The organism is Blastococcus sp. SYSU DS1021 (assembly GCF_054050995.1).
Genome location: NZ_JBJHAL010000005.1, coordinates 173015 through 216982 on the forward strand (window position 1 = coordinate 173015; position 43968 = coordinate 216982).

A 43968-nucleotide genomic window follows, 5' to 3' on the forward strand; every position below is an offset into this window, starting at 1 on the left:
GCACGTTCCGCCGGGCGGTCGTCGGCACCGCGGTGGGTGACCTGCCTGCGGTCATCGATCACGACGAGACGGGTCTGCTCGTCCCGCCCGGTGACGTCGAGGGGCTGGCCGCCGGACTGCTGCGCCTGCTCGACGACTCCACGGCCGCCGAACGCATGGGCGACGCCGCGCAGGAGCGGTCGGCGAAGGGGGCGTCATGGTCGACGGTCGCCGAGCGCACCGAGCAGGTCTACCGACGGGCGCTGGACCGGACCGCCTCGGGGGCGGGCGAGGGGGCTCCCAGGCCGTGAAGGTGCTCGTCGTCATCGACTCGCTGAACTTCGGTGGCGCGGAGAACGTGCTGGTGACGCTCGCCGCGGAGGCGCCGCGCCTGGGCCTGGAGCTCCAGGTCCTGTCTCTCGCCCCGCCCACCCGTGGCCGGGCCGCCTGGCTACCCCGGCTGCGGGCCGCCGGCCTGGAGCCGCGCTTCCTCGGCGTCGACCGCCTCGCCGAACCGGGGGCGGTGCCCCGCTTGGCGCGGGCGATCCGCGACTCCGGCTGCGAGGTGGTGCACGCCCATCTGGAGGACGCCAGCACGCTGGCGCCGATCGCGGGCCTGCTGGCCCGCCGCCCAGTGCTCTGCACCCTCCACCACGTGCCCGTCCCGCTCAGTGGCCGGGAGGCGCTGCGCGAGCGGCTGGCGGTCTCGGTGAGCGGACGCTCGTCCGGCTTGCTTCTGGTCTCGCAGGCCTCGCATGACGGGTTCGCCGCCCGGTACCCCCGTAGCTTCCGCCCGGCCCGCTGGCGGGTCGTGCACAACGGCGTGGACATCGAACGGTTCCGCCCGTTGGGGACGGACGAGGCGCCGGAGCTGCCCACGGAGCTGGGCATCCCGGCCGGGGTTCCGGTCATCGCGCTCGTTGGCCACATGCGGATCGGGAAGGGGCAGGACGTCGCCGTGCGCGCCTGGCCCGAGGTGGTGGCAGCGGTCCCCGACGCCAGGCTGCTGCTGATCGGCAACGGGCCGCTGGAGGACGATCTTCGGCAGACCGCTGCCCGCCTGGGGGTGGCCGACCGCGTGGTCTTCGCCGGAGCGCGTGACGATGTGCACGAACTCCTGCCGCGGACGTCGCTGGTCGTGCTGCCCACGCGCATGGAGGCGCTCCCCACTGCGTTGCTCGAGGCGGCCGCCGCAGGTGTGCCGAGCGTGGCGACCGACGTGGGTGGGGTGCCGGAGGTGGTCGTCGACGGGGAGACCGGCTGGCTCGTCGACGCGCCGGAGCCCGTCCTGTTCGCAGCCGCGCTGCGCGCGGCGCTGACCGACTCCGCCGAGCGTCGGCGGCGCGCCGTCCTCGCGCGCGAGCGGGCGGAGCGGCACTTCGGCGCGGGCACGTGGGCGGAACGTCTGGTGGAGTGCTACGCGACGGTGGCGCAGGGGCGGCCCGTCGGGGAGGCGGACCTGGACTCCGGTCCCGCGACAGCCCCCTCCCGGCACGGACGGGAAGGTGCGGCGTGAGCCACCGGCTGCTGGTTCTCGGCTACCACAACATCGAACCCACCTGGGCGTTCTCGGGCACGTCGCCGGAAGCCGGTCGGCGCGGGTTCGAGCGCCAGGTGCGCTTCCTCCGCCGCTGGGCCAACGTCGTGCCCCTGCGGCCGGCGCTCGACGACCTCGCCGCCGGCCGCCCGCTCCCGCCCCGGGCCGTCGCGCTTACGTTCGACGACGGATACCTGGACAACGTCACGGTTGCCGCGCCGGTGCTGCGGTCCGCCGGGTTGCCGGCCAGCTTCTTCCTCGTGCCCGGCTTCCTGTCGGGGGTGCGGTCGGCGTGGTGGGAGCAGCTCGGCTGGGCGTTCGTCCACGCCACCGCCCGCAGTCTCAGCTGGGCCGGGCAGGAGTACGACACCTCACGGCCGGCGGCCCGGGAGTCGACTCTGGCCGCGGTCTCCGACGGCCTGAAACTGGTCGACAGCGACGCCCGGGAGGAGGCGGTGGCCGAGATTCGCGGCCGGCTGGCTCCGGACGGCCCAGAGCTCGGGCGCATGTTCATGGACTGGGACGAGGCCGGTGAGCTGCTGCGGCTCGGTCACGAGATCGAGTCGCACACCTGCGGGCACCCTATCCTCAGCCGAGAGGCGCCGGCCGCCCAGTCCCGGGAGCTCGGGGACTCCCGCCAGCAGCTCGCCTCGTACTTCGACAGGCCGGTCGACGTGTTGGCCTTTCCCAACGGTCGCGCCCAGGACTACACCGACGACACACTGCGGATCGCGCGCGAGGCCGGCTACGCCTACGCGCTGACGACGCAGACGGCGGTCGCCGGTTCCGGCACCTCGCCGTACGAGGTGCCCCGTGTCCTGGTCGACGCCGAGACCGACCTCCGTGAGGTGCTGCGCAAGGGTGCCCGGGTGGGTGCTCGGCTGGCGCGGCGCGTCCTCTCCCGGTCCTCGGGGGCCTGACCTCCGCACGTGCAGCAACTGGCCGCCGACCGATCCCGGTCGGCGGCCAGTTGCTGCGCGCCCCTCGGCAGACCGCGGCGGAACTCAAGGCGAGCGCTCGCGAAAATCACCCGAAAGCTTGACAGCCCGTGATCAGTCCGTAACCTTACGTCCGCCTGAATAGCTCAATGTGTTCGGGCAATGACAGTAAGTCAGTCAGTTGCCCGGGCAGCCGGTCCGGACGGTGGCTGCTGCGGCAGGAGGCCCGGCGCCTCCCCGTCTTCCCCTCCGGCGCGTGTCGGCGTGCCCGCCCCTGGCTGAGCCATGCCCGGGCGCGGCTCGTCGGCCGTTCGCCGGTACGCACCGAACCACCACGAGGAACCACACATGTCGCGTCACGCACGGCCTCTCCGGATGCCGCTCACCCGCCGGCTCATGAGGCGGGGGACCACCCCGATCCTCGGCCTCGCTGCGCTCACCCTCGCCACTGTCGTGGCCCCCGTCTCTAGCGAGTTGCTGACCGCGGGCTCGGCCCAGTGCCCGTCAGGGACCACGAACAGCAGCCCGGTGGCGCGGGTCAATCTCGGCGGCCCGGCGATCACGGCGGGAGGCCGGGCGTGGTCGGCCGACCCGGCGGTCGCGCCGGAGAGTGCGTCCCTCATCGCGGACACCGTGGACATCCGGGGCACCCGCGCCGACGTTCTCTACCGCAGCGCCTTCACCGGTGAATTCAACTACACCGTGGCGGTCCCGGAGTCGGGCACCTACGTGACCCGGTTGCACCTTGCAGAGCCCGCCTCGGGTGCCGACGGGCGCGTGGCCGCGCGTGGCAGTCGCGTCTTCTCGGTCAACCTCGAGGCCGGCCGTGCGGAGCTCCGCCGGGTCGACATCGTGGCCTCCGCCCGCGGGTCGCAGCGGGCCGTGGTCAAGACGGCGAAGGCCCGGGTCACCGACGGTCAGCTGACCATCGAGGGCCGGGGTATCGTGGGCACCCCGCTGATCAGCGGTATCGAGGTGCTCCGGCAGCACCCGCGCGGCACCTGCATGCCCGTCGCCGCGACGGCTCCGGCGCCCGAGCAGTCGCCCAGCGCCGAGCAGACCGCCGAGGCGCAGTCGGCCCCGGAAGCCACCACCGCTCCTGCGGCGACGACGGAGCCGGAGGCCGGTGAGCAGTTGCCGTCCGCCTCGGCCGAGGCGAAGATCCCGGCCCCGGCCGAGACGCCGGCACCGTCCGCCGGGGCGCAGTCGGCCGGGCCTGCAGCGGCGGCGCCTGCCAGCGCCGCCATCGGTGCGCTCACCGCCACCAGCGGGCGCCCGTTCTCGGCCAGCAGTGCCTACAACACCCCCATCCCCGCCAACCCCTCCCTGGACCCAGGGAGCGCCGCGATGATCCGCAGTGTCACGGCGAGCAACCGGGCCACCGCCAACCTGTACGCCTACGGCGACCCGGTGTTCACGGCGGACGCCGGCAGCCCGACGGCCACCGTGGATTGCACCGAGAACTGGGGGAGCTGCGACCTGGAGGGGCGGCCGATCCGCATCCCGGCCGACGCCCAGCCCACCAGCGGGTCGGACGGGCGCATGATCATCGTGGACATCGCCGCGGGCACCTCCTGCGACTTCTGGCAGGCTCGCAAGGCCGGTCCCGGCCAATGGACCGTTGGCTGGGGCACGTGCGCCCCGCTCACCGGCGACGGCCGCGGCCCCAACGGCGGTGCCACCGGGGGTGGCATCAACACGCTGGCCGGGGTGGTCCGCACCTTCGAGATGCGCAACCTGAACATCCCGCACGCGATCTCGATCGCCACGAACAACTCCTGCGCCGGCGTGTTCCGCGCCCCGGCGACGAAGACGGACGGGCAGTCGTCCCGGTCCGACTGCATCCCCGAGGGTGCCCGGCTCCAGCTCGACCCCTCGATCGACGTCGACGCCATCCCCGGCATCACGCCGGGGGAGCGCGCGGTGGCCAAGGCGTTGCAGACCTACGGGGCGATCAACCGGGACAACTGCGGGGCCAACATCTGCGTGGCCTTCGAGGCGCCCATCGGGGAGGCTGACCCCTACCCGGCGGTCGGGTTCACCGGCGACTACTACTCGATGCCGCACATTCCGTGGAACCGGATGCGTGTGGTCCGGTAGCACTCGCCCGTCGGCTCACGAGGCCGGACCGGTGCCGCACGGCGCCGGTCCGGCCTCGTCCGTGTGCCGGGACCGACACGACTAATGGGGCTTACCGAGCCCGCTGCTGTCTGGCAGGTTCGGCGCCGGTAGCGGCCGGTGGGGCAGCACTTGCAACGACTGGAACGGTTTGGATTTCTAGCGTCAGATCGTGCACGCACCGGTCGTGAGGGGGCCTGACCGCTGATGGGATGACGTGCCCCGGGTCGTCCGGTGAGCGCTGGACCATTAGTCCGCTGGCTGTCTCCCTCCACGCTGCCGACCGCAGGAACTCAGGCAAAGGAGGGCACGGATGCTGGTCGTGGGCGATGACTGGGCCGAGGGCCACCACGACATCGAGGTGCAAGACGAGCAGGGGCGCCGGCTGGCGCGGGCCCGGCTGCCCGAGGGCATCGCTGGGCCGACCCGGCTGCACGAGCTGCTCGCCGAGCACCTCGCCGAGGACGACGTCGACCCCGACACCGGGTTCGTCGTGCACAACGTCGTTGTCGGGATCGAGACCGACCGCGGGACCCGGGTCTCGGCGCTGGTCGCGGCCGGCTACGAGGTGTTCCCGCTCAATCCGGTGCAGGTGGCCCGCCATCGGGAGCGACACGGCAGCTCGGGCGCGAAGTCCCACCGCGGGATGCGCACATGCTGGCCGCGATCGTCCGCCTGGATCGGGCCCACCACCGGCCTATGGCCGGGCACAGCCCCGAAGTCGAGGGCTCAAGCTGGTCGCCCGCTCGCGTCAGGCGTTCATCTGGGACCGCACCCGCCACTTTCAGCGGCTGCGCAGCGCGCTGCGCGATCTCTTTCCCGCCGCGCTCGAGGCCTTTCCCGACCTGATGGCCTCTGAGGCGCTCGAGCTGCTCGAGCGAGCTCCGGACCCGGCGCGGGCGGCACGGCTGTCGAGGTCGAAGATCACCGCGGCACTGCCCCGCGCCCACCGGCGCGACCCGGAGACCCGGGCCGAGGTCATCCAGGCAGTGCTCCGCGTGCCCGCGCTTCGCCAGGCCCCGCCCATCGAGGCCGCCTACGCGGTCATCGTGGCCAGCGCGGTCTAGCTGAACACGCAGATCGCCGAGCTGCAGGCGGTGGTGGCCGAGGGTTTTGGCCGACACCCGGACACTGACATCGTGACCAGCCAGCCAGCCAGCCAGCCAGCCAGCCAGCCAGCCAGCCAGCCAGCCAGCCAGCCAGCCAGCCCGGGCTGGGACCGGTCCTCGGCGCCCGGGTGCTCGCCGACTTCGGCGACGACCACACCCCCTACGCCGACGCCAACGCCCGCAAGAACTACGCCGGCACCTCACCGAGCACCCGCGCCTCCGGCAGCCGCCACGTGGTGCTGGCCCGCAACGCCCGCAACAACCACCTCGCCGACGCCACCCACCGATGGGCCTTCTGCGCGCTCACCGCCTCACCCGGCGCCCGCGCCTACGACGACACCATCCGCGCCCGCGGAGTCGGACACCACGCCCCCCTCCGCCAGCTGGGCAACCGCCTCGTCGGCCTCCTGCACGGCTGCCTCAAGAGCCGAACCCTCTACCGCGAGGAAGCTGCCTGGCCTCAACTCACCGCTAACGCGGCTTGACGTCCCACACCATGGGATGTCGTAATCGGGCTTATCGAGCCCGCTGCTGTCTGGCAGGTGCGGCCCAGTGGTGGTGTTCCAGCGTGCGGAACTCCACACCCGGTCGACACGTTACCGTGGGTGACACAACCGGCTGGCGCCTCGGTCGCCGCTCGGCTCGCCTACCTGCGGGAAGTCCATGCCTACCCCCACCATCAGCGTCGTCGTCATCAGCTACAACTACGCCGAGTACCTGCCGGCGGCGATCGATAGCGCACTTGCGCAGACCTATCCCGTGGACGTGCTGGTGGTCGACGACGGCTCCACCGACGGGTCGCGGGAGATCATCGAGGGGTATGGTGACCGGCTGCGGTCGATCTTCAAGCCCAACGGCGGCAACTCCTCGGTCATGAACACCGCCGTGCCGGCGACCTCTGGCGAGGTGGTGATGTTCCTCGACGCCGACGACCTGCTCGATCCCGAGGCGGCCGCGGCCGTCGCCGAGGCCTGGACGGACGACTGCAGCAAGGTGCAGTTCCGGTTGTCGCTGATCGACGGTGACGGCCAGCGTCGGGGTGTCGACCCACCGGCCGACGTCCCCATGCCGACCGGCGACGTGGTGCCGGAACTGGTGGCCACGGGCCACTACGTGACGCCCGTGACGACCGGCAACGCCTTCCGGCGGGTGGTGCTGGAGAAGGTGCTGCCCATCCCGGAGGCCGACTTCAGGAACACGAACGACGGTTACCTCAACCTGGCCAGCGTCTTCGAGGGGCCGGTCGTGTCGGTCGACCGTGAGCTCGGCTCCTACCGGTTGCACGGCGGGAACCTGTGGGCCTACTCCGGCGAGGTCGATCTCGCCGGCATCCGGCAGCGGATCTCCTACGACCTCACCCGGCAGCGCTACCTCGAGCGCATCGCCGCCGAGCACGGCCGCGCGGCCGGTGTCGACCTCCCCCTCCGCAATCCCGAGCACGTGCTGCAGCGCCTGCTGTCGCTTCGTCTCGACCCGGCCGGCCACCCGGGGCCCGCCGGCGAGTGCGTGGGGCACCTGCTGCGCGCCGGCATCGGCGGCGTCCTGCGCCCCGGCCCGGACGTCGACACCGTCCAGCGCGCCACGCTGGCAGTGGGGCTGCCGCTGGCCGCCGTCCTGCCGGCCCGCCTCCTGCAGCGCCTCGCGGAGGCGCTGCTAGCCAGCCGTCCGCGGGGCCCGCTGCTGCGTGCCGCGGGGCGGGTCGTGCGGCAGCTGTCCCGGGCCCTGGCGCGGCTGAGGTCTCGGCCACCGGAGGGGCGGGTATGAACCGTCGTCGCCCCGCGCGCGCCCCCCGGTGCCGGATGACCCACCGAGTCGCCGGTGCGCTCGCCCTCGCGCTCCTCGTCCTCGCCGCGGCCTGCTCGTCGCCCAGCGAGCCGGACGACGCCGGCCCGGACGAGCTGACCGGGCAGCTGTTCGGCGAGGACAGCCCGTGGAACACCCCCGTCCCCGACGACCCGGCCCTCGACGAGGACAGCGAGGAGATGATCGCCGCGCTGGTGGAGGACGGCGGCGCGGTCGCACTCCTCGACGAGTACGCCGTCCCGGTCTACGAGGCCACCGAGGACACCCCGTTCGTGGAGGTCCGCTGCACGCAGGACTGGGGTGACTGCCCGCTGGAGGACCAGCCGGTGCCCATCCCGGCGGACGCGGAGGCGAGCTCGGGCAGCGACGGAGCCATGGTGGTGATCGACCACGAGGCGGGCCGGGTGTACGACTTCTGGCAGGCGGAGCGTGCCGATGACGGGGCGTGGACGGCATCCTGGGGCACCCACGCGTCGCTGGACGGCGACGGGATCGGGGGGGAGTCCGGCGGTGCGGCCGGCGGATCGACCGGTGCCGGGATCAATCTGCTCGCCGGGCTGGTCCGCCTCGAGGAGATCCGCGAGGGCGAGATCGCGCACGCCCTGGCTTTCGCCTCCGACCTGAGCTGCCCGGGCGAGTACCGCTACCCGGCGACCAAGACCGACGGGCACGCCGAGAGCGGCACCTGCCTTCCGCAGGGGGCGCGGCTGCAGCTGGACCCCTCCATCGACGTCGAGTCGATCCCCGGGATCACCGCCGGAGAGGTCGCGGTGGCCAAGGCGCTGCAGACCTACGGTGGCTACCTGCGCGACAGCTCCGAGGCGGCCCTGGCAGTGGCCTTCGAGCGGGCGCCCGAGGGCGAGGAGGCTTACGCGGAGATCGCCGAGTTCCCCTGGGACTTTTACCGCATGGCGCACATCCCCTGGGACCGCCTGCGGGTGCTGGAGACCTGGGACGGGACGCAGTGACCGATCGCGCATGCGAGGGACGCGCGGCTACCCGATCAGGTGACTGCAGGACATGAGAACTTCTCGCGTGGGCCGGCGCACCGAGTTGTGCGGACTCGGCGGTTAGCCTGAGCCCTGTGACGTCTACCCACCTGCCGTCGTCCGGAAGTCGCGCCCCCCGGCCCCGCCGCTGGGTCGCGATACTGACTGGGCTAGTCGTCGCCGCGCTCGTCGGACTCGCGGGAGCCGCCTTCTGGCAGGCCCGCCCGGTGGAGTATCGGGCGACCACCACCCTCGTCGTCCTCCCGGCGCCCGGCGCCGACGAGGCCGCCGCCTACTACGACACCCTCAGCCGTGGCCAGGTCGCCACCACGTTCGCCGAGATCCTGGCGCTGCGGGCCGACCCGGAGGCCGCGACCGAGGGCGCCGTGGAGGCCGGAGTGTCCGTCGAGGTCGTCCCCGACACGTCGCTGATCCAGGTGGCCGTCACCTCCGAGGACGCCGCAGCCGCCGAGACCGGCGCGGATGCGGTGCTCGGCCAAGTGGAGCCCTACTTCGGCCAGCTGGGGGCCCCGTACGAGGTTTCCGTGGTGGACGAGGCGGACGGCTCCGCCGAGCGCATCGGCTTCTCGCCCGGCGTGCTCGCCGCCGTGGTCGGCGCCGTCGCCGTCATCGCCGGGCTGGCCGCGTACCTGGCGATCCGCTCGCTGCAAAACGCCCGTCGGCGCACCGTGCCGATGGGCTCGCTGCCGCCCGTCCCGGCCACCGTCGACGGCCACGCGGACGGTACCCGGTCCCTGCGCACCGACGGACCGTCCACGGAGACCGCCGAGCCGGTGCAGGCCGACGGCGCAGGGGTCTCCGAGGCGCGGAAGATGGACGACCCGTTGACCGCTCCCTCGGTTCGGTGAGCTCGGCCACCCGCCTCCCGGAGACAGCTCCGCGGGTGCAGCCGGCCTCCTCGCCGGTCCGCACCGGCCTGCTGTCCACGGCCCTCGCCCTGGGCTGCGTCGTACTGGGCGTGGCCGTGCTCGTCGCGACGGCGCTGGTGGGGTTGCCGCTGACGGCCCCGGTGGTGGCGGCAGGCATGTTCGCCGTGCCGTTCCTGCTCGTCCGCCCGGTGCCGTTCCTCGTGTTCGTCACGGTGGCGGAGTTCGCCAACCTCTCCGGGGTCGCGGCGGCCAACGGGATCCCGCGGCTCGAGACGCTCCTCCTCGGCGCGGCTCTCGTCGCCGCCGGGCTGGCCTACACGCGCGGACAGCTCCGGCCGGGCTGGTCCGCCCTCGCCGCCGCAGCGGTGCTCTACCTGGTCGTCCAGACCCTCTCCGCGCTCACCGGCCAGGACGTGCCCGCGGATGCGTCCCCCATCGCCGACGCGGCAGTCGGGCTCTCCGCCGTCGCCGAGCAGGCCAAGGCGTTGCTGTGGCCACTGGCCGTCGGCGCCCTCCTGCTGGTCCCGGGCCACGCTCCCCGGCGGATGGCCCAGGCCATCGCGCTGACGCTGGCGGTCCTGTCCGGGCTCACCGCCATCCAGGAGTTCGTGATCGGCAACGACATGACCTTCGCCGGGCTCGCCAACGTGCCCTTGATGGCCGACCTAGGCGGTGCCACGGCCCGGCACGCGGGGCCGCAGGCGGACGCCAACTTTTGGGGCCGCGTGCTCGTGCTCGGGCTGCCCTTCGCGCTGTCGGTGGCGCAGCTGGCGACGACCTGGCCGCGCCGGGCCGGGTGGCTCCTCGCCGCGGGGTCGATCCTGCTGGGGATCGTGCTCACCGGCTCGCGGGGTGCTCTGCTCGCGGCTTTCCTGGTCACCTGCCTCTGGGCGGTGCTGGCCGGTGGCCGGATCGCGAAGACCGTGCTGCTGGCCCCCCTGGCCGCCGGCATGGCCCTCTTCGTGCCCGGCATCGGGAGCCGGCTGCTCACCCTGGGTGCGATCGGCGCCGGTTCGGGCCTGGAGGTCGCCGACCCCTCGCTCGAGGGGCGCGTGGCCGCGCAGCGCGTGGCACTGGAGATGATCGTCGACCACCCGGTGCTGGGGGTGGGGCCGGGGAACTTCCTGGCCGTGGAGCCGGAGTACCTGCGGCGGCTCGCCCTGGACAGCCCGCCGTTGGCCCCCCACAACCAGTACCTGGAGGCGGCGGCCGAAGGCGGGTTGCTGGGCCTGACGGCCTGGCTGTTGCTCATCGGGACCGCCGCGTTCGTGGCCGTGCGCGCGCGCTTGGTGGCCCGTCGGGGCGGCCCGACCGTGCAGGCCGCGGCGCCCGTCCCGCTGTCGAACTCGGTCCTAGCCGCGCTGGCCGGGTGGGCCGTCGCCAGCCTCTTCCTCCACCTGGCCACCTTCCGCACGTTCCTGTTCGTCGCGGCGCTCGGAGCGGCGCTCGACATCCGGGCGCGCCGCGAGGTGGACCGGCAACGCGGAGCGGAGCCGGGCGGTTGGATCGCCGCGGAACCTGCTGGGGGGGAGCCGTTCTCGAAGTGGCTCCGCGCCGGCCTGCGGGCCTCCATGGCCGTCGTCGTCCTCGGGCTGCTGGTGCTGGCGGCGGCGCTCTGGACGCTGCCCGGGCGGCAGACCCCCATGTGGACGGCGACCTCGAGCATGCAGCTCGTGGTCCGTTACGAGCTGGGGTCGGAGTCCCCCTCCTACGACCTGGACACGTTGAGCCGCACCGGCCTGGTCCGGACGCTCGCCGGGATCGCCACAAACCCGCGGTTTGTGGAGGAAGGCCTGCGGGCGAACGGGAGCCGGCCCGAGGACGTCGACGTCGAGGTGAACGGGTCGGTCCGCTCGGCCCTTGTCGTGGTCAGGGCGCGAGCCGAGGATCCGCAGGAGGCCTCCGAGGTGGCGCTTGCCGTGCGGACCGCGGCGGTCGACGCGCTCAACGAGTTCAGCCCGCTGTACGGGGCGCTCGGCCTCCCCGGAGCACCGATCCTCTCGCCGCCGGAGGAGCCGCTGGACCGGCGGGTGGCGTTCATCCCCCTGGCGCTCGCCGTGGTCGGCGGTGGCGTCCCGGTCGCCGGCTTCGTCTCCGACTCGCGGCACCGCAGGCGCGACCGACGGACGTCATCCCCCGACCCGGCTCCTGCGCAGGAGCTCACCGGGGCGGGCGTGCCGCGGTGATCGCTGGCCGGTGAGCACTTCGGGGGCCCGCGCCCATCGAGTGCTCACCGGCCGGATCAGCCGGCGGCGCGGTCGCCCTGGGAGGTGTGCTCGGCCAGCACCGTGTCGTAGAGGGCCCGCAGCCGGTCCGCCCACACGGTGGAGGCGAAGTTCTCGGCGAACCGCCGGCGACCGGCCGCCCCCATGGCGGCGGCGGCGGAGCGGTCACCCAGGACCCGGACCACGGCCTCGGCGATCCGCTCGGCCTCCGTGGGCACGAGCACCCCGGCGTCCTCGCCGACGATGTCGGGGATCCCCCCGACATCGGTGGCCACCACCGGTACCCCGACGGCGAGGGCCTGCATCACCGTCGTCGGAAGGGCGTCCGCGAGGCTGGTGTGCAGCACCAGGTCGCTGGCCCGGAGCAGGGCGGGGACGTCGTCCCGGTAGCCGAGGAACCGGACGAGGTCCCGCAGGCGGGGGCCATCGGCGACCCGGGCCTCGAGCACCGGGCGGAGCTCGCCGTCGCCGGCCAGCGCCACGACCGGTCGCAGCGCGGGAGGCAGCAGGGCGACGGCGTCCAGGAGCAGATCGTGGCCCTTCTCGGGCCGCATGAGCGACGCGGAAACGATGAGCGGGCGGGTGGGGCCGGCGCCCAGCTCGGCCCGGATCCGGTCGCGGACGGCGCCGTCCTGCGGACCGGGGTCGGCGACCCCGTTCGGCAGCACGACGAGGGCGTCGTCGTTCCCGGCCAGTTCCCGGTACCACTCGCGCTGCCGGCTGCTGAGGGCGATCGTCCGGGCCGCCGTGCGGCGCCGGGCGACCAGGCCGGCCGTCCGCTTGTACCGGCCGAGCCGGCCGGTCGGGGCGTCTTCGACGATGTGCAGGGTGGAGACCACCGGCAGGCGGAGCAGGGAGCCGACCACGCCGCCGACCAGGTCCGCGTGCTTCAGGTGGGTGTGGACCAGGTGCGGATGGAAGTCCCGGATCGCGGCCATCGTGCCCGGGATCGCCCGCGCGTCCCACCGGCCGCGACCGAGCTCCACGACCGGCACACCGCGGGCGCGCAGCGCCTCGGCGTGGACCGGCCGCGGGACGGGCGACAGCGCGATGACCTGGAGATCGATCCCGGCCGCGTCCGCCACGTCGGCCAGCTCGACCAGGACGTTTTCGGCGCCACCCGGGCCCAGCGAGTGGATGACGTGGGTGACCCGGAGACGGGCCGACGGCGGAGCGCCGCCTCCGGTCGCGTCGCTCGGCGCGCTGGAGAGCACTTCTCATCCCATCCGACCCGGCGTGGGTCACACGTGGAGGGCATGGTGGCCGCCGTCGGGAGCCACCGGGAACGGCCCGGGGCCGCGTGCCGGTCGCGCGAGCAGCGGACGTCGACGGTTGCCGAGCTTAGTGGGACCGACCCCGGCGGACGCCTACACGTACGGGTGATCCGGCGGGGTGCCGCGCGGCTAGGGACGCCGGTGCCGGGGGGACCGGGTCCGGCAGGGCGGCCGTGCGGCCGTGTCCTCGGCCTCCGCGAGCCGCTCGGCCGGTGATGGCTGCGTCACCGGATCGGGACCCGGCGTGCCCGCCGTTCCGCGGGCCGGCCGCTGGCCCGGACCGGTCTGTCCGGAGCCGGGTGGGTGCACCGACCGGGCCAGCGTCGGCGACGGACCGGACCGACGCGGCCGGTCACCGGGTCGTTGCTCGTGGGAGCCCCCCATGGGCCCGAGCGGCAACCGGTGGTGCAGGTGTGACCGCCGCAGGTAGCGGCCGGTCAGCAGGGCGAGCGGACAGGCGAGCGCCAGCCAGGTGAGGGCTGCCGTCCACACCCAGTCCATAGGTCGCCCGATCGTCCAGGGGGTCGGGAGGTGCCACCACCGACGCCCGATCCGGATGCCCGGGTCTCATACCTCCGCGGTATCTCCGCCCGGTCACGTGGCCAGCGCGCATGCGATCGCGGACAGTACGAGCGCAACATCGACGTCCGGTTGCTCTGGGCCAGCACGTCGCGGGCGGAGTCCTGACCCACCTCGGTGGAGCCACGGGGATCACCGGCACCTGGAGCGGAGCGGCAGGTCACCCCGCACGACGTCGAGCAGGCCGGGGAGCGCGTCGAGGTAGAGGGGTGCGCAGCAGCCGGCCTACCGCGGTGGACCGGTCGCCGGGCAGGGCCGGGGCCGTCGTCCGGAAGCGCAGGCACGTGGAGGGTCGCGGGCTCTGTCGGCTGCGCCGTCCCGCCGTCCGCCGTGTCGGGCCCGGCCGATGGCGCCGGCCAGGCCGGTGCTTCCACGGCGGGCGGCGCGGTCCCGGCGGGTGCGGGTATGGGTAGCGAGGGTGGGGGCGCGGGCCCGGCCGGGACGGGGACGTCCGCACCGGGCGGCAGTTCGACGACGGGCGGTGGGGTGGGCGACGTCTCGCCGGTGCCCGGGGGGCGTCGCCGCGGGCAGCGCGGGCGGTGGTTCGACGGTGGAGGTGGCCTGCCCGGGGGGTGTCGTGCCGGTGTCGCGGTCCGCACCGGGGGGCGGTACCTCCGCGCCGGTGGACGGCTCGACGGGGTCGTCGAGGGGCGGCAGACCGGCAACCGGGTCCGCGGCACCCGGGGCGGCAGGTGGAACCGGAGCGGTGAGCTCGTCGTCAGCGTGCGCAGCACCGGCCGCGATGACGAGGAGCGCCCAACCGCAGGCTAGCAGCAGCAGAAGCAGCCCAGGATGGACGGAGACTCGCTCCCCGCGCTTCCCGCGCTTCCCGCGCTCCCCGAGCCCCCGCAGCGGACCCGTGGAAGCGGGCGCGGCGACGGGAACCCTGGAGCCCGCGCCCACACCGCCGACCACCAGGACCCCCTCTCCGCAGGTGAGAACCCACGTGCCCGGACCCCGACCACGCTTCCGGCACCAGGGACCCTTCCGCTGGGGAGGAGAGGGCGCAACCCATCGCCCCCCGGGGCAAGGGAACGCGCAGCCCGACCCACCGTGCGTGAGTGGGCGTACAGACCACGTCGTCCCCGCGAACGATGCGGGTGGGTGCCGATCAGGCCGTCGGCGCGGGCAGCGGCCCGGTACCCGGGCCCGGCGCGCCGGAGGCCGCTTCGGTGCGCTCAGGCCCGTGCCCAGGCCAGCAGGTCGTCGGCGCTGCGGGTGTTGACCACCCGCTCGACGGGGACGCCGCACTCGACCGCCCGCTCGCAGCCGTTGTACTGCCAGTCCAGCTGGCCGGGGGCGTGCGCGTCGGTGTCCACGGCGAACTCGCAGCCCAGCTCCACCGCCAGGCTCAGCAGCCGCCGCGGTGGGTCCAGCCGCTCGGGGCGGGAGTTGATCTCCACCGCGGTGCCGTGCTCGATGCAGGCGGAGAACACCGCCTCGGCGTCGAACTGGCTCTCCAGCCGCGGCTTCTGCGTCCCGTCGCGTTGCCTCCGGCCGATGACCAGCCGACCGGTGCAGTGACCGAGGACGTCGGTGTGCGGGTTGGCGACGGCGGCGAGCATCCGCTCGGTCATCGCCGAGCGCTCGGCCCGCAGGTCGGAGTGCACGCTCGCGACGACGACGTCCAGGCGGCCCAGCAGCTCCTCGCTCTGGTCCAGCGAGCCGTCGACGTTGATGTCGCACTCGATGCCGGTGAGGATCCGGAAGGGCGCGAGCTCCTCGTTCAGCGCGGCGACGACGTCGAGCTGCTGCTCCAGGCGTTCGGGGGAGAGCCCGTTGGCCACCGTGAGCCGGGGGGAGTGGTCGGTCAGCGCCAGGTACTCGTGGCCCAGCGCGATCGCGGCCTCGGCCATCTCGCGGATCGGGCTGCCGCCGTCGGACCAGTCGGAGTGGGCGTGCAGGTCGCCCTTGAGCGCGGCGCGGAAGGCGGCGACGTCCTCGGCTGCCGGCAGCTCCCCGGCGTAGGTCTCCTCCAGCGCGGCCAGGTACTCGGGCACCTCGCCCCGGTGGGCCTGGGCGACCGCCGTCGCCGTCTTCGGGCCGATGCCCTTGAGGTCCTTCAGCGTGTTGGTGCGGATGCGGCGGTCCAGCTCGGCCTCGTCCAGGCCGTCAACCACCGCCGCGGCGGTGCGGTACGCACCCACGCGGTAGCTGGCCTCGCGGGCGCGCTCCAGGAGGAAGGCGATCCTCCGGAGCGCGGCCGCGGGCGGGAGCGGAGCGCTCAGCGAAGCGCCTTGAGGGCGCCCTTGCCGGTCTTCTTGCCGGCCTTGCGGGAGGCCTTCTTCTGCGCCTTGACGGCGCGCTTGGAGGCCTTCTCGTAGTTCTTCTCGGTCGCGTCGGCGGCCCGCTTCGCCGCCCGCCTGGCGCGGTAGCCCACCGACGGCTTGCCCTCGGTGTCGACGGCGGCCAGCAGCAGCCCGCCGAACAGGCCGGTGTTCTTGAGGAAGTTCGAGAGCTGCCCGAACTTCTCCTTCGGGTCGTCGTGCTCCCAGAACCGGTGCCCGGCCAGCGTCGTCGGGACGACCGACGCCGACAGCGCGATGGCGGTCAGCCGCGGGAACTTGTTCAGGGCGAACAGCGAACCGGCGGCCACCTTGATGGCGGCGTCGACCTTGACCCACTGCTCGACGTCACGGGGCAGCTCCACCGGGAGCTGCTTGTCGGCGGTCTCGGCGATCTTCTCCACCACGGGGGTGGCGCCCGGCACGCGGTCCTGCGGCTGGCGCAGCGTGCTGATCCCCCCGTAGATGAAGGGCGCGGCGAGCAGGGGCCGGGCGATCCGGCGAACGAGCATGGTGACCTCTTTCCTCGATGCCACTGGGCAGTCGCAGCGTGCACTGCCCGGAAGATCCATCCGGCAATCACGCGGCGCAACTCGGGCGTCCCGTCTCCACCTGCCGCGACGTGCCCGGCTACCCCTCGGCCCGGGTCGACCGGGCGTCACCGCAGCGGATCAGTCCCGCGTCCTCCGCCGCATGGCGGCGTCGATCGCGACGCCGACGGCCAGGCCGATGCCCGCGCCGACGCCCGGGTTCTCGAACAGCGACAGCCCGAGCCCCGCGCCCAGGGCCAGCCCCAGGGCCAGGCCGGTGCCCTGCTGCCAGTCCTTCTCCGGGGGCTTCGTCGGCTCCGCCATGGTGCGGACCGTACCGGTGCCCCGGGGTGCACGGGCTGCTCGACGGGGGCGCGCGGGACTCGGCGGTGCCGGAAATCCGGCACCGCTGCCCTAGGGTCACCTGGTGCCCGTCGCCGCCGCGCTCCGCCGGGTCGTCGTCATGCTCGCGGCTGCGGGCCTGGCCGCGGCCGTCGCCGGCTGGGTGTGGGCGGTGGTGGCCGACGAGGGGTTCCGCAGCCGCTTCGTGCTCTCGCTGATGGTGGTCGCCGGCCTGCTGGCGCTCGTCGGTGGCACGCTCGCGCCCCGCCTGGCCACCGCCGAGGCGCGCGCCTTCCTCGGCCAGGGGCCGGGCCAGGATGAGTCCGGCGGCGACGAGCCGCTGACGGCGCTCGGGGTCTTCCTCTTCGTGGCGCTGCCGCTGTTCGCCGTCGGCCTGATCACCTACGGCAGCGGCTGACCCGGGGGGTCACTGCAGGTCGACGAACCGCTCGACATCCCGCGGCCGGCCGGCGATCACGATCGTCGAGCCGTAGGTGAGCACCGTGTCGACGGCGGCGTGCGTGTAGGCCTCGTCGCCCTCCGGCTTGACCGACACCACGGTGACCCGGTGCCGCCTGCGCAGCCCGGTCTCCCCGAGCGGCACCCCGACGATCTCCCGCGGCGGCTTCGTCTTGGCGAACACCCACTGCGGGTCCAGCTCCACCCAGTCCAGCAGCCGGCCGGAGACCAGGTGCGCGACGCGCTCGCCCATCTCGTGCTCGGGGAACACCACGTGGTGGGCGCCGATCCGCTCCAGGATCTTGCCGTGCTGGCTGCTCAGGGCCTTGGCCCAGATGTCGGCGATCTCCAGCTCGACCAGCAGCGACGTCGTCAGGATGCTGGCCTCCAGGTCGGTGCCGATGGCCACGACCACCCGGCGGAACTCGCCCACACCGAGTTGCCGCAGTGCGTCCAGGTCGGTGCCGTCGGCGACGACCACCTGCCCCAGCTGGCCGGAGAGCCGCTGGACGATCTCCGGCCGGTGGTCGATCGCCAGCACCTCGGTGCCGCCGCCGGCCAGCTCCGTGGCCAGGGCGGTGCCGAACCGGCCCAGCCCGATCACGGCGACCGGGTCCCTGTGACTAGCCAACGATGGTCCTCTCCTCGGGGAGCTGGTAGGGCCGGGCGCGGTCCCGCAGGGCCAGGCCAGAGGCCAGTGTGAGCGGGCCGATCCGGCCGACGAACATGAGCAGGACGACGAGCAGCTGGGCGCCCGGCGGCAGGGCCGCGGTGATGCCCGTGGAGAGGCCGACGGTGGAGAACGCCGAGACGGTCTCGAACAGCACCTGCTCGAAGGAGAAGTCGGTCAGCGCCTCCATCGCGAACGTGGCGACGGTGACCACCCCGATGCCGAGCAGCGCCACCGCCAGCGCCTGCCGCTGGTTCGTAGGGGGCACCCGGCGGCGGCCCACCTCGACGTCGACGTCCCCGCGCAGCTCCGCCCAGAGCACGTAGGCCAGCAACCCGAACGTCGTCACCTTGATCCCGCCAGCGGTGCCGGCGCTGCCCCCGCCGATGAACATCAGCGCGTCGGTGAGCAGCAGCGTCTCCGGCTGCAGCGCGGCGATGTCGAGGTTGTTGAACCCCGCCGTGCGCGGCATCACCCCGGCGACGAAGGCCGCCATGACGGTGTCGCCGAACCCGAGCGGACCGAGCGTCCGGGGGTTCCGCCACTCGGCGAGCAGGTAGCCGGCCGTGCCGACGACGAGCAGCGCGGCCGTGACGATCACCGTGATCCGGGTGAGCACCGACCAGGTCCGCGGCCGGCGCCATGACCGGACCAGCTCGAACACGACCGGGAAGCCCAAGCCGCCGACGATGACCGCCGCCGCGATCGTCAGGCTCACCCAGGGGTCGCCGACGTAGCGCACCAGGCTGTCCGCGTGGAGTCCGAAGCCGGCGTTGTTGAATGCCGAGATCGCGTGGAACACCCCGCTGTACAGGGCTGCGGGGGCCGGCTGGTCGTAGCCGAGGGCGAACCGGGTGGTCAGCACCGCCGCCGCCACCGCCTCGCAGGCGAGGCTGAACAGCACGACCCGGACGATCACCCGGCGCACGTCGGCCGCCGACAACGACTTGGTCTCGGCCTGCGCGATCAGGCGTGCGCGGAGACCCAGCCGCCGGGAGAGCAGCAGCGCGACCAGGCTGGCCAGGGTCATGATCCCCAGCCCACCCGCCTGGATGAGCCCCAGGATGACGGCCTGCCCGAAGCCGGACCAGTAGGTGCCGGTGTCCACGGTCACCAGCCCGGTGACGCAGACGGCGGAGGTCGCGTGGAAGAGCGCGGTGAGGAGGTCGGCGCGGCCGGGCCCCGGCGTCGCCAGCGGCAGCGACAGCAGCGCGGTGCCCACGGCGATCGCGAGCAGGAACGCTCCGGCGATGACCCGCCCCGGGTGCCGGAAGCCCCGGGCGATGGCCCGCTGGGGCACCGGTGCGCGGTAGCCCTGCGTCACCGCGGTCCTCCCGTCAGCGCCTCCGACGGTCGGTGGGCGAGCCACCTTCGCACACCGCCCGTGGGCTTCTCACGCAGCCGGTCCGGCGGGTCATCCGGCCCGGCCGCTCAGCGCCGGACGCGCCGGCCGGCCGCGGCGACCGCGCCGCCCACCGCGAGCCCGGCCAGCACGTCCCCGGGGTAGTGCACGCCGACGTGCACCCGCGAGTAGCCGATGGCCAGCGCCAGCGGGGCGAGCCCGGCTCCGGCCGCGGGTGCTTCCAGGGCCAGCCCGGTGACGAAGGCAGCGGCCGAGCCCGAGTGCCCGCTGGGGAAGGACAGGCTCCCCGGTTCGCGGCACAGCCGGCGTTCGGTGCGCAGGTTCGCCAGGTCCGGGCGCACCCGGCCGAACGTCGGCTTGAGGACGGCGTTGACCACCGCGCTGGTGACCAGCATCGACCCCACCCCGCGGACGGCGCCGCGCCGCAGCCGGCCGGGGCGGCCGCCCAGCGCGAGCGCGAGCAGCAGCCACAGCTTCCCGTGGTCAGCCGCGGCCGAGAGGTGGCGCAGCCAGCGGTCGGCCGGGGTGGTCGGGAACCCGCCGATCCAGGCGTGCAGCCGCGCGTCGACGTCGCGGGGGATGGGCACGACCGGACGCTAGCCGCCGCGTCGATGATCAGCCCACCTGATCGTTCCGGGTCCTGGCTCGGTGTCGATGGTGAGCCAGGACCCCGAATGACCAGGTCACCTGATCATTCGGGGCGGGGTCAGGACTTCTGGCGGGCCCGGTAGGCGGCCACGGTCGAGCGGCTGGCGCAGGTGTTGGAGCAGTAGCGGCGGCTGGCGTTGCGCGAGGTGTCGACGTAGACGTCGTCGCAGCCCTCGGCCGAGCACACGCCCAGGCGCTGCCAGCCGTGCTGCACCACCACCTGCGACAGGCCCATCGCGACCGTCGTCGTCAGCTGCTCGAGGGCCGGGGCGTCGGGGCGGGCGTAGTGCAGGTGCAGGTCGCCGTCGTGGTCGGTGGCGTAGGGACGGGGCCGGGCCAGCGCCAGCAGCTCGTTGAGCCGGGCGAGGACGTCGGGCTGCGACTCGGCCAGCGCGACGGCGCGCACCAGCTGCGCCGTGGCGGCGGCCTTCTGGGCGTCGGCCGGCGTGAGGTCCAGCGAGGTGCCGGGCGTGAACCACTCGTCGTGGGCCGCCAGGAAGCGCGCCATCCCGTCCTCGGGCGCCAGGTCGGCGTTGGCCAGGGAGATAGCCAGCTCGACCGCGGTCGACCCGTAGGTGTCGTAGTCCAATTGACTCCCTACTCATCTGTCCCTAGTCTCGGGACTGCGTAGGCGGTCAACGCTCTTTGACCGCCTACTCTTCCTTCCCCTGCAGTGCGAAACGAGTGCAAGCGTGCGTGCCTACCTCGCCGTCTGGCGGCTTCCCTCCGCCAAGGTGCTCCTCCTCGCCGGCTTCGCCGGCCGTCTGCCGTCGTCCATGGTGCCGCTCGCGCTGCTGCTCATGGTGCAGCAGCAGACCGGTTCCTACGCGATCGCCGGCCTGGCCGCGGCCACCCTCGGCATCGCGTCGGCCGTGATGGCGCCGGTCCTCGGCCGCCTCGCCGACCGGAAGGGACCCCGCCGCATCCTGCTCGCGCAGTCGGCGCTCTACCCGCTGCTGCTCGCCCTGCTGGTGGCGGTGACCCTCGGCGGCGCGCCGGACACCGCCGTCGTGGCCGCCTCCGCCCTGGCCGGCGCCAGCACGCCGCTGGTCTCCGGCACCGTCCGCGCCCTGTGGTCGCGCACCGACCCGCGCGTCCGCTCCACCGCCTACGCCCTCGACGCCACGGCCACCGAGCTGGTGTTCGTCGTCGGCCCGACGCTGGTCGCCGCGCTGGCGGTGCTGGCCGCGCCGGCGTGGGCCGTGGGGCTCGCCGGCGCGCTGGCCGTCGTCGGCGCGCTCGGCGTCGCCCGTGCCGCCCGGTCGTGGGTGCCCGCGGCGGCGCCCACCGCCGGCCTCTTCAGCACCGTGCTCGCCCCCGGCATGCCCCGGGTGCTGCTCAGCGGATCGGCCGTGATGCTGGGGTTCGGGGCGCTGGAGGTCGCGATCCCGGCGTTCGCCGGCTCCACGGGCTCCCCGGGCCTCTCGGGGGTCCTGCTGGCGGTCTGGTCGCTGGGATCGGTCGCCGGTGGCCTGTGGTTCGGGGCGCGGGTGATGAGTGCGTCGCTGCCCCGGCAGTACCGCTGGCTGCTCTTCGGCGTCACGATCGGCCTCGCGCCGCTGGCCTGGGTGTCCAGCCCGTGGGCGCTGGGCGTGCTGCTGTTCCTCGGGGGGACGGCGATCGCGCCGACCCTGACGGTGCAGAACTCGCTGGTCGGCTCGCTCGCGCCGGTGCACGCCACCACCGAGGCGTTCACCTGGCTCTCCACGATCACCGTCGGCGCCTCGGCCATCGGCGCGGCCCTGGGTGGTGCGCTGATCGAGACGTCGTCCGGGGTGCCGGGGGCGCTCCTGCTGGCCTGCGCCGGGGCGGCCGCCGCCGTCGTCGTCACCCTCGTGCCCGGCCGCAGCCCGCTGGCCCCCACCCGCTCGCGGGAGACGGTCGCCGCCTGACTGCTGCGTCGAGTGCGACGAACTCGTGGTGCTCGCGGCCTGGTGGCCACGAGCTCGTCGCACTCGTCCGTGCGGCCTGGCGCGGCACCCCCCGGGAGACCCGGGCCCGGCGGCGCTGGTAGTCTCTCTCCTCGGTGGTTACGAGGTGACTCGAGCCCCGGGAGGCTTCGCCTAGTCCGGTCTATGGCGCCGCACTGCTAATGCGGTTTGGGTTAATCCCCATCCCGGGTTCAAATCCCGGAGCCTCCGCGCACGACAACTGAACACAGGCACCCGTAGCTCAACGGATAGAGCATCTGACTACGGATCAGAAGGTTAGGGGTTCGAATCCCTTCGGGTGCACGTCTGGTTGAGACACCGACCTGCGCGTTTCCCCGACGGGGGAGGCGCGCAGGTTCGTTTCCAGGGTCGGGTGGGCGCAATGTGGGCGCATCTTGTCGGTGGCCCGGTGCACCCTCGGTGTCATGGGCGATTCTCAGGCTGGCGACCACCTCGATGCGGCCGCGGCGGCGACTACCGGGGTGATCGCCCAGCTGGCTCTCGGGGCGGGTCCGTTGGGCGTGGTGGCTGGAGGCTTCGCGCCGGTTCTTGCGTCAGCCGTCCATCGGCGTTGGAGAGCGAAGGCTAACGAGGCGCTAGCTGTCGCAGCGGACATCCTTGACACGGGGCTGGACATCCTCGATGAGCGGAAACCTGGCTATGACGAGCGCCTAGAGCTGACCGCACGGGTGATCGAGGCTGCCGCGCGAGCCACCATCCCAGCCAAGATTCAAGCGCTCGGGCAGGTGCTGGCCGACGGACTTGGCGACGAGGGTGCAACCGGCGAGGCGCTAGTGCTGGCATCCGCGCTGGCGGTCCTTGAGGGCCCGCACGTTGTCGTCCTTGAGTACGTTCACGCGAGTCCTGTGCCGCCTGAACACATGCTCGATACCGAGACCAAGGCCATTGTCGGCTGGCAGGCGGATCACTTGGCGCAAGCCTTGCCCGCTTTGAGGGATGTCGTTGACGGCCTGGTGGCTGTGCTCGGCGGCCAGGGCCTCCTCAGGGATGCCAGCGGAACGAACTACGCAAGCTTGGCCGGTGCTCCCGTCTGGCAGATTACGAGCCTGGGCGAGCGATGCTTGTTCCTGCTCGGTCTCTCTACCTAGCTGCCTGAGTCAGGCGGTCGCCCGTGGGCGTACCAGCGACTCCGCCGCCTCGGCGGCCGATCGGCCGACGCCCGGCAGCAGGTGGCTATAGGTGTCCACCGTCACGCGAATTGAGCTGTGCCCCATGCGCTTGCTCACGACGGCGATGTCCGCCCCGGCGGCCAGCATCAGCGACGCCGCCCCATGGCGGAGGTCGTGCAGGCGGACCGCCCGAAGGCCGGCGGCGGTGGTGAGCCGGGTGAACACCTTGGTCACCTGTGAGGGTGCGAGGTCGGTGCCGTCCTCGCGCGCGAATACCCGGCCGTTGTCGGTGTAGCCCTCGGCCCAGGTGTCCCGCTCGGCGTCCTGCACAAGCCGGTGGGCCAGCAGCGCCCCGATGGTCCGCTGACCGATGTCCACCCGACGGTCCTCGCCCGAGCGCGTCTTCGGCTTGCCCTCCACCGCCTTGCCGCCGACCTCTACGAGCTGGGAGCGCACCGTGATGACGCCATGCTCTAGGTCTACGTCCGCCCACCGTAGGGCGACGGCCTCACCCCGACGCAGGCCAGTGAATGCCATCACCTCGAACAGGGCTCCGAGTCGGTGCCCGGCGGAGTGGTCGAGGAACGTGGCCAGCTCGGTGCCCGACCACGGCTCCACCTTGGCGGGGCGGACGGACGGCAGGGACACGTCCGTCGCGGCGTTGTAGGGCACCAGGCGGGCCCGGCGAGCCGACGATAGCGCCGAGCGCAGGGTGGCGTGAATCCGTCGCATCGTGGTGGCACCTCGACCTGCCACGCGGAGGTCGCGCATCAGCTTCTCAACGTGCCCGGGCCGCAGGTCTCCAAGTCGGACGTGGCCGAGCGCTGGGACGATATCTCGCTCGACGTAGCGGCGGTACATCACCGCCGTGGAGGCACGCAGACCGTCGGCCTCGCGATTTGCGAGCCAGGCCGCCAGGTAGGCTCCGACCGTCTGGCGGCCGTCGTGGCGGTGGTCGCCGGTGTTCGCGGCGTGCAGGACGGCGGCCAGTGCGGCGTCCGCCTCGGCCTTGGTCGGGAACCCGCCCTTGCGCTGTTCCCTGCGTCGGCCAGAGGCATCCCGCCCGACGTCGGCGCGGTAGTACCACGAGCCGTGCCCGCGTTCGCGGCCGAGCCGAGGGCAGGAGGTGAGCAGCTTTCCGGCATTGTCGCGGCAGCCGCAGCGACGAAACGTGGAGCCCTTCATGGCGGCGCCCTCTCGGTCAGCGACGGTCGTCGCGAATTTGGTAGATCCGTTCGCGGCTGACTCCGGCGGCCGCTGCGATGGCGGTGACGGAGGTCCCGCAGTCGATCGCCTCGCGGATGGCCTTCCGCCACTCGTCGTCCGCCACCTGAAGCGCTCGTCGGCGGTCCGCCAAGCGTTTGCTTGCGCGCCGGACCCTGCTCAAGTCCTCACCGGCCATGCTGCAGTAAAGCGCGCTTCACAATAGCTGTCAAGCGTGCTTGCCGGTGTGTATGACATACACGCTGGTCAGAGGGTTGAAGCCTTACGGCAAGTGCTGCAGGGTGTGGTAACGTGATAGCAAATAGGCGGGTCCACGGGCATCCAGGCAAGCGCCGTGGCAGGCATATCCCCGACCTGGCGGACGGCGCAATGGGGAACACCGGGTAACGCCCGGGGCGTCGAGCGAACCCTTCGAGGCGCGGAACGCGCGAGCGTTCGACCGGCCGGGCGCGCACCCGGAACCGCAGGCCACGGACACCGTGGCCGGATGGGGAGCCCGTAGTGCGGGCGGGGGCCATCGAGGATCACACCCTTGTGGAGCCGTCATGGCCGCGACCTGCACAACCACAACCATCGACTTGGCGAACTTGCCGCCGGTCATCGACATGTACCCCGACGCCGCGCGCGTGCTCGGTATCGGCCGCACGACCGCCTACGAGTTGACTCGGCGGGGGCAATTCCCGGTCCCGGTGCTGAAGGTCGGCGGCCGCTACCGCGTGGTGTCCGCTCATCTGCGTGAGCTGCTGGGAGTGCCGGCATGAACGCCGGGGACCGCACCCGTGAGGGCACGATCCCCGATGTCGGTGGGCCTGGCAGCTCCAGCGACAAGATTACCGCCGAACACGCCCGCGATGTGTTCGCACCGCGTGGCCTCACGGCGGCTGACGCCGAGCGGTTCGGCGCCTACTCGGTCACCGCACCCGAGGAGCTGCCTGAGGAGTTTCGGGCTGGCCGTTTCGCCACCATCCCCGGACTCGTCTTCCCGTGGCGCTCACCGTCCGGGTACGCGGTGCTTCAGTACCGGCCAGACGAGCCGGTTAGCAACTCAGACGGCGTGCCGGTCAAGTACGTATTCCCCATCGATTCAGGCATGGTGCTCAGCCGCCTGCGGGACGACGACGGGATCGGGCCGATCCTGCTCTCCGAGGGGACCATGCAGAGCATCGCGGCGGCAGTCCATGCCCCGAGAGAGTTTGCGGTCTACGGCCTTCCGGGCTGCTGGGGATGGCGAGACGGGGGCACCTCGGTTGCCATCCCTGACTTGTCCGTGGTGGACGGCCGAGAAGTCATCGTTGCGCTGGATGCCGACGCCGCGAGCAACCTCAACGTCTACAACGCGGGGATGGAACTGAAGGACGCGCTGGAGGTCCAAGGAGCGACCAACGTGCGCTTTCTTCGGCTCGCCGGCGCTGGCAGGAAGGCGGGGCTGGACGACTACCTCGCCGCCCAGCCCGCCGACCGCCGCGCGATCGTCTTGGCCCGGCTGATTGAGAGGGCGGGCACCAAACCCGCCGACGCCAGGCCGAAGGCCAAGCCAAAGAAGGCGAGCGCCAGCGAGTTTTTCAGCGACACCGGCAGCCTCCGGGCCGAGGCGCTGTCCGTCGCGGTGGTGGAGCGGCACCCGGCCGCACTCACCGAAGAGCGCCGCGTGGCGCTGTACCTAGACGGCGCCTATCGGATCGACGGCGCCGCCCTCATCGGCAGCGTGGCCCGGCTGCTGGGCGACGAGTTCCGTCCCTTGCATCGGTCCACGGTGGAGGAGTTCCTGGTCGGCCGGCTCTACAACGACGGGCGCGTCCTCCCCACCCACATCGACCGGCCGCTGCTCAACGTGCGCAACGGGATGCTCGACCTGGCCACGGGCGAACTGCTGCCGCATCACCCCGCCTACCTGTCGTCGGTGCAGTTCCCGGTCACCTGGGATGCCGACGCCACCGCTCCGACGTACGAGCGCTGGCTGGGCGAGGTGATCCCTGACCAGGCCGACGATCTGGAGGAGGTCGCTTCGCAGATGCTCGACCCGAGCCAGACGCCCACAAAGGCGGTGTTCCTGTACGGGCCGTCCCGGTCCGGGAAGTCCACCTTCCTGCGGCTGATGCAGGCGATGGCCGGGACGGAGAACACCTCCGCTGTGACGCTCCACCAGCTCTCTACCGACCGATTTGCGGCGGCCAACGTCTTCGGCAAGGCGCTGAACGTGGCCTCAGACATGAAGGCCGCCGACGTGGAGGACGTGTCGATCTTCAAAATGATGACCGGCAATGACCCTGTCCAGGCCAACCGGAAGTACGGGTCGCAGTTCACCTTCCGCAACCGGGCACTGTTCGCCTTCGGCGGCAACTCTCTGCCGGCGGTGGCCGAGTCCAGTCGCGCGTACTCCGAGCGCGTCAAGCCGTTCCGGTTCGCGCAGACCTTCGCCGGACGGGAAGACCCGGCCATCGAAGCGGCGATGGTTCGGGAGCTGCCCGGCATCCTCGTCCGCTGGGTCAAGGCTTGGCAGCGTCGGGAGGCTCGGGGGGCGTTCCTTCCCACCGTGACCGCCGTGCGCGAAGAGTTCGAACTCGGCTCCGACCGGGTGCGTCTGTTCGTCGCTTCCTGCTGCACCGTCCACCCGTCCGGGACGGCAACGGTCCCGGCCGACCAGATGGCGACCAAGAGCGTCCTGCACCGGGCGTTCATGCAATGGGCCGACGACCAGCGCGGTGGGGGCATGGGGCAGGTGAAGTTCGTCGAGCGGCTGTCAACCATCGCGGGCGTTCGTGACGTGCGGGCTGAGAAGACGAAGGCGCGCGGCCTCAACGTCACAGTCAAGCCTCAGGGGCAGTGGGGCCAGGAGGATGAGGATGAGGATGGGGACCGGGCGGGGCCGCCGGTGGCAAAGGTGGCAACTCTCACCTACCCCATGCCCGACGCTGAAGCTCGTCCCTCCATCAAGAGCACCGATGAAGAGCGTGTTTCCTGGGGTGAGCAGGGTGGGGGGAACTTGCCACCTCTGCCACTTTCCCCTCCCTGCCCGTTCTGCGATGCGCCAATGCTGGTCAGCGAGGGCGGGTCTGGCGTGGACTGGCTGTGTGAGTACTACGACGACGGATCCTGTGACGGCTGGCTCCCGATTTGCAGCACGTTCCCGCTGCACGCCGAGGCGGCATGACGTCTGGACGGCGAGAGCGAGCTGTATCGGGCCGGGCTGACCGCCTCCGGGAACGCCACCTCTCTTCGCTGTAGCGAAGCCGTGTGCGGAAGAGCCCGCCTCGCGAGCCAGGCCGTCTCTTGTGCTCCCAGCTGCGCCCACTCCGCGCCCATTCAGCGTGTTGTCGCTGGTCAGCTGCGCGTCCGCTGATACCGAATCAGACGCCCCCGAGGGGAGGGCCCTCCCCTCGGGGGCGCCGTTGCGCCCCGCAGCGCCCTGCTTCCCAGGTTCCGTACGACTCTGGGCTTCCGCCTGGGAAGGGCGTCCAATCCCAGCTACGTCACTCCGCCAGTGCCACTTTCCTGCGTGTCCCTGTTCGCCCCGAGCGGGAAGTCCGTGGACCTAGGTCTCGTGCTCCCGTCTCATGCGCTCCCAGGCGGCTTGCATCTGCTGGTGGGGCACGTCCGTGCCTTGGACGTGGATAACAGCTCCGCGCCACGGCTCCTCAGCCGGAAGGCCGTCTGGGGTGACTGCGATGGGGCGGCCCGAGCGATCGATGAGCGTGCGTATGCGGATACCTCGACGGCGAGCCGCACGACGCACCCGCTGTCAGAAGGAGGTGCGGGTCAACCGCATCGAAATGCCGGCGACGGCGGCGGGGGTGAGGCGGCCCCCGGTCCGCACCTGCATGGACCGCGGCCACGACATGCCTCCGCGCTGACCGTCACGCCTCCACGTGGGTCATGGCCTGCACCCCGACGGAGGCATGTGAGCGTCGGCCAGTCCCCGACCTGGTGGCGGTCGGCGACGAGTGCCCGCGCCTCGCTGAAGGTGAGGGCGTTGACCATCCTCGGCCGTCGATGTGACCGGCGTCATTAGTCTCGTCGCCATGCCCTTTTACAAGTTGACCGTCAACAGAGGACCGGTTCTCAGCGAGTACCACTCGGCCGACGACAAGGCCGCGATCACCTCGGCCGTAGAAACGATCGCGCGACACAAACGGGACGAAGGGGGAGTGGAGAGCTACGAGCTGTATCGCCGGGCCGCCGACGACGACGCCGCCGACGAGGACCGATGGGACCTCCTGTGGGGAGAAAAGCCGCTTCACAGCGACGACGGCGAGTAGACGGTATGAACCACGCTGGTATGCGACGGGCGGCACGGGGTCTACAGGAGGCGCTAGTGCGCTGGGAGCCGACCCGGTTGAGCTTGGATGTCGACGACATGCTGATCGCCACGACCGAGGTGCTGTGGTGGGCGATGGCCCTCGATGACCGGCTGGAGATGGATTCGCCCGGATATAAGGATGACCGAGCGGCAGGGGCCGTTGCCGACACGGTTCTCGGCCTTCGGCACGCAAGAAACCGACTGGGCCACCAGCTCGCCGACGCGATCCGCGTCAGTCACGGAGGATTCGTGACGCCGGTCGTGGCCCCGATCGTCACCCACGAAATGTATTGGGTGGACCGTGAGGAGATCGACCTAGGGGCAGACAGGCGCGGTACGGAGGCGGGCGAAGCCTACGGGGGCGCGCTGGCCAACCGCCTGGTACGGCTCACCGTGCCGGCGCTCACCGACTGGCTGTTGCATCGGCCGGAGCTTGCGGACTAGCGGCCGGCGAGCCTGTCACTTCCTGCGTGTCACTTGCGCCGGGGAGGACCCGCCGTCGGCGTGGCTGATCCGCCGCGCCTATGCGTAGACGCGGACGTCTTCGTTGACGCCCGTACCGACCCCCGCACGGGGACGGAGCGGGAGGCTGCATCGCTGTTGACCAAGCCGCAGGCGGGCGACATGGACAGCCGCTAGATCGGGTTACGGACCGTGATCTTGGATTGGCCACACAGGTCACAGAACGGTCAAACTGTCGCAAGGTTGGCCCACAGTTGCCGTAGATGGTCCAGGGAGGTGACGCGGCGTGGAGGACGACGAGCTTGGCCTGTACCTGGGCGGCCACCTGGGAGTCATCGACGCGCGGGCGCTCCAGGCGGGGCTGTCGGCGATCCTGAAGCTCCTGGGAACGCCGCCCGGTGGTGGGGCGGCGGAGAACGTGTGGGCGCTGAGTGCGCTGCAAGCAGGGAGCGCGGCGGTCGCCGTGCGCCCCGGCGGCGCCGTGACGCAGGAGTCAACCGACCGGTTCCGCGACATCGTGCGGGGCATCGGTCAGCTCGACCGGCGAGCCGGCGAGCCCGACGGCTGGTCGCCAATCGACATCGAGCATCTCCTGGAACTGCGCCGCATCACCGGGATGGCAGGCGTCGAGAGCGCTTCCCTGTGGCTCAACGATCCCGACCGCCAAGTGGACCTCCGCGGGCCGGTGCTAAACAACGCGGCGGCGTCCATCGCCGAGAGGACCATCTCCATCGGCTCGGTCCGAGGCCATCTCAATGTCTACGACGGCCGGAAGAAGCGGCCGCGGGTCGCTCTAACCGACGAGGCGACCGGCCGCTCCATCCGCATCACGTTCCCCCCGGAGAAGCGGGTGGACGTCATCCCATACATCGAGCGTGACGTCATGGTGTGGGGCGAGCTGCGCCGCAATGCCGAGGGCCGCGTGCTGTCCGTCTCCGCCGAGGGCATCGAGGCTCTAAAGCGGAGGCCAGCGGAGCCGGTCCGCAACCTGCGCGGGCTCTTCGGTCCTGAGTGGACAGCCGGGCTGGACTCTGACGCCTTTGTTGACGAGCAGCGGCGTGGCTGATCCGCCCCGCGTATGCGTGGACGCGGACGTCCTCGTTGACTTCCTTACCGACGCTCCCGGCTACCCCGAGCGGCTGGACGGTGCGCGGTGGTTGCTGGAGGACGCGGTGGAGCGAGGGACGGTCAAGCTCGTTCTGCCCGCCTCGGTCATCGCCGAGACGTGCGGCAACAGAGCCATGCGCCCTCAGGCGGCGCGCGACCGCGAGGTCCGAGCCGAGCGGGTCCAGCGGTTCCTCAAATGGGTGCGCGACAGTCGCGCGCTTGTCGTGGACATCGACCAGCGAGTTGCCGAGCGGGCGGTTGAGTTGGCCCAGGAACACGAGCTGAAGGGCGGCGACGCGATGGTTCTCGCCGCCGCGCTAACAGCGGGGTGCCTGGTCCTCTACACCTGGGACAACGGGTTGCTGAAGACCAACGGGCGGGAGGGCATCAGTCCCATGCTCGTCGTGGGGCCGCAGCGGCAGCTTCCGCCGCAGACCGAGATCGACGTCCACGAGACGACCCGAAATGCGGGCGGGCGGTGACCCGTTCCGTGGGCGCATGGTGGGCGCGAACCGCCCAGGAATCGCCGATAGGGCTTGGCACTCATCCGCAACCCTTGACTCCGCTGACCAGCACAAGAAGCAGTGGCTGACACGCGGCGACATCCGCCCGCACGGGCTGGGTCTGACTACGGATCAGAAGGTTAGGGGTTCGAATCCCTTCGGGTGCACGTCTGGTTGAGACACCGATCTGCCGCGCCGCCCCGACGGGGGAGGCGCGGCAGATTCGTTTTCCGCCCGCCGCCGCGGCGCTCCGGGATGCGCTCAAGCCAGCCCGGCGCGGTTCCGACGCATGCCTCGTGACTAGTTCCCGCCGCCGTCTGCGCGTGACCGATCCCCTCGTCGTCGGCCTGCTCGTCCTGCTGGCACTCGTCGGCCGGCGGGCCGAGCCCCGGGGTCACGTCGACGTCCCTCCGGGTCCGACGGTCGACCACCGGGCGGCGCCCCGATGGCTGTACCCGGTGCTGGGCGCGGGTGTCGTCGGCGCGGTCGCCGTCGCCGCGCTGGTCGCAGCCCAGGACCCCGAGCAGGGGGTGAGCATCTTCGGCACCGTCGTGCTCGGGGCCATGGCTGCCTGGAGCGCGTTCGGTCTGTACGTCACCAGCACCCCCGCGCCGCCCGGCAAGGGCTGGCTCGTGTGGGCGATGCGGGGCGCGATCCTCACGGCGAGCGCGGTGCTCGCCGTGGGCCTCTGGCGAGAGCTGGACGCCGGATCGCGCTCGGACCGGGTGTCGATCGTGGTCTTCGGCGTCGGCATCGTGGTCGCGGTCGTCATCGACGTCGTCCAGGCCCGCCGGAACCGCTGACCCGCGACCCGGGACCAAGATCAGGGAGCGGTTCAGGGGTTTCCCTGATGTTCGCTCCTGCCTCCTCCGGAAGTCTCTCCGCCGGCGGGCCGCGCCCCCATGGTTGGGCCGCCCCGGCCCCGTGACCAGCAGGTTGGCCTGCGGACACCCGTACTCGGACAGGAGACGATGATGGATGGATCCCGCAACCTCGCGGGGCGGGTCGGACGCTGGAGCGCCCGGCACCGGAAGACGGCGGTGCTCGGCTGGCTGGCCTTCGTGGTGGCCGCCGTCGCACTCGGCTCGTTCGTGCCGCAGGCCCAGCTGACCTCGGCCGAGCAGACCCTCGGCGAGCCCGCCCGGGCCCAGCAGATCCTCACCGACCACGGCTGGGAGGAGCCGGCCGCGGAGATGATCCTGGTGCAGCGCGACGCCGACGTGCCCGAGGCCGCCGCCACCGCCGCGCTCACCGACCTCGTCGACCGGCTGCGAGGCACCCCCGAGGTCACGAACCTGGTCAGCCCGCTCGACGGCGCCCCGCTGGTCTCCGCCGACGGTCGCTCCGCCCTGGTCACCTTCGACCTCGCCGGCGACCCGGGCGACGCCGCCGAGCAGATCGCCCCCGTGCAGGCCGCGGTCGCCGCGGTGGCTGCCGAGCACGACGACGTGCGCGTCGAGCAGTTCGGCGGCACCAGCGCCGACGTCGCGTTGAACGAGACCCTGGACGCCGACTTCCAGCGCGCCGAGCTGCTCTCCATCCCGATCACGCTGGCGGTGCTGCTGCTGACCTTCGGCGCGCTGGTCGCCGCCCTCCTCCCGCTGGTGTTCGCGCTGACGGCTTTCGTCGGCGCCCTCGGGCTGCTCAGCCTCACCAGCCAGATCTGGCACGTCGACCAGACCGCGCAGATCGTCATGCTGCTGATCGGCCTGGCCGTCGGCGTGGACTACTCGCTCTTCTACCTCAAGCGGGAGCGCGAGGAGCGGGCCAAGGGCGCCGGCCCGGTGAACGCCCTCGACATCGCCGCCGCGACCTCCGGGCACTCGGTGCTCATCTCCGGCATCACCGTCATGGTCGCGATGGCCGGCATGTTCCTCACCGGCTTCTCGGTCTTCACCGGCGTCGCCTCCGCCACCATCCTGGTCGTCGCCTGCTCGGTGCTCGGCTCGCTCACCGTGCTGCCGGCGATGATGGCGTGGCTCGGTGACCGGGTGGAGAAGGGCCGGCTGCCGTTCCTGCGCCGGCGCGCCGCCGACCGGCCCGGCCGCTTCTGGCCCGTCGTCCTCGGGGCGGTGCTCCGCCGGCCGCTGGTCGCCGCCGTCGTCGCCGGTGGTGTCCTCGTCGGGCTGGCCGTCCCGGCGGCGTCGATGGACCTCCGTGCCGAGGGCGTCCAGGACCTGCCGCAGGACCTCGCGGTGATCCAGACCTACAACCGGATCACCGAGGCGTTCCCCGGCGGACCCTCACCGGCCGAGGTGGTCATCGAGGCGCCCGACGTCGCCGCCCCGCAGGTGCAGGCCGCGATCGCCGAGCTGCGCGAGCGCGCCCTGGCCAGCGGGGAGATGAACGAGCCGATCGCCGTCGAGACCAACGAGGCCGGCACGGTCGCCGTCGTAGGGGTGCCGCTCACCGGCGACGGCGAGGAGCAGGCCTCCCGCGACGCCCTCGCGACCCTCGCCGACGAGATCGTGCCCGAGACCGTCGGCGCGCTGGACGGCGTGACCGCGGTCGTCAGCGGCGGCACGGCCTACTCGGTGGCCTTCGACGAGCTCATGGCCGAGCGCACCCCGTGGGTGTTCGGCTTCGTCCTGGTGCTGGCCTTCCTCCTGCTGCTGGTCTCGTTCCGCTCGGTGACCGTCGCGATCACCGCGATCGTGCTCAACCTGCTGAGCGTGGCCGCTGCCTACGGCGTGATGGTGCTCGTCTTCGAGGAGGGCATCGGCGCCGGCCTCATCGACCTCGACCGGACCGGGGCGATCGTGAACTGGATCCCGCTGTTCCTGTTCGTCATCCTCTTCGGCCTGTCGATGGACTACCACGTGTTCATCCTCAGCCGGATCCGCGAGGCCCGGGACCGGGGGCTCGCCACCCGGGACGCCGTCGCGCAGGGCATCACGTCCTCGGCCGGGGTCGTCACCAGCGCCGCGGTGATCATGGTGTTCGTCTTCCTGACCTTCGTGACGCTGTCGATGACGAGCATGAAGCAGATCGGGCTGGGCCTGGCGGTGGCGGTGCTGCTGGACGCCACCGTGGTCCGGGCGCTGCTGCTGCCCGCGGTGATGCAGCTGCTCGGCGAGCGCAACTGGTACCTGCCGCGGTGGCTGGGGTGGCTGCCGACCGTCCGGCACGAGCCGGCCGGCGAGCTGCCGGCCGTGGTGCCGGTCCCGCGGCCGGCGCCTGCGGCGCCGCTGGTGCCGGCGGGGGACTGACCGCGTTCGCTCCCCGCTCTGGGGGTCGAGCACGCGCTCCGGGGGTCCTGCAGGGCCCGCAGATCGCGAACTCGGCCCCCAGAGCTGCGTTCGGGGCGGAGGCGGCTCTTTGCGATTGTGTGACAGATCGGTCCGCCGGCTGGCACTTCGCACTTCGCGGGGTACCGAGGAACACGGGTCCGCTCCGCGTGGGCGCCGCCGTTGTCGCCTGTGCCGAGGAGTTCCGTGTCGCCCCGTCCCGTCTCCGGAGGTCTGCCCCTGCCCGGGGTCGAGGAAGCGCCCGCCCGGCGCCCTCGCCGGTGGCGCGCGCTGCTGGGCCTGGCGATGGCGGTCGTGCTGGCCGGTGCGCTGCTCGCCGGCTTCGCCCTGCCGCTCGTAGGCGGCGCCACTCTCGCCACCCGCGCCGGCACCGACCTGATGCGCCCCGTCGACGACGAACTGCTGGACCGCACCCCGGCCGGCAACACCCGCATGCTCGCCGCGGACGGGTCCCTCATCGCCGAGTTCTACCGGCGCAACCGCACGGTGGTGCCCTCCGAGGCGATCGCCCCGGTGATGAAGGACGCGCTCGTCGCGATCGAGGACAGCCGGTTCTTCGACCACAGTGGCGTCGACGGCAAGGGGCTCGCCCGTGCGCTGGTCCGCAACATCTCCGCCGGCGAGGTGGTCGAGGGCGGCTCGACGCTGACCCAGCAGCTGGTCAAGCAGATCCGCCTGCAGTCGGCCACCGACCCCGACAGCCGGCAGGCCGCCACCGACGAGAGCGTGGCCCGCAAGCTCCGGGAGGCCCAGCTGGCCCTCGCCCTGGAGCAGGACTACACCAAGGACGAGATCCTCACCCGGTACCTCAACCGGGTCTACTTCGGCGCCGGTGCCTACGGGGTCGCCGCCGCGGCCGAGACCTACTTCGGCGTGGCGCCGGACGCACTGACCCTCGCCCAGGCGGCCACGCTCGCCGGCCTGGTGCAGAGCCCCGCGCAGTACGACCCGTTCGTGGCCCCCGACCGGGCCACCCAGCGCCGCGACGTCGTCCTCGCGCGCATGGCGGAGCTCGGGATGGCCGATCCCGCCGCGGTCGAGGAGGCCCGGAGCGAACCGGTGGTCCCCACGCCCGGCGAGGGGCCACCGCGGGGCTGCCAGGAGGCCCGGATCGGCGGCTTCTTCTGCGACTACGCCATGAGCTACCTGACCGGCACGCTCGGGCTCGACGAGGAGGCGATCGAGACCGGCGGGCTCACCATCGAGACGACGCTGGACCCCGCCGTGCAGCAGGCCGGGGACGCCGCCGTCCTGGCGACCCTGGCGCCCGACGACCCGCGCGCGGGCATCTACACGGCCGTGGAGCCGGGCACCGGCCGGGTGCTGGCGATGTCGGTCAACCGGACCTACGGCGCCGACGAGGGCGACCCCACCCAGACGATGGTCAACCTCAACGTCGCGGCCGGGCAGGGCACCGGGTCGACGTACAAGGTCTTCACCGCCGCCGCCGCGCTCGAGCAGGGTCTCGGCCTGGAGCACCGCATCACCACCTCCGACCCCTACGAGTCGACGGTCTACCGGGACGGCGACGGCCCCTACGACGTCGAGAACGCCGGCCGCTACCGGGCGACGCTGGACATGGAGCAGGCGCTCTACATGTCCTCCAACACCTACTTCCTCGCGTTGTCCGACCAGCTCGGCAGCGTGGAGGCGCCGGTGCGCATGGCCCAGCGCCTGGGCCTGCGCTCCCTCGACCCCGTCGCCGACCAGATCGTCGCCGAGAACCGCGGGTCGTTCACCTTCGGCGCCGAGGCCACCAGCCCGCTGGACCTGGCGAACGCCTACGCCACGCTGGCCGCGAGCGGTACCCGCTGCGAGCCGATGCCGGTGCAGCGCGTGCTCGACCGCTCCGGGGAGCCGGTGCTGGGCGAGGACGGGCAGCCGCTCGGTGGCCCGCGCTGCGAGGAGGTCGTCGCCCCCGGGCTGGCGAACACGCTCAACCAGGCGCTGCGCAAGGACGTCGAGCCGGGCCACCCCGGGCAGACCGGCCGCCGCGCGTACGTGCCGGGCCACCAGATCGCCGGCAAGACCGGGACGACGCAGGACAACTTCTCCATCGCGTTCGTCGGCTACACGCCCCAGGTCTCGGCCAGCGTGATGGTCTACAACCCGGTGGAGAACCAGGACGTCGGCGGCTTCGGCGGCGGCAAGGGTGCCCAGATCTGGCACGACGCCATGCAGCCGGTCCTGAGCACCCGGGAGCCGGTGCCCTTCCCGCCGGCCGACCCGCAGTTCGTGGAGGGGACCCGGGCCGGGGTGCCCGCCGGCTGCCCCGGCCGGTCCGCCGCCGGCTGCCGCCAGCTGCTCGCCGCCCGGGACCTCGGTGCCTCGTTCGTCCGCGTCAGCAGCGCGCTCCGCCCGGGCACCGTCGTCGGCGTCGACCCCGCGCCGGGCACGCTCCTCCAGCGCGGTGACACGGTGACGGTGCTGGTCAGCAACGGCGCCCGCTGGAACCCGCCGCGCCCCACGCCGACCCCGGCGCCGCGGCCCGCGCCCGAGCCGTCCCCGGCCCCCGCTCCGCCGCCGCCACCCGCGCCCAGCCCGGAGCCGCCGCCTCCGCCGCCGAGCCCGGAGCCGCCGCCTCCGCCGCCGAGCCCGGAGCCGCCGCCTCCGCCGCCGAGCCCGGAGCCGCCGCCTCCGCCGCCGAGCCCGGAGCCGCCGCCTCCGCCGCCGACGAGGCCGGAGCCGCCGCCTCCGCCGCCGACGAGGCCGGAGCCGCCGCCTCCGCCGCCGACGAGGCCGGAGCCGCCGCCTCCGCCGCCGAGCGAGCCCGACCCGCCGACGGAGCCGGAGACGCCGACGGAGCCGGAGACGCCGACGGAGCCGCCCGCGGAACCGCCGACCCCGGAGACGGCGGACCCCCCGCCGGACGCGGTGCAGTAGGAGTGGGGGCGGGGGGCCGGTCCTGACGGTCTGGCCGCGTTGGTCGGTCTACCCAGCAGTGGGTAGCCACTGTTTCCCGGCTGCCCCCGCCCGGTTCCCACTGTGACCCAGGCCACAGGCGGCGTCAACCCGCGGCGCCGGAGCGTCCGTCAGCCGACGCGGCGCAGGACCTCCGGCGTCAGCTGGTCGACGGCGGTGTGCCCGGTCAGCCCCAGCGTCAGGTCGAACTCGCCGACGACGTCCTCGACGACCTGCCGCACACCCGCCTCGCCGGCCAGCGCGAGACCCCAGGCGAACGGCCGGCCCAGCAGCACCGCGCGGGCACCCAGGGCGACGGCGGTGAAGACGTCGGCGCCGCTGCGGATGCCGCTGTCGAGCAGCACCGGCGCCCGGTCGCCCACGGCCGCGACGACGTCGGGCAGCGCGTCGAGCGCGGCGATCGACCGGTCGACCTGGCGCCCGCCGTGCGTGCTCACGACCACGCCGTCCATGCCCTCGTCCAGCGCGCGCCGCGCGTCGTCGGGGTGCAGCACGCCCTTGAGCAGGATCGGCAGCTTCGTGCGGGAGCGCAGCCAGGCCAGGTCGGCCCAGCTGATCGACGGCCGCGAGTAGATGGCCATGAAGGTCTCCACGGCCGCGCGGGGCAGCGGTGAGCGCAGGTTGTCGCGGAACGACCCGGGCCAGGCCCGCGCCATCGTCACCAGCGCCTTGACCGCCGCCGGGGTGGGCCGGGGCTGTGGTTCGCGGGGGCCGGCGGCCGCGGCGCGCTCCTCGACCAGGCGGCGGAACACCGGGTCGGAGGTGTACTGCGCGATGCCCTTGCCCAGGGCGAACGGCAGGTGCCCGAGGTCGAGGTCGCGCGGGCGCCAGCCGAGCATCGTCGTGTCGAGGGTGACCACCAGGGCCTCGCAACCGGCGGTCTCCGCCCGGTGGACCAGGCTCTCCACGAGCTCGTCGGACGTCGACCAGTACAGCTGGAACCACCGCGGCGACCCGCCCATCGCGGCCGCGCACTCCTCCATCGACCGCGAGCCCTGGTTGGAGAAGACCATCGGCACGCCGGTGGCGGCGGCGGCGCGGGCGACGGCCAGGTCGGCCTCCGGGTGCACCAGCTCCAGTGCGCCCACCGGGCCGAGCAGCAGCGGGGCGGGGAGCCGGCGCCCGAACAGCTCCACCGAGGTGTCGCGGACGCTCGCGTCGCGCAGCACCCGCGGCACCACGGCCCACCGGTCGAACGCTGCCCGGTTGGCCCGCTGGGTCACCTCGTCGCCCGCTCCGCCCGCGACGTAGGCGTAGGCGCGGGCGTCCAGGGCCCGCTTGGCGCGCTCCTGCAGCCGCCGGACGCCGACCGGCACCCGCGGGGAGTGGCCGTACACCCCGGCCCGGTACACCTCGTTCTGCCGCCGTCGGCCCGCACCCGCTTCGTCCACGCGGTCACCGTAGTGACCCCCCTCACGGCGGCAGGAGGAGGGGCGCGGTCGCGCCGGGGCTCGTTGCCTGGTCCGCACCCGGTCCTGGCCGACCGGAGGCCCGGGGCGCGTGGTGGCGGGCGCCGGGGTGGCGAAGTCCCGTGGGTGAGGAGCGGGGGATCCGGGTAGTGCCCGAGCTCGCCGGAATGACGAACGGGCGTCCGGCGGTTCCCCCGAACGGGGGGACGGCGGGTCGATCCAGACACGCCGCACGACACGCCCGACACGCGCGTAACGGGCTAGCAACGAAGCGTCACTTCCGTCATCATCTGGAACTCGAGTGCATCGCAAAGGGGAGAGCGGGCTGAACGGCAGCTTCGAGCGGATCACCGGGCAGACGCGGACGACGTCGGCCCGGGTGGTCCGCGGCGCCCTCCCCGCCGGTGTCGTGACCGGCCTCCTCGTCGTCCTGCTCGGCCTCGCCGTCTCCACGGCCGCCCCCGCGCAGGCGCTCGACGACCCCACCCGGCCCGACGCCCGCGTCACCCACGGCCCCAGCTGCCACCCGGGCGGGATCGTGGTGGAGGTCGTCGCCGGCACCGCTCCCTACAGTGTGCGCCTGGCCACCACCCGGACGCCGTCCGGTGAGGACGAGGCCACGCTCGCGCCCCTGGGCAGCGTGGTGCTGCGCACCGACGACGTCGCCCCCGGCGAGACGATCGACCCGCGGCTGGAGTTCACCGCGCGCGACGGGTCGGGCCGGACCTACGTCGACGAGCTGGCGGACTACACGCTCACCCGGCCCACGGTCGAGGACTGCCAGGTCGCCCTGTCTCCGCCGCCGCCCCCGCCGGCGCCGCCGACGGCCACGGTCGAGCCGTCCGAACCGGCGCCCACGACCAGCGGCGCCCCGACCACCGGCGGCCCGACCACGGGATCCACCCTCCCGGGGACCACCGCGCCGCGGACCCCCGGCACCACGACGACGCCCGGTTCCCCGCCGAACACGGGCACCCCGACGGGCTCCGGGACCACGACCACGGGCACCCCGACGCGCACCTCCGGCGACGTCGGGGCGTTCGCGGCGGGCGGACCGGGCGGCGGCCTTCCCCAGGTCCAGCCCGGTGGCACGGTGGTGCTGCGCGGCGCCGGCTTCAACCCCGGGGAGCAGGTGAGCATCGTGTTCCACGGCGGCGAGACCGTGCTGGCCACGGCGACCGCGAACCTCGCCGGCGAGGTCCGCGTCGACGTGCGCATCCCCGAGGGCGCCGCGGCGGGCCCCGCCACCCTCGACCTGGTGGGCGCCGACTCCGCGGTGCGGACCGGCGTCGCCCTACAGGTCGCCGCCGCCGTGGAGGAGGCCGCGCCCGCCCGGGGCGTGGTGTCGCTGGCCTCCCTGGCGGTCGCCGCGGTGGCGCTCGTGGCCACCGCCGGCGGGCTGGTCTCGGTCGCCGGGCGCCAGCACGCCGGGCGGCGCGCCGTGGGCTCGATCTCCGCCGTCTGAGTTCGGTTTCACCGGCGCGTGATCCGGGGAGTCTGAGCGGGTGCCACGGTCCGAGGACGCGCTCGCGCGCGGTGTCCCCCGGGATGCTGCCGCTCTTCCCGGAGTCGCTCCCCGCCCCGCCGAGACCTGGTTGCGCATCGTGCAGGTGCACGACCGCATCACCCGGCGGGTCGACTCGGCGCTCCACTGCCACCACGACCTCTCCCTCACCGGCTTCGAGGCGTTGCGCCGCATCGCCGAGTCGCCGGGGGAGCGGGCCTCCATGGGGGAGGTGGCCGAAGCGGTCGGCCTCTCCCGGCCCGGGGTCACCAGCACCATCAACCGGCTGGTCGCCCAGGGACTGGTCATCCGCGAACGGGTGGAGGCCGACAAGCGGCTGCTGCACGCCCGGCTGACCACCGCGGGGCGGGAACGGGTGGCCGCGGCCCGCACCACGCACGACGAGCTCGTCGCGCACCTGCTGAGCCTGCTGGGTGACGACGCCGCCGTCGTCACCGATGCCCTCGCACGGGTCTCGGCCGCCACCCGCACCCGCCGCTGACCCGTCCGTCCGGACGCTGCCGGCCCGCGTACGGTGCCCCCTATGGGTGCCCAGCGTGATCCAGCCCACGTCCGCACCGGCCGCGCGGGGGTGGTGGCGTGAACGGCGCCCGCGCCCTCATCCGCACGCTCGTGGACGGCGGGGTCGACGTCTGCTTCGCCAACCCGGGCACCTCGGAGATGCACTTCGTCGCCGCGCTCGACGCCGTTCCCGAGATGCGGGGCGTGCTCTGCCTGTTCGAGGGCGTGGCCACCGGGGCCGCGGACGGCTACGGCCGGATGGCCGACCGGCCGGCCGGCGTCCTGCTGCACCTCGGCCCGGGTCTCGCCAACGGCCTGGCCAACCTGCACAACGCCCGCCGCGCGGCGACGCCGATGGTCGCCGTCGTCGGCGACCACGCCGGGTACCACAAGGAGTACGACTCCCCGCTGGAGTCGGACATCGACGCGCTCGCCGGCACGGTGTCGGCGTGGATGCGCCGGTCCGGCCGGGCGGCGGACGTCGGAGCCGACGCGGCGGAGGCGATCGCCGCCGCCCGCACGGCCCCCGGCGGGATCGCGACGCTCGTCCTGCCCGCCGACGTCTCCTGGTCCGAGGGCGCCGAGCCCGCCGCGGCCCCGGAGCCGGGCAGGCCGCGGGCGGTGCCGGACGACGTCGTCACCCGGCTCGCGGGGCTGCTGACCTCCGGTGAGCCCTGCGCGGTCCTCGTGGGCGGAGCGGCGACGCGGGCACCGGGGCTGCGGGCGGCGAGCCGGGTCGCCCGTGCGACCGGCGCCCGGCTGCACTGCGAGACCTTCCCGGCCAGGCTGGAGCGCGGGGCGGGCCTGCCGCCGGTCGAGCGCCTGCCCCGGGCCGGGCAGCAGGTCGCCCAGCGGCTGGCCGGCGTCCGGCACCTCGTGCTCGCCGGCGCCCGGCCGCCGGTGGAGTTCTTCGCCTACCCCGACCGGCCCAGCAGCCTGGTCCCCGAGGGGTGCCAGGTGCACGTGCTCGCCGAGGGCGCGGACGACGTGGTCGACGCCCTGGCCCGGCTCGCCGACCTCGTCGGCCCGGCGGAGGAGCCGGAGGAGCAGCCCCTGGAGCGGCCCGACCTCCCCACCGGCGCGCTGACCCCCGACACCGTGGGCGCGGTGCTCGGCGCCCTCCTGCCGGAGGGGGCGATCGTCGTCGACGAGGGGGTGACGTCGAGCCGGCAGATGCCGGTGCCGACCACCGGGGCGCCGCGCCACGACTGGCTCACCCTCACCGGCGGCGCGATCGGGCAGGGGCTCCCGGTCGCCACGGGTGCGGCGATCGCCCGCCCCGGGCAGCGCGTCGTCTGCCTGGAGGGCGACGGCAGTGCCATGTACACCATCTCGGCGCTGTGGACGCAGGCCCGGGAGTCGCTCGACGTGACGACGGTCGTGTTCAGCAACCGCTCCTACCGGATCCTCGAGGGGGAGCTGCGCAACGTGGGGGCGGAGGCCTCCGGGCCGCGGTCGAGGGACCTGCTGGAGCTGGCCCGGCCGGACCTCGACTTCGTCGCGCTGGCCGCCGGGATGGGCGTGCCCGGCGGCCGGGCGACGACCGCGGAGGAGTTCGCCGCGCAGTTCCGCCGGGCGATCACCGAGCCCGGACCGTACCTGATCGACGTCGTCCTCCCGGTGCCCTGACCGAGTCCGGATCGTTGTCTTTTCGGGGCGCTGGCCACTCACCCCTGTGCTTGTATCCAGGTGATCCGGACCACCGCCAGGCGTGTCCGGCGGAGCGATCAACGGCGATCGTTGGGGGAGAGACATGCGCATCTCGTCAGGCATCGCGGCCGTCGCGCTGGTCGGACTCGTCGCCGCGTGCGGCGGGGACGACGGCGGCTCCGGCACCACCGGCGAGGACGGCGGTGGCGCGGCGTCCTACCCGACCGAGTCGATCCGGATGCTGGTGCCGTACGGCGCCGGCGGGCCCACCGACCTGACCACCCGCACCGTCGGGGCCTGCCTCGAGGAGGAACTGGGGCAGGCCGTGGTGGTCGAGAACCTGCCGGGCGGCTCCGGCGCGCTGGCCACGACCGAGCTCATCGCCGCCGAGCCCGACGGGCACACCCTCTCGCTGGTGACCGCGGGCACCATGGTGCTGACCCCGCTGGCCAACGAGGTGGGCTACACCAAGGACGACATCACCCCGGTGGGGGTCATGGCCGAGGTGCCGTCGGTCCTCGCGGTCGGGCAGAACTCGCCGTACGGCTCCGCGGAGGACTTCTTCGCCGCGGTCGAGGCCCAGCCCGGCACGGTCACCGTGGGCACGCCGGGCGCCTCGACCCCCCAGGCCATCGAGCTGCAGCGGCTGGCCGACGAGCACGGGGTGCAGGTCACCGCCGTCCCCTTCAACGGCAACGCCGAGATGACCACGGCCCTCCTCGGCGGCAACGTGGACGCCGTGCTGATCAACGCCTCGATCGACGTGGTCGAGAACATCGAGTCGGGCGACTTCGTCCCGCTCGTCGCCTCGCCCGAGGAGCGGCTCTCCTGGCTGCCCGACACCCCCACCTTCGCCGAACTCGGCTACGACGGCCTGACCCTCTCCGGCTCGACCTTCGGCCTGGCCGGCCCGGCCGGGCTCCCGGACGACGTCGTCACGACGCTCGAGGAGACCCTGCAGACCTGCCTGGAGAAGCCGGAGGTGCAGGAGCGTATCGGCGAGCAGTACGTCCCGGAGGAGTTCGCCGGCGCCGAGGAGCTCGCCGAGGTCCTCGACCGCACCCAGGAGGTCTACGAGCCGATCCTCGGCTGACCCGATCCCCGCACGACCCACCCCCGACCACCGGAGGAACCCATGCGCCGTACCCGCTCGACCTGGCCCGCGCTGATCGCCGCGTCCGTGCTCACCCTCGCCGCCTGTGGTGGTGACGACGGGGGCGACACCGGCGGAGGGGGCGGTGGCGGCGACGCCGCCGCGTCGGACTACCCGACGGAGAACATCACCCTGATCGTCCCCTACGCCGCCGGAGGCCCGACCGACCTCGCCGGGCGCACCATCGGCAGCTGCATCGAGGAGGAGCTGGGCCAGACCGTCGTCGTGGAGAACCGCGAGGGCGCCTCCGGCTCCGTCGGGATGCAGGCGATGCTCGCCGGTGGGAACGACGGGCACACGCTGTCGCTGATCGCGGTGCCGGCCTCGGCCACCAACCCGCTGCAGCAGGACGTCGGCTACACCAACGACGACTACGTCCCGATCGCCGCCGTCACCGAGATCCCCTCGGCGCTCGTCGTGGGGCCGGACTCCCAGTTCTCCACCGCCGAGGAGCTCTTCAGCTACGCCGAGGAGAACCCCGGCGAGCTCAACGTCGGCGTCCCCGGGACGACGACGTCGCAGGCGATGGAGCTGCGGCGGCTCGCGGAGGAGTACGGCGTCGAGGTCACCGCGGTGCCGTTCACCGGCAACGCGGAGATGACCACGGCGATCCGCGGCGGCAACGTCGACGCCATCTTCATCAACTCCTCGCAGGACGTCCTGGAGAACATCGACGCGGGCGACTTCGTCCCGCTGGCGATCAGCCCGCCCGAGCCGGTCGACTACATCGACGCGCCGACGCTGGCCGAGTCCGGGTACCCGGAGCTCACCAACAGCGTGTCCGTCTTCGGCCTGGCCGCCCCGGCGGGCGTCCCGGACGACGTGGTCTCGACCCTCGAGGAGACGGTCGACACGTGCCTGCAGAAGGACGAGGTGCGTGAGCAGCTCGGCGAGCAGTACGTGCCCGACGAGTTCATCGGCAGCGACGCCTTCTCCCAGCGGATCGACGAGATCGTCGAGGCGTACGGGCCGATCCTGCAGGAGTGAGCCATCCTGTCGCGGGGGGGGGGGGGGGCCCCGCCCCCCCCCCCCCCCCCCCCCCCCCCCCCCCCCCCCCCCCCGCCGCCGCCAACGGGGTGGCCGACCGCGTGGAGGTGCGCCGGGACGACGCCGCCGCGACCGTGCCCGACCGCAGCGTCGACCTCGTGGTCTGCAACCCGCCGTTCCA

The 43968-nt window shown here is 73.2% G+C and carries 36 protein-coding genes, 3 tRNA genes and 1 pseudogene (1 of these 40 running past the window's edge); 29 read left to right on the top strand and 11 right to left on the bottom strand.

Going from position 1 to position 43968, the window contains the following annotated elements:
* The 9 genes and pseudogenes from ACI8AP_RS05800 to ACI8AP_RS05840 all read left to right on the top strand — a co-directional run.
* Window positions 1-290, top strand: partial view of a glycosyltransferase family 4 protein gene (locus tag ACI8AP_RS05800; protein ID WP_456588386.1) — the end only. 940 nt of this gene lie to the left of the window's left edge; the window shows 290 of its 1230 coding nt (coding positions 941-1230); its start codon lies off the left edge, out of view; the stop codon is at window positions 288-290.
* Window positions 287-1495 (top strand): glycosyltransferase, encoded by a 1209-nt coding sequence (locus tag ACI8AP_RS05805; protein WP_456588387.1) that lies wholly within the window; start codon window positions 287-289, stop codon window positions 1493-1495. The genes ACI8AP_RS05800 and ACI8AP_RS05805 overlap by 4 nt, the downstream gene beginning before the upstream one ends.
* On the top strand, window positions 1492-2436 hold the full coding sequence (locus ACI8AP_RS05810; protein WP_456588388.1) for a polysaccharide deacetylase family protein: 945 nt from the start codon (window positions 1492-1494) through the stop codon (window positions 2434-2436). The genes ACI8AP_RS05805 and ACI8AP_RS05810 overlap by 4 nt, the downstream gene beginning before the upstream one ends.
* Before the next feature lie 471 nt (window positions 2437-2907).
* Entirely contained in the window at window positions 2908-4554 is a 1647-nt protein-coding gene (locus tag ACI8AP_RS05815) for a malectin domain-containing carbohydrate-binding protein (RefSeq protein ID WP_456588389.1), read from the top strand.
* A gap of 331 nt (window positions 4555-4885) precedes the next feature.
* Window positions 4886-6166: pseudogene (locus ACI8AP_RS05820) on the top strand (IS110 family transposase).
* 178 nt (window positions 6167-6344) lie between these two features.
* Window positions 6345-7445, top strand: a complete 1101-nt coding sequence (locus ACI8AP_RS05825) for a glycosyltransferase family 2 protein (RefSeq protein ID WP_456588390.1) — start codon at window positions 6345-6347, stop codon at window positions 7443-7445.
* Between the two features lie 35 nt (window positions 7446-7480).
* Entirely contained in the window at window positions 7481-8452 is a 972-nt protein-coding gene (locus tag ACI8AP_RS05830; RefSeq protein WP_456588391.1) for a hypothetical protein, read from the top strand.
* Between the two features lie 248 nt (window positions 8453-8700).
* On the top strand, window positions 8701-9342 hold the full coding sequence (locus ACI8AP_RS05835) for a hypothetical protein (protein ID WP_456588392.1): 642 nt from the start codon (window positions 8701-8703) through the stop codon (window positions 9340-9342).
* Complete coding sequence (locus ACI8AP_RS05840; protein ID WP_456588393.1) at window positions 9339-11549, top strand: O-antigen ligase family protein; 2211 nt, start codon at window positions 9339-9341, stop codon at window positions 11547-11549. The genes ACI8AP_RS05835 and ACI8AP_RS05840 overlap by 4 nt, the downstream gene beginning before the upstream one ends.
* Window positions 11550-11605: 56 nt before the next feature.
* On the opposite strand, the gene ACI8AP_RS05845 is transcribed toward ACI8AP_RS05840, so the two are convergent.
* From ACI8AP_RS05845 to ACI8AP_RS05860, 4 genes are all read right to left on the bottom strand, one after another.
* Window positions 11606-12802, bottom strand: a complete 1197-nt coding sequence (locus tag ACI8AP_RS05845; RefSeq protein WP_456588394.1) for a glycosyltransferase family 4 protein — start codon at window positions 12800-12802, stop codon at window positions 11606-11608.
* 1817 nt (window positions 12803-14619) lie between these two features.
* Window positions 14620-15669, bottom strand: a complete 1050-nt coding sequence (locus ACI8AP_RS05850; protein ID WP_456588426.1) for a PHP domain-containing protein — start codon at window positions 15667-15669, stop codon at window positions 14620-14622.
* On the bottom strand, window positions 15666-16238 hold the full coding sequence (locus ACI8AP_RS05855; RefSeq protein ID WP_456588395.1) for a DoxX family protein: 573 nt from the start codon (window positions 16236-16238) through the stop codon (window positions 15666-15668). Before ACI8AP_RS05855 ends, ACI8AP_RS05850 begins: the two co-directional genes overlap by 4 nt.
* Before the next feature lie 159 nt (window positions 16239-16397).
* Window positions 16398-16580, bottom strand: coding sequence for a hypothetical protein (locus ACI8AP_RS05860; RefSeq protein WP_456588396.1), 183 nt, complete (start codon window positions 16578-16580; stop codon window positions 16398-16400).
* Between the two features lie 103 nt (window positions 16581-16683).
* Here ACI8AP_RS05860 and ACI8AP_RS05865 point away from each other — a divergent pair, with 103 nt between their 5' ends.
* A complete protein-coding gene (locus ACI8AP_RS05865; protein ID WP_456588397.1) occupies window positions 16684-17016 on the top strand; it encodes a hypothetical protein in 333 nt (110 codons plus the stop codon).
* Window positions 17017-17025: 9 nt separating this feature from the next.
* Here ACI8AP_RS05865 and ACI8AP_RS05870 read toward each other — a convergent pair whose 3' ends face one another.
* The 4 genes from ACI8AP_RS05870 to ACI8AP_RS05885 form a co-directional block, all read right to left on the bottom strand.
* Window positions 17026-17688 (bottom strand): potassium channel family protein, encoded by a 663-nt coding sequence (locus tag ACI8AP_RS05870; RefSeq protein ID WP_456588398.1) that lies wholly within the window; start codon window positions 17686-17688, stop codon window positions 17026-17028.
* Window positions 17681-19051, bottom strand: coding sequence for a TrkH family potassium uptake protein (locus tag ACI8AP_RS05875; RefSeq protein ID WP_456588399.1), 1371 nt, complete (start codon window positions 19049-19051; stop codon window positions 17681-17683). Before ACI8AP_RS05875 ends, ACI8AP_RS05870 begins: the two co-directional genes overlap by 8 nt.
* Before the next feature lie 107 nt (window positions 19052-19158).
* A complete protein-coding gene (locus tag ACI8AP_RS05880; RefSeq protein ID WP_456588400.1) occupies window positions 19159-19677 on the bottom strand; it encodes a phosphatase PAP2 family protein in 519 nt (172 codons plus the stop codon).
* Between the two features lie 119 nt (window positions 19678-19796).
* Window positions 19797-20327 carry a CGNR zinc finger domain-containing protein gene (locus ACI8AP_RS05885; RefSeq protein WP_456588401.1) on the bottom strand — a complete coding sequence of 177 codons (531 nt, stop codon included), beginning with the start codon at window positions 20325-20327 and terminating at the stop codon, window positions 19797-19799.
* Between the two features lie 103 nt (window positions 20328-20430).
* Here ACI8AP_RS05885 and ACI8AP_RS05890 point away from each other — a divergent pair, with 103 nt between their 5' ends.
* The 4 genes from ACI8AP_RS05890 (at window position 20431) to ACI8AP_RS05905 (ending at window position 22778) form a co-directional block, all read left to right on the top strand.
* On the top strand, window positions 20431-21630 hold the full coding sequence (locus tag ACI8AP_RS05890; RefSeq protein ID WP_456588402.1) for an MFS transporter: 1200 nt from the start codon (window positions 20431-20433) through the stop codon (window positions 21628-21630).
* A 160-nt stretch (window positions 21631-21790) separates the two neighbouring features.
* A tRNA-Ser gene (locus tag ACI8AP_RS05895) sits at window positions 21791-21879 on the top strand.
* 20 nt (window positions 21880-21899) lie between these two features.
* Window positions 21900-21972 (top strand) — tRNA-Arg (locus tag ACI8AP_RS05900).
* 122 nt (window positions 21973-22094) lie between these two features.
* Window positions 22095-22778: a hypothetical protein gene (locus ACI8AP_RS05905; RefSeq protein WP_456588403.1), complete on the top strand. Its 684-nt coding sequence runs from the start codon at window positions 22095-22097 to the stop codon at window positions 22776-22778.
* Between the two features lie 9 nt (window positions 22779-22787).
* On the opposite strand, the gene ACI8AP_RS05910 is transcribed toward ACI8AP_RS05905, so the two are convergent.
* Together ACI8AP_RS05910 and ACI8AP_RS05915 are read right to left on the bottom strand one after the other, a co-directional pair.
* Complete coding sequence (locus tag ACI8AP_RS05910) at window positions 22788-23984, bottom strand: tyrosine-type recombinase/integrase (protein WP_456588404.1); 1197 nt, start codon at window positions 23982-23984, stop codon at window positions 22788-22790.
* Between the two features lie 16 nt (window positions 23985-24000).
* A complete protein-coding gene (locus tag ACI8AP_RS05915) occupies window positions 24001-24129 on the bottom strand; it encodes a helix-turn-helix domain-containing protein (RefSeq protein ID WP_456588405.1) in 129 nt (42 codons plus the stop codon).
* A 439-nt stretch (window positions 24130-24568) separates the two neighbouring features.
* On the opposite strand from ACI8AP_RS05915, the gene ACI8AP_RS05920 reads away from it, so the two are divergent.
* The 10 genes from ACI8AP_RS05920 (at window position 24569) to ACI8AP_RS05965 (ending at window position 36523) form a co-directional block, all read left to right on the top strand.
* Window positions 24569-24784, top strand: a complete 216-nt coding sequence (locus tag ACI8AP_RS05920) for a helix-turn-helix transcriptional regulator (protein WP_456588406.1) — start codon at window positions 24569-24571, stop codon at window positions 24782-24784.
* Window positions 24781-27174: a phage/plasmid primase, P4 family gene (locus ACI8AP_RS05925; RefSeq protein ID WP_456588407.1), complete on the top strand. Its 2394-nt coding sequence runs from the start codon at window positions 24781-24783 to the stop codon at window positions 27172-27174. Before ACI8AP_RS05920 ends, ACI8AP_RS05925 begins: the two co-directional genes overlap by 4 nt.
* Before the next feature lie 868 nt (window positions 27175-28042).
* Window positions 28043-28279 (top strand): hypothetical protein, encoded by a 237-nt coding sequence (locus ACI8AP_RS05930; RefSeq protein ID WP_456588408.1) that lies wholly within the window; start codon window positions 28043-28045, stop codon window positions 28277-28279.
* A 56-nt stretch (window positions 28280-28335) separates the two neighbouring features.
* Entirely contained in the window at window positions 28336-28764 is a 429-nt protein-coding gene (locus tag ACI8AP_RS05935; protein WP_456588409.1) for a hypothetical protein, read from the top strand.
* A gap of 304 nt (window positions 28765-29068) precedes the next feature.
* Window positions 29069-29848, top strand: a complete 780-nt coding sequence (locus ACI8AP_RS05940; protein ID WP_456588410.1) for a hypothetical protein — start codon at window positions 29069-29071, stop codon at window positions 29846-29848.
* Window positions 29841-30371, top strand: coding sequence for a type II toxin-antitoxin system VapC family toxin (locus ACI8AP_RS05945; protein ID WP_456588411.1), 531 nt, complete (start codon window positions 29841-29843; stop codon window positions 30369-30371). Before ACI8AP_RS05940 ends, ACI8AP_RS05945 begins: the two co-directional genes overlap by 8 nt.
* Window positions 30372-30470: 99 nt before the next feature.
* Window positions 30471-30559 (top strand) — tRNA-Ser (locus tag ACI8AP_RS05950).
* Between the two features lie 156 nt (window positions 30560-30715).
* Window positions 30716-31195: a hypothetical protein gene (locus ACI8AP_RS05955; RefSeq protein ID WP_456588412.1), complete on the top strand. Its 480-nt coding sequence runs from the start codon at window positions 30716-30718 to the stop codon at window positions 31193-31195.
* A 168-nt stretch (window positions 31196-31363) separates the two neighbouring features.
* Window positions 31364-33601, top strand: coding sequence for an MMPL family transporter (locus tag ACI8AP_RS05960; RefSeq protein ID WP_456588413.1), 2238 nt, complete (start codon window positions 31364-31366; stop codon window positions 33599-33601).
* A gap of 225 nt (window positions 33602-33826) precedes the next feature.
* On the top strand, window positions 33827-36523 hold the full coding sequence (locus ACI8AP_RS05965) for a transglycosylase domain-containing protein (RefSeq protein WP_456588414.1): 2697 nt from the start codon (window positions 33827-33829) through the stop codon (window positions 36521-36523).
* Window positions 36524-36672: 149 nt separating this feature from the next.
* On the opposite strand, the gene ACI8AP_RS05970 is transcribed toward ACI8AP_RS05965, so the two are convergent.
* Window positions 36673-37953, bottom strand: coding sequence for an alpha-hydroxy-acid oxidizing protein (locus ACI8AP_RS05970; protein WP_456588415.1), 1281 nt, complete (start codon window positions 37951-37953; stop codon window positions 36673-36675).
* Window positions 37954-38272: 319 nt separating this feature from the next.
* On the opposite strand from ACI8AP_RS05970, the gene ACI8AP_RS05975 reads away from it, so the two are divergent.
* The 5 genes from ACI8AP_RS05975 to ACI8AP_RS05995 all read left to right on the top strand — a co-directional run bounded on the left by ACI8AP_RS05975 (window position 38273) and on the right by ACI8AP_RS05995 (window position 43787).
* On the top strand, window positions 38273-39436 hold the full coding sequence (locus tag ACI8AP_RS05975; RefSeq protein WP_456588416.1) for a hypothetical protein: 1164 nt from the start codon (window positions 38273-38275) through the stop codon (window positions 39434-39436).
* Between the two features lie 40 nt (window positions 39437-39476).
* Entirely contained in the window at window positions 39477-39977 is a 501-nt protein-coding gene (locus ACI8AP_RS05980; RefSeq protein WP_456588417.1) for a MarR family winged helix-turn-helix transcriptional regulator, read from the top strand.
* Window positions 39978-40075: 98 nt separating this feature from the next.
* Entirely contained in the window at window positions 40076-41626 is a 1551-nt protein-coding gene (locus ACI8AP_RS05985; protein WP_456588418.1) for an acetolactate synthase large subunit, read from the top strand.
* A 124-nt stretch (window positions 41627-41750) separates the two neighbouring features.
* On the top strand, window positions 41751-42740 hold the full coding sequence (locus tag ACI8AP_RS05990; RefSeq protein ID WP_456588419.1) for a tripartite tricarboxylate transporter substrate binding protein: 990 nt from the start codon (window positions 41751-41753) through the stop codon (window positions 42738-42740).
* A gap of 42 nt (window positions 42741-42782) precedes the next feature.
* Entirely contained in the window at window positions 42783-43787 is a 1005-nt protein-coding gene (locus ACI8AP_RS05995; protein WP_456588420.1) for a tripartite tricarboxylate transporter substrate binding protein, read from the top strand.
* The last annotated feature ends 181 nt before the right edge of the window (window positions 43788-43968 follow it).

What these genes read in the sequence shown, in the direction of transcription:
- ACI8AP_RS05825 (WP_456588390.1), top strand. Translation starts at nt 6,345, where the DNA reads ATGCCTACCCCCACCATCAGCGTCGTCGTCATCAGCTACAACTACGCC.
- ACI8AP_RS05830 (WP_456588391.1), top strand. Translation starts at nt 7,481, where the DNA reads ATGACCCACCGAGTCGCCGGTGCGCTCGCCCTCGCGCTCCTCGTCCTC.
- ACI8AP_RS05855 (WP_456588395.1), bottom strand. Translation starts at nt 16,238, where the DNA reads ATGCTCGTTCGCCGGATCGCCCGGCCCCTGCTCGCCGCGCCCTTCATC.
- ACI8AP_RS05860 (WP_456588396.1), bottom strand. Translation starts at nt 16,580, where the DNA reads ATGGCGGAGCCGACGAAGCCCCCGGAGAAGGACTGGCAGCAGGGCACC.
- ACI8AP_RS05905 (WP_456588403.1), top strand. Translation starts at nt 22,095, where the DNA reads ATGGGCGATTCTCAGGCTGGCGACCACCTCGATGCGGCCGCGGCGGCG.
- ACI8AP_RS05910 (WP_456588404.1), bottom strand. Translation starts at nt 23,984, where the DNA reads ATGAAGGGCTCCACGTTTCGTCGCTGCGGCTGCCGCGACAATGCCGGA.
- ACI8AP_RS05920 (WP_456588406.1), top strand. Translation starts at nt 24,569, where the DNA reads ATGGCCGCGACCTGCACAACCACAACCATCGACTTGGCGAACTTGCCG.
- ACI8AP_RS05925 (WP_456588407.1), top strand. Translation starts at nt 24,781, where the DNA reads ATGAACGCCGGGGACCGCACCCGTGAGGGCACGATCCCCGATGTCGGT.
- ACI8AP_RS05930 (WP_456588408.1), top strand. Translation starts at nt 28,043, where the DNA reads ATGCCCTTTTACAAGTTGACCGTCAACAGAGGACCGGTTCTCAGCGAG.
- ACI8AP_RS05960 (WP_456588413.1), top strand. Translation starts at nt 31,364, where the DNA reads ATGATGGATGGATCCCGCAACCTCGCGGGGCGGGTCGGACGCTGGAGC.
- ACI8AP_RS05990 (WP_456588419.1), top strand. Translation starts at nt 41,751, where the DNA reads ATGCGCATCTCGTCAGGCATCGCGGCCGTCGCGCTGGTCGGACTCGTC.
- ACI8AP_RS05995 (WP_456588420.1), top strand. Translation starts at nt 42,783, where the DNA reads ATGCGCCGTACCCGCTCGACCTGGCCCGCGCTGATCGCCGCGTCCGTG.